This is a genomic window from Pseudomonas sp. LSJ-87 (assembly GCF_032971465.1).
GTDB classification, from domain to species: Bacteria; Pseudomonadota; Gammaproteobacteria; order Pseudomonadales; family Pseudomonadaceae; genus Aquipseudomonas; species Aquipseudomonas putida_Z.
Genome location: NZ_JAWJYQ010000015.1, coordinates 115,344 through 171,542 on the forward strand (window position 1 = coordinate 115,344; position 56,199 = coordinate 171,542).

Sequence of the window (56,199 nt, forward strand, 5' to 3'; positions counted from 1 at the left end):
CAGCGAGGCCTGCAGCAGGGCGAATTCACTGCCCTGGGCGTGCACGGCGCTGCTGAGGTAGGCGCTGGCCTGTTCGCCGAACTGGCGTTGGACCACATCGGTGTGCTGGGTGCTGGTCATGTCTCGATCCTTTTGGTTTCGGGTTGTCTCTACTGGCCCTATCGCCGGCAAGCCAGCTCCCACAGAGAACCCACAGTCTTCAGACCTGTGGAGTTCCTGTGGGAGCTGGCTTGCCGGCGATGAGGCCAGCAAACCCAACTAAATCATTCAGGCATCACGGAACAGCCAAGGCTGCCCGGCGCGGTGCTTGCCTTCGAAGGCCTTGATCGCATCGCTGTCCTGCAGGGTCAGGCCGATGTCGTCCAGGCCGTTGAGCAGGCAGTGCTTGCGGAACGCATCGATCTCGAAGTGCAGCACCTTGCCATCCGGACGGGTCACCGCCTGCGCCTGCAGGTCGATGGTCAGCTGATAGCCCGGAATGGCTTCGACCTGCTTGAACAGCTCGTCGACTTCCTCGTCGCTGAGGATGATCGGCAGCAAGCCGTTCTTGAAGCTGTTGTTGAAGAAGATGTCGGCAAAGCTCGGCGCGATCACGCTGCGGAAGCCGTACTCGTCCAGCGCCCATGGGGCGTGCTCACGGCTGGAGCCGCAACCGAAGTTCTCCCGCGCCAGCAACACGCTGGCACCCTGGTAGCGTTCGTGGTTGAGCACGAATTCCTTGTTCAGCGGGCGCTTGCTGTTGTCCTGGTAAGGCTGGCCCACATCCAGGTAACGCCACTCGTCGAACAGGTTGGGGCCGAAGCCGGTGCGCTTGATCGACTTCAAAAACTGCTTGGGGATGATCTGGTCGGTGTCGACGTTGGCACGGTCCAACGGCGCGACGAGGCCAGTGTGCTGGGTAAAGGCTTTCATGCTGCGCTCCCTTGGATCAACTCGCGGACATCGATGAAGTGGCCGGTCACCGCGGCGGCGGCGGCCATGGCCGGGCTGACCAGGTGGGTACGGCCACCGGCACCCTGACGGCCTTCGAAGTTGCGGTTGGAGGTGGACGCGCAGTGCTCGCCGCTCTCCAGGCGGTCCGGGTTCATCGCCAGGCACATCGAGCAGCCTGGTTCACGCCATTCGAAACCAGCTTCGAGGAAGATCTTGTCCAGGCCTTCACGCTCGGCCTGGGCCTTGACCAGGCCCGAGCCCGGCACCACCAGCGCCTGCTTGACGTTGGCAGCGACCTTGCGGCCCTTGGCGATTTCGGCAGCGGCGCGCAGGTCTTCGATGCGCGAGTTGGTGCACGAGCCGATGAATACGCGGTCGAGCTTGATATCTGTGATCGCCTGGTTGGCGGCGAGGCCCATGTACTTGAGGGCACGCTCGATCGAACCACGCTTGATCAGGTCAGGCTCGGCAGCCGGGTCCGGCACGCGCTGATCCACGGCGAGAACCATCTCCGGCGAGGTGCCCCAGCTGACCTGCGGCTTGATTTGCGCAGCGTCGAGCTCGACCACAGTGTCGAACACTGCGTCAGTGTCGGAAACCAGGCCTTTCCAGGCTTCGACCGCCTGCTTCCACTGCTCGCCCTTCGGCGCGTACGGGCGGCCTTCGACATAGGCAACGGTGGTGTCGTCCACCGCCACCAGGCCTACGCGGGCACCGGCTTCGATGGACATGTTGCAGATGGTCATGCGGCCTTCCATCGACAATTCGCGGATGGCGCTGCCAGCAAACTCCATGGCGTGGCCGTTACCACCAGCGGTACCGATCTTGCCGATCACGGCCAGGACGATGTCCTTGGCGGTAACGCCGGCAGGCAACTGGCCTTCCACGCGTACCAGCATGTTCTTCATCTTCTTGGCGACCAGGCACTGGGTAGCGAGCACGTGCTCTACCTCGGAGGTGCCGATGCCGTGGGCCAGGGCACCGAAGGCGCCGTGGGTGGAGGTGTGCGAGTCACCGCAGACCACGGTCATGCCAGGCAAGGTGGCACCCTGCTCTGGGCTGATGACGTGGACAATGCCTTGACGCTCGTCATTCATCTTGAATTCGACGATGCCGTATTCGTCACAGTTCTCGTCGAGGGTCTGCACCTGCAGGCGCGACACCTGGTCGACGATGGCCTCGATACCGCCCTTGCGCTCTGGCGTGGTCGGCACGTTGTGGTCCGGCGTGGCGATGTTGGTGTCGATGCGCCAGGGTTTGCGGTTGGCCAGGCGCAGGCCTTCGAAGGCCTGGGGCGACGTCACTTCGTGGATGATGTGACGGTCGATGTAGATCAAGGACGAGCCGTCATCACGGCGCTTGACCTCATGGGCTTCCCAGAGTTTGTCGTAGAGCGTTTTGCCAGCCATCAGACTGTTCCTCATCAGCGTCTTTCTATGCCAAAGACCCCTTGGCTTGTGCGGTCGATGCTAGGGGGTTAAATTGAATAACTCAAATTCATAATTTTTATGCTTTGGATAACCAACAGGAATACAACCCCATGGATCTGGCGAACCTTAGCGCCTTCATCGCGATTGCCGAAACCGGTAGCTTTTCCGGGGCAGCCGACCGCCTGTTCCTGACCCAACCGGCCGTCAGCAAGCGCATCGCCGGGCTGGAACAGCAACTGGATGTACGCCTGTTCGACCGGCTGGGCCGCGAGGTGACCCTGACCGAGGCCGGCCGCGCCTTGCTGCCCCGCGCCTACCAGATCCTCAACGTCCTCGATGATACCCGGCGCGCACTGACCAATTTGACCGGTGAAGTGAGTGGTCGCCTGACCCTGGCCACCAGCCACCATATCGGTTTGCACCGCCTTCCCCCGCTGTTGCGGGCTTTCACTCGGGAATACCCGGCAGTGGCGCTGGATATTCAGTTCATGGATTCGGAACAGGCCTACGACGAAATCCTCCATGGCCGCGCCGAGATTGCCGTTATCACCCTGGCGCCCGAGCCGCACCACCTGGTCAAGGCCGTGCCGGTGTGGGAGGACGCCCTGGACTTCGTCGCCGCCCCCGAGCACCCGCTGGCCAACAACCATACGGTCAGCCTGGCCGACGTCGCCCGCCACCCGGCCGTGTTCCCCGGCGGCAACACTTTTACCCACCACATTGTTCAGCGCCTGTTCGAAAGCCAGGGCCTGACGCCGAACATCGCCATGAGTACCAACTATCTGGAAACCATCAAGATGATGGTGTCGATCGGCCTGGCCTGGAGCGTGCTGCCGCGCACCATGCTCGACGAACAGGTTGCACCCATCGCCTTGCCGGGCATACAGCTGTCACGCCAGCTAGGCTACATTTTGCACACGGAGCGTACGCTATCGAACGCGGCCAGGGCATTCATGGCCCTGCTCGACAGCCACGCAGGGCCCGCCTGACCGGTCGTCAGCCCGGTATTGCCACCTCCAAGGACGCGTCACACGCCAAAGGTCTGGTACCGATGCCCAAATCAGCGAATCGCTTTTTGCGCCTGCCGCGCATACCTGCGGCCGACCCTCAGGAGTCCGAGCAGGCCTGGCAGAACGCCCCGCAACTGCTGGCCGCGCTGAACGGCGCGCGGCTGGGGGCCTGGCTATGGGATATCGAAAGCGGCCGGGTCAGCTGGTCACGGGGCACCCAGGCCCTGTTCGGCTTCGACCCGCAGCGCCCGCTCCCCGCCGATGTCGACTACCTCGACCTGCTGCCCGAGGAAGACCGCGCGCGTACACGCCAGGTGTTTCAGGCAGTGTTCAACGGCGAACCGGTAGAACAGGCCATGCGCCACCGTATCCGCTGGCCGGACGGCAGCCTGCACTGGCTGGAGATCAACGGCAGCCTGACCCACGACCCGAACGGCCGGCCGCAGATGATCGGGGTGATCCGTGAAATCACCCGCCAACGCGAGCGGGAAACGGCACTGATCAATTCGGAAAAACGCTTCGCCACCCTGTTCCACCTCAGCCCCAATGCCATTTTGCTCACCCGCCGCCACGACGGCATGATCTTCGAGGTCAACCAGCACTTCGAAGACATGTTCGGCTGGCCCGGCAGCCAGGTGATCGGCAAGACCAGCCTGGAACTGGGCCTGTGGGTCAACCCCGAACAGCGCCATCAGGTGCTGGAATCGACCCGGGCCAACAGCGGCCCGCTGATCCTCGAGGTGCAGTTCCGCGCCATCAGCGGCAAGGTGCATGATGGCATCCTCTGCACCCAGGGCATCGAACTGGAAGGCGTGACCTTCCTCATCAGCACCTTCGTCGACACCACCGAACGCAAGCGCGCCGAGCAGGCCCTGAAGGACAGCCAGGAGCGCCTGGACCTGGCCCTGGACTCGGCACAGCTGGGCACCTGGGACTGGCATATCCCCAGCGGCATGCTCTACGGCTCGGCCCGCGCCGCACAGCTCCACGGCCTGCCGCCCATTCCCTTTCACGAATCGTTCGACGCGTTTTTCGAAGGGGTACCGGAGCAGGAGCGCAACTCGATGCGCCAGGCCTACCGCAGCCTGCGCGAAGGGCCTGCCGGCAACTACCAGATCACCTACCGGGTACAACTGGAAAACGGCATCTCGCGCTACATCGAAAGCCGCGCCCGACTGTACCGCGACGAACAGGGCAACCCGCTGCGCATGGCCGGCACCTTGCTCGACATCACCGACCAGGTGGAACGCGAACAGCGCCTGAGCGCCTCGGAAGAGAAGTTCGCCAGCCTGTTCCAGGTCAGCCCCGACCCGATCTGCGTCACTCGCCAGGACACTGGCCAGTTCATCGAGATCAACCCGGCGTTCACCCAGACCTTCGGCTGGGGCACCGACCAGGTGATCGGCCGCACTGCCGAGGAAATCGGCCTGTGGGCGGAGTCAGTCGAGCGCGCGCAACGCATCGAGCGGGTAATCCGCGAGCAGGCCCTGAGCAACGTCGCCGTGGTGGTCAACCACCGCAATGGCGCACCGCTGACCTGCGTGATTTCCAGCCGCCTCATCACCGTCGATGACCAGCCTTGCAGTGTTACCACCCTGCGCGACATCACCCAGCAGCAGCGCGCCGAGGCGGCGCTGAAGTCCAGCGAGGAAAAGTTCGCCAAGGCCTTCCACTCCAGCCCTGACGCCATCACCATCACCGAACGCTACAGCGGTCGCTACCTGGAAATCAACGACGGTTTCTGCCGCCTGACCGGCTACAACGCCGCCGACGTGGTCGGCCGCACGGTGTACGAGATCGGCATCTGGGCCGACGACAAGCAGCGCAGCGCCCTGCTGGCCGAGTTGCGCGAGCGTGGCCGGGTGCATCATCGCGAGATGCTCGGGCGCAACAAGCGCGGCGACATCCTCACCGTGGAAGTGTCGGTGGAGCCGATCACCCTCAATGAGGTGGACTGCCTGCTGGTAACCGCCCGCGATGTCAGCCAGCTGAAAAACGCCCAGGCACAGATTCGCCACCTGGCCTACCACGACCCGCTGACCAACCTGCCCAACCGAGCCCTGCTGATGGACCGCCTGAGCCAGCAGATCGCCCTGCTCAGGCGCCACAACCTGCGCGGCGCCCTGCTGTTCCTTGACCTCGACCACTTCAAGCACATCAACGACTCGCTGGGCCACCCGGTGGGCGACACGGTGCTGAAGATCATCACCGCGCGGCTGGAAGCCAGCGTGCGCCTGGAAGACACCGTGGCGCGCCTGGGTGGCGACGAGTTCGTGGTATTGCTCAGCGGCCTGGAAGGCAGCCGCGAGCTGGTCGAAGAGAAAGTCCGCGGGCTGGCCGACACCCTGCGCGAACTGCTGGCCGAGCCGATGTCGCTGGACGGCCAGCGCCTGCAGGTGACACCCAGCATCGGCGTGGCGCTGATCCCTGACCACGGCGCCACCCCGGCCGACCTGCTCAAGCGTGCCGATATCGCCCTGTACCGGGCCAAGGACTCCGGGCGCAACACCACCCAGCTGTTCCATACCACCATGCAGAAGGCTGCCAGCGAGCGCCTGCGCATGGAAAACGACCTGCGCCTGGCCCTGGCCCGCGGCGAGCTGGCGCTGCACTTCCAGCCACAGGTGGATGCCCGCGACAACCGCATCGTCGGCGCCGAGGTGCTGCTGCGCTGGCATCACCCGCAACTGGGTCAGCAGCCACCCGCGCAATTCATTCAAGTGCTGGAAGAAAGCGGCCTGATCCTGGAAGTTGGCAGCTGGATCCTCGACGAAGCTTGCGATGCCTGCGCGCGCATGCTCGGCGACGGGCTGATCGACGCCGATGATTTCAGCCTGTGCGTGAACATCAGCCCACGGCAGTTCCGCCAGAACGACTTTGTCGGGCGGGTGCTGCGCAGCCTGGACGATTACCGCCTGCCACGGCAGATGCTGAAGCTGGAAATTACCGAAGGCATCGTCATCCAGAACCTGGAAGACACCATCAGCAAGATGCGCGAACTGAAGCGCTACGGGGTGAGCTTTGCCATGGATGACTTCGGCACCGGCTATTCCTCGCTGACCTACCTGAAGCGCCTGCCGGTGGATGCGCTGAAGATCGACCAGACTTTCGTGCGCGATGCACCGGTGGACCCCAACGACGCCGAAATCGTCCGCGCCATCGTCGCCATGGCCCGCAGCCTGGACCTGGCGGTGATTGCCGAAGGGGTGGAGCTGACCGAACAGCTGGAGTTCCTGGAACGGCTGGGGTGCCACCTGTACCAGGGGTACTTGCACAGCCGGCCGCTGCCGTTGCCGGAGTTCCGGCAGATGTTGCTGGAGGCGCCGGCGGATTACTGAAACCGATGCGGATGCGATTCCTGTGGGAGCGGCCTTGCGTCGCGAAAGGGTCGCGCAGCGGCCCCAGGATCTCAGCCATCCTGCAGCATTGCCGGGGCTGCTGCGCAGCCCTTTCGCGACGCAAGGCCGCTCCCACAAGTAAGCCGGCCTTCAGGCGATCACAATAAAAAGGGCACCCGAGGGTGCCCTTTTTCACATCTACACGATCAGTTCAGCGCTGGCTTGTCGCCGTTGATCGGAATGCGCTTGGCCTTGGCTTCTTCAGGCACGATGCGCAGCAGATCGATGCTGAGCAGACCATTGGCCAGGCCGGCGGCCTTGACTTCGATATGGTCGGCCAGGCGGAACGACAGCTTGAAGGCACGCTGCGCGATACCCTGATGCAGGTAAGTCACTTCAGCAGCGCCATTGTCGCGCTTGCCACCGGTCACGGTCAGGACACCCTTTTCAACCTGCAGGTCGAGGTCCTCTTCCTGGAAACCGGCTGCAGCAACCACGATGCGGTAGTGGTCATCGCCATGCTTTTCCACGTTGTAGGGCGGGTAGCTGCTACCGGCCTCGTTACGTGCCGCGGATTCGAACAGGTCGTTGAAACGGTCGAAACCAACGGAATGGCGGAACAGTGGAGCGAGAGAGAAAGCGGTGGTCATGGTCATGAACTCCTGAGATTCAGCAAGTAAGTCATTACGCGACCCGACTTCGGCATCGCGTACTCAAGAGATATGGCCGAGGGAAATGCTTTCAAGGGGGGAGCAGAAAAAATCTGGATTCCTACGTTGGGCTTGATGGCCTCTTCGCGGGTAAACCCGCTCCCACAGGAAGCTCACACATTCCAAAACCTGCGCCGAACCTGTGGGAGCGGGTTTACCCGCGAAAGGGCCGGATCAGGCAACACAAGCTTCGATGGAAACCGCCTCAACCCCCAGCAACCTGCTGATCCGCGCACAGTCATCTTCCCGCCGCAACTCGGCAAACAGCACAACCGCTTCGGGATAACTGCGGGTCAGCATCGCCAGCCACTGCTTCATCCGCCCCGGCGCATAGCGCGGCGACAACTTGGCCTGGGCCTGGCGCCAAAACTCGCGCAGCAACGGCAGCAGGTCGTCCCAGCTCATCGGCTGGTACTCCCGCCCATCACGCGCCGCGGCAATCTGCAGCCCCAGGTCGGGGCGCGAAACCAGCCCACGGCCCAGCATGATGTCTTCAGCGCCACTGACCTCACGACAGCGCCGCCAGTCGTCCACGGTCCAGATCTCGCCATTGGCGAACACCGGCACCTTGACCACATCCTGCACCCGCGCCACCCACTCCCAGTGGGCCGGCGGCTTGTAGCCCTCGACCTTGGTCCGCGCATGCACCACCAGGTGCGCCGAACCGCCTTCGGCCAGCGCCGTGGCACACTCCAGCGCACCATCGGGACTGTCGAAACCCAGGCGCATCTTCGAGGTGACCGGGATATGCGCCGGCACGGCACGGCGCACTTCACGCACAATCGCGTGCAGCAGTTCCGGCTCCTTGAGCAGCACCGCTCCACCACGCGACTTGTTCACGGTCTTGGCCGGGCAACCAAAGTTCAGGTCGATCACCGGCGCGCCCAACTCGCAGGCCAGCGCGGCGTTTTCCGCCAGGCACACAGGATCCGAGCCCAACAGCTGCACACGCATGGGCACCCCTGCGGCAGTCCGCGCACCATTGCGCAACTCGGGTGCCAGCTTGTCGAACGAGGAAGGCGGCAGCAGGCGGTCGCACACGCGAATGAACTCGGTGACGCACCAGTCGATACCGCCCACGCGGGTCAGCACGTCGCGCAGGATGTTGTCGACCAGCCCCTCCATGGGGGCCAGGGCAATTTGCATGTCGGGGTCTCGGCGGAAAAAGCCGGCAGTCTAACAAAAATTGCCGGTGTTTCAGGCGCCGATCAGCGCCGGGCCGTAACCGTCGAGGAACTCCACCGGCATGCGCCTGGGCTTGCCGCTGGAAAGCTCGATACAGGCAAAGGTGGTCTGGGCGCGCAGCAAGGTCACGCCGTCGCGCGGGCGCTTGAGCTGGAAGCGCCGGGTCATGCGCAGGCGCTGGTCCCAGTCGATGATCCAGGTGGCCAGTTGCAGTTCGTCGTCCTCGTAGGCAGCGGCCAGGTAGTCGATTTCGTGGCGCACCACGGCCATGGCCCGGTCCAGCCGGCGATATTCGGCCAGGTCCAGGCCCAGGCGCTGGGAGTGGCGCCAGGCGCAGCGCTCCAGCCAGGTGACGTAGACCGCGTTGTTGGCGTGGCCAAGGCCGTCGATATCCTCGCTGCCGACGCGCAGGTCGATGACGAAAGGTGTTGCCAGGTCCCAGCTCATGTTCGCTTCCTTGGAGCAAAAGTGGATTTAGCAGGGCCCTGCAGAAAAAAGTCCAGCCCTTGAGGAGGATTTACCGGCCTCATCGCCGGCAAGCCAGCTCCCACAGGGTCTGCGCTGGTTCAAAGGCTTGCGCTGTACCTGTGGGAGCTGGCTTGCCGGCGATGAGGCCAGTACAGGCAACATCATCAGGCACTTTGCCGCGCTGGTGCGCCAGCCCGGGCCAGCAGCTCCAGCACCGCTTCACTCAGGCGCGGGTCGGACAGCACCCGCTGGTGGCCACCCGCCTCCAGCAGCATCAGGCGGCTATCGAACCAGGCCTTGTGTATAACCTGGGCCTCATCGGCTGCCACCAACGCATCATCGGCGGCATGCACCACCAGCCCCGGCAACTCCAGCTGGTAACCCGTCACATCCAGCCGAGCAATCTGCATGCCCACATCCCGCTCCACCTGGCGGATGAATGCCGCCCGCGCCCGCGCCGGCAGCCCCAGGCGATAGGCAAAGCCACGCAGTACGCCCAACAGCCGCGCCGGAGCGGCAATGCTGACCGCTGCCTCTGTGCGCAGCCCCATCTGCAGGGCCAGCAATACACTGGCGCCGCCCATTGAATGGCCAATAACCGCGCGCAGCGGCGGCAGTTCGGCGGCAGCCTCCAGCAGCGCTCGGGCAAACAGCACCACATTTGCCTGCTCGCCGGGCGAACGCCCATGCCCCGGCCCCTCCAGCGACACCACGGTATGCCCGGCCTGGACCAAGGTTTCGATCAACGCGGCAAACTGGGTCGGGCGCCCTTCCCAGCCGTGCATCAGCAACACGGTCGGCCCCTTGCCCCAGCGCAAGGCCGACAAACCGAAGCGCAGGGTGATGCGCTCGGCGCTGGCCAGCACGGGCAACTCCCAATCCCGTGGCGGCAGGTTGCGCGGGGTCATGAAGACACGGCGCATCTTGCCCGCGACATGCTCGGGGGCCAGGTGGCCCAGGGTGCCATTGACACCACGAATCCAGCTCAGGGTAGTCATCGCCATGCTCCAGGGTTAAAGCACCGCCGATTTGGCGGCGCGCAGAATACGATCAGACAGCTCGCTGGTACCCAGGGCACGGGCCAGCGCCAGGCCGCCAACCATCAGGGCAAGGTCGGCCAAGGCCTTGTCGGCATCCTCGGGGCGGTCGACCATGGCGGCTGCCATCAACTCGATGTGCTCGGCCAGCACCTCGCGGAAGGCCTCCGGCAGGCGCTGCATCTCGCCCAGCGAGTTGGGCAGCGGGCAGGCATGCACTTCGGCATCACGGTGCTTGCGCGACAGGTAGAAGGCACTGGCCAGCGCCCGCCGCCCGGCGCCATCCAGGCTGGGGTCGATCTGCGCGAGCAAGGCGCGGCGCTCGCCCAGCAACTGGCGGAACGCTTCGAGCATCAACTCGTCCTTGCTGTCGAAATGGGCGTAGAAGCCACCGACGGTCAGGCCTGCCGCCCCCATGACCTGGCTGACGCTAGGCTCGGCCGGGCCGTGCTGGATCAGCGCACTTCGCGCCGCTTCGAGAATGCGCTCGCGGGTTCTGCTCTTCTTGTCGCTCATCAGGCCACTCGCCGATCAAAATATGATGATCGAAATATTATTCGCATAATATTTTTTAGCAAGCAGAATCTGCAGCCGCCTGTCGGTAGCGAAATTTTGAGTAGGGGAGAAAAACAAAAGGCCCATTCAATAATCGAATGAGCCTTAAAAGTCCCGCAAAACGCGGGTAAACGTGGCGTCCCCTAGGGGACTCGAACCCCTGTTACCGCCGTGAAAGGGCGGTGTCCTAGGCCACTAGACGAAGGGGACGTAACCTTCGTGCCGATCCGCTTACGCGAACCGTGGCAGAAATGGTGGAGCTAAGCGGGATCGAACCGCTGACCTCCTGCATGCCATGCAGGCGCTCTCCCAGCTGAGCTATAGCCCCGAAACAAAAGGCTCATCAGTAATCGACGAGCCTTTAAAGCCCTGCAAAACGCAGGAAAAGTGGCGTCCCCTAGGGGACTCGAACCCCTGTTACCGCCGTGAAAGGGCGGTGTCCTAGGCCACTAGACGAAGGGGACGTAACCTTCGTGCCGATCCGCTTACGCGAACCGTGGCAGAAATGGTGGAGCTAAGCGGGATCGAACCGCTGACCTCCTGCATGCCATGCAGGCGCTCTCCCAGCTGAGCTATAGCCCCGAAACAAAAGGCTCATCAGTAATCGACGAGCCTTTAAAGCCCTGCAAAACGCAGGAAAAGTGGCGTCCCCTAGGGGACTCGAACCCCTGTTACCGCCGTGAAAGGGCGGTGTCCTAGGCCACTAGACGAAGGGGACGTAACCTTCGTGCCGATCCGCTTACGCGAACCGTGGCAGAAATGGTGGAGCTAAGCGGGATCGAACCGCTGACCTCCTGCATGCCATGCAGGCGCTCTCCCAGCTGAGCTATAGCCCCGAAACAAAAGGCTCATCAGTAATCGACGAGCCTTTAAAGCCCTGCAAAACGCAGGAAAAGTGGCGTCCCCTAGGGGACTCGAACCCCTGTTACCGCCGTGAAAGGGCGGTGTCCTAGGCCACTAGACGAAGGGGACGTAACCTTCGTGCCGATCCGCTAACGCGAATCGCGGCAAAATTGGTGGAGCTAAGCGGGATCGAACCGCTGACCTCCTGCATGCCATGCAGGCGCTCTCCCAGCTGAGCTATAGCCCCGGATTTCTAGCCTCTCGGCCCAGCGACATCCTGAAACATCGCTTGTGCAAAACTGGCGTCCCCTAGGGGACTCGAACCCCTGTTACCGCCGTGAAAGGGCGGTGTCCTAGGCCACTAGACGAAGGGGACGAACCTTCTTACCTTCAAGACCCGGTTGCTGGACCCGGTCTTGCCCGACAGCCTTGGCTGCCAGGCGGAATTTGGTGGAGCTAAGCGGGATCGAACCGCTGACCTCCTGCATGCCATGCAGGCGCTCTCCCAGCTGAGCTATAGCCCCACAATGTCGCTTTGAACCGAAGCGCTGGCTGGGTGCCTGGCGTTTCGTTTTCGTTCATCGCTGTGGACGGGGCGCATATTAAGATCGGATTGCAGGGCTGTCAAACGAATTTTTCAAAATATTCAAAAAATTTTTCACAGATAACAATCACTTACCGCCCTGCCCTTGCCAAAACTGAACAGTGAGCCCTGTGGGAGCGGGTTTACCCGCGAATGCGACGGAAAACGCACCATCGTATTCGCGGGTAAACCCGCTCCCACAGGTTTGGCTTATAGCCTCGGGACCACTGTCAGGCGATGGAGGCCAGCAGCTTTTCCCACTCTTTGTTTTCTTTCTTCGACACACCACCCAGCAGGTCCAAGGCCTGGCGCAGACGGTAGCGGGTCAGGTCAGGGCCAAGGATTTCCATGGCGTCCAGTACCGAAACCGAGCTGGCCTGGCCGGTAATGGCGGCAAACATCAGCGGCATGGCGTCACGCAGCTTCAGCTCCAGCGCCTCTACCACCGCCTGGATGCAACCGGTGATGCGCTCCTTTTCCCACTGACGCAGGCTTTCGAGCTTCCACAGGATCAGCTGGATCACCTGGCGTACCTGGTCGGCCGACAGTTTCTTGCTTTCGAACAGCTTGGCGTCCAGCTTCAGCGCGCCTTCGAAGAAGAACCCGCCCAGCGGGGCTACCTGGCTGAAGGTTTCCACCCGGCCCTGCACGTGCGGGGCGATCTTCATCATGTAGTCGCTGTTGAACGCCCACTTCTGCAGGCGCGCGGCGAACTCCTCGACCGGCAGCTCGCGCAGCCACTGGCCGTTCAGCCAGGACAGCTTCTCGATGTCGAAGATCGGGCCACCCAGCGAGATACGCGACAGGTCGAAGTGCTCGACCATCTCGGCCAGCGAGAACTTCTCGCGCTCGTCCGGCATCGACCAGCCCATGCGGCCCAGGTAGTTGAGCATCGCCTCGGGCATGAAGCCCATGCGCTCGTAGAAAGTCACCGAGGTCGGGTTCTTGCGCTTGGACAGCTTGGACTTGTCCGGGTTACGCAGCAGCGGCATGTAGCACAGCTTGGGCTGTTCCCAGCCGAAGTATTCGTACAGCTTGATCAGCTTGGGTGCCGATGGCAGCCACTCTTCGCCGCGCAGCACGTGGGTGATGCCCATCAGATGGTCGTCGACCACGTTGGCCAGGAAGTACGTCGGCAAGCCGTCGTTCTTCATCAGCACCTGCATGTCCATGCGGTCCCACGGGATCTCGACATCGCCACGCAGCATGTCCGGTACCACGCACACGCCTTCGCTCGGCACTTTCATGCGGATCACGTGCGGCTCGCCAGCGTCCAGGCGGCGCTGCACTTCCTCGGCGCTCAGCAGCAGCGCGCGGCCGTCATAGCGCGGGGTTTCGCCACGGGCTTGCTGCTCGGCGCGCATCTGCTCCAGTTCTTCGGCGGTGCAGAAGCAGTAGAAGGCATGGCCGGCGTCAACCAGCTCCTTGGCGTACCTGGCGTAGATCTCGCCACGCTCGCTCTGCCGGTAAGGGCCGTGCGGGCCGCCGACGTCCGGGCCTTCGTTCCATTCGATGCCGAGCCAGCGCAGGGCATCGAAGATCTGCTGTTCCGACTCGCGCGTGGAGCGCAGCTGGTCGGTGTCTTCGATGCGCAGGATGAACTCACCGCCGTGCTGCTTGGCAAAGCAGTAGTTGAACAGGGCGATGTAGGCGGTGCCGACATGGGGGTCGCCGGTAGGCGATGGCGCGATACGCGTGCGTACGGTGGTCATGGAGAGTCTCGAACGAAAGATGAAACAAAGGCGGGATGTTAGCAGGAGGCAGGCACCGGGCTCCAGCAATGGCGCGAACGTCACTTGTCGACCGGCCATGTGCCGCTGTTAAATTTATTTACATTTCTGGAACGATAGTCCTCATGCCTGCCCAACTCAAACGCCGCCTGCTGGTCTTCTTCACCCTGGTGGCCGTCATCGCCCTCGCCTTCCTGGGCCACTGGTACTTCAAGGGCCGCTTCTACGAAAGCACCGACAACGCCTACGTACAGGGCGAGATCACGCGCATTTCCAGCCAGTTGGGCGCACGCATCGACGAGGTGCGGGTCGAGGACAACCAGCACGTCAGGAAAGGCGACCTGCTGGTGCGCCTGGAGGCCGCCGACTTCGAACTGGCCGTGCAACGCGCCCGCGCCGCCCTGGCCACCCGCGAAGCCGAGCAGGTGCAGGCGCAAAGCCGCCTGACCCAGCAAGCCAGCCTGATCGCCGCCGGCCAGGCCCAGGTGGCGGCCAACCAGGCCACCTTCGACCGCTCGCGCCTGGACCTGAGCCGTGCCGAGAAGCTGCGCAAGCCAGGTTTCGTATCGGAAGAGCGGGTCACCACCCTGTCCGCAGACAGCCATGTCGCCGGCTCGCAGGTCGACAAGGCCCGTGCCGACCTGCAAAGCCAGCGCCAGCAGGTCAATGCGCTGACCGCCGAGCTCAAGCGCCTCGACGCGCAGATCGCCAACGCCCGCGCCGACCTGGCCCAGGCCGAACTGAACCTGACCCGCTGCGAAATCCGCGCACCGATCAGCGGCAGCATCGGCCAGCGCAACGCGCGCAATGGCCAGGTGGTACAGGCCGGTGCCTACCTGCTGTCGATAGTGCCGGACGAAGACATCTGGGTGCAGGCCAACTTCAAGGAAACCCAGATCGGCCGCATGCAGCCCGGCCAGCGTGCCGAACTGCTGTTCGACAGCTACCCCGACACACCGATCGAAGGCCGGGTCGACAGCCTGTTCGCCGCCTCCGGCGCGCAGTTCAGCCTGCTGCCGCCCGACAACGCCACCGGCAACTTCACCAAGGTGGTGCAGCGCATCCCGGTCAAGCTGACCTTCCGCGCCGACAACCCACTGCACGGGCGCATCCGCCCTGGCATGTCGGTGACCGCCACCGTCGACCTGCGCAGCGAAGACGAAGGCCACAATGGCCGGTGACCAGCTGCTCAGGCCCACCGCGGAGCCGACCCGGAGGGACTGGATCGCGGTAATGAGCGTGATGCTTGGCGCCTTCATGGCGGTGCTGGATATCCAGATCACCAACTCGTCGCTCAAGGACATCCAGGGCGCGCTGTCGGCGACGCTGGAGGAAGGCTCGTGGATTTCCACCTCTTACCTGGTCGCGGAGATCATCATGATCCCGCTCACCGCCTGGCTGGTGCAGCTGCTGTCGGCGCGGCGCCTGGCGGTGTGGGTATCCGGCGGTTTCCTGTTGTCGTCGCTGTTATGCTCGATGGCCTGGAACCTCGAGAGCATGATCCTGTTCCGCGCCCTGCAGGGTTTTACCGGCGGTGCGCTGATCCCGCTGGCCTTCACCCTGACCCTGATCAAGCTGCCCGAACACCACCGCGCCAAGGGCATGGCCATGTTCGCCATGACCGCCACCTTCGCCCCCTCCATCGGCCCTACCCTGGGCGGCTGGCTGACCGAGAACTGGGGTTGGGAATACATTTTCTACATCAATATCCCGCCGGGCCTGGTGATGATCGCCGGCCTGCTGTACGGGCTGGAAAAGAAGGACGCGCACTGGGAACTGCTGAAAAGCACCGATTACGCCGGAATCGTCACCCTGGGCCTGGGGCTTGGCTGCCTGCAGGTGTTCCTGGAGGAAGGCCACCGCAAGGACTGGCTGGAGTCGCAGCTGATCGTCGGCCTGGGCAGCATCGCCCTGGTCAGCCTGATCACCTTCGTGATTCTGCAGTTTTCCAAGCCACACCCGCTGATAAACCTGCGCATCCTCGGCAACCGCAACTTTGGCCTGTCGAGCATCGCCAGCCTGGGCATGGGAGTGGGCTTGTACGGGTCGATCTACCTGCTGCCGCTGTACCTGGCACAGGTGCAGGGCTACAACGCCTTGCAGATCGGCGAGGTGATCATGTGGATGGGTATCCCGCAGCTGTTCCTGATCCCGCTGGTGCCGCAACTGATGAACGTGGTGTCGCCCAAGGTGTTATGCGCACTGGGGTTCTGCCTGTTCGGCGCCGCCAGTTTCGGCTCGGGGGTGCTCAACCCGGACTTTGCAGGGCCGCAGTTCAACCATATCCAGATCATCCGTGCCATCGGCCAGCCAATGATCATGGTGACCATTTCGCTGATCGCCACGGCGTATATACAGCCGCAGGATGCGGGTTCGGCATCGAGCCTGTTCAATATCCTGCGTAACCTGGGCGGTGCGATCGGCATTGCGCTGCTGGCCACGCTGCTGGATGCACGGACCAAGGTGTATTTCGATTACCTGAGGGAGGCGGTGGTGCCGAGCAACCCGCAGGTGGCGGAGCGGTTGGCGCAACTGGCGGAGCGGCTGGGCAATGACAATGCGGCGCTGGGCAAGTTGAGCGAGATCACTCATCAGCAGGCGTTGATCATGGCCTATAACGATGCGTTCCACTTTGTGGGGATCGGGTTGGCGGTGAGCATGCTGGCGGTGTTGTTGACGCGGAAGTTGCCAGAGGGGCTGAAGGCTGGGGAGACCCACTGAATGGGTTGTCGCCTGAGCCGGCCTCTTCGCGGGTAAACCCGCTCCCACAGGTACTGCGCAGAGCTCAAGGATTACAGCGATCCTGTGGGAGCGGGTTTACCCGCGAAGAGGCCAGTGCAGGCAGTAAAAAAAATCAGCTGGTAATCAACCGCTCGCGCAGCTGGGCAATCTCGTCGCGCAATTGCGCCGCGGCCTCGAACTCCAGGTCGCGGGCGAACTGCATCATCTTCTCTTCTAGCTGCTTGATGCGCTTGGTGATCTCGCCCGGCGTGCGCAGCTCGGCCTCGTAACGGGCGCTCTCCTCCGCTGCCTTGGCCATGCCCTTGCGCTTCTTGCTGCGCGCGCCGGGCACGGTGGCGCCTTCCATGATATCGGTGATGTCCTTGACCACACCTTTGGGCACGATGCCATTGGCCTGGTTGAAGGCGATCTGCTTCTCGCGACGACGCTCGGTCTCGTCGATGGCGCGCTGCATGGAACCGGTGATGTTGTCGGCATACAGGATGGCCCGGCCATTGAGGTTACGCGCAGCACGGCCGATGGTCTGGATCAGTGAGCGCTCGGAGCGCAGGAAACCTTCCTTGTCGGCATCGAGGATCGCCACCAGCGACACCTCGGGCATGTCCAGGCCCTCACGCAGCAGGTTGATGCCCACCAGCACGTCGAAGGTACCCAGGCGCAGGTCGCGGATGATCTCCACCCGCTCGACGGTGTCGATGTCCGAGTGCAGGTAACGCACCCGCACGTCGTGGTCGGCCAGGTAGTCGGTGAGGTCTTCGGCCATGCGCTTGGTCAGCGTGGTGGCGAGCACCCGCTCGCCCTGCGCCACGCGCTTGCGGATTTCCGACAGCAGGTCATCCACCTGGGTAAGCGCCGGGCGTACTTCCACCTGTGGGTCGACCAGGCCGGTGGGGCGCACCACCTGCTCTACCACGCGCCCGGCGTGCTCGGCCTCATAGGGACCCGGGGTGGCGGATACGAAGATGGTCTGCGGGCTGACGTCCTCCCACTCGTCGAAACGCATCGGCCGGTTGTCCAGCGCCGAAGGCAGGCGGAAGCCGTATTCGACCAGGGTTTCCTTGCGCGAGCGGTCGCCCTTGTACATGGCGCCGACCTGCGGAACGCTGACGTGGGATTCGTCGATCACCAGCAGCGCATCGGGCGGCAGGTAGTCGTACAGGGTGGGCGGCGGCGCCCCGGCCGGGCGCCCGGACAGGTAGCGCGAGTAGTTCTCGATGCCGTTGCAGTAGCCCAGCTCCAGGATCATCTCCAGATCGAAGCGGGTGCGTTGCTCCAGGCGCTGGGCCTCGACCAGCTTGTTGGCCTTCTGCAAGTACTCCAGGCGGTCCTTGAGCTCTTCCTTGATGCCTTCCACCGCCTCCAGCAGGGTTTCCCGCGGGGTGACGTAGTGGCTCTTGGGGTAGAAGGTGAAACGCGGCAGCTTGCGGAAGACCTCGCCAGTCAGCGGGTCGAAGGCGGCGATGTTCTCCACCTCGTCATCGAACAGTTCGATGCGGATGGCCTCGAGGTCCGATTCGGCCGGGAAGATGTCGATCACATCGCCGCGCACGCGGAAGGTGGCGCGGGCGAAGTCCATCTCGTTGCGGGTGTATTGCAGGTCGGCCAGGCGGCGCAGCAGCGCGCGCTGGTCGAGCTTGTCGCCGCGGTCCACGTGCAGGACCATTTTCAGGTAGGTCTCGGGGCTGCCCAGGCCGTAGATGCACGACACGGTGGTGACGATGATCGCGTCACGCCGCTCCAGCAGCGCCTTGGTCGCCGACAGGCGCATCTGCTCGATGTGGTCGTTGATCGAAGCGTCCTTCTCGATGAAGGTGTCGGACGACGGTACGTAGGCTTCAGGCTGGTAGTAGTCGTAGTAGGAAACGAAGTACTCCACCGCATTGTTGGGGAAAAACGCCTTGAATTCGCCATACAGCTGCGCGGCCAGGGTCTTGTTCGGCGCCAGCACCAGGGTCGGGCGCTGCACCTGCTGGATGACGTTGGCGATGCTGAAGGTCTTGCCCGAGCCGGTCACCCCGAGCAGCGTCTGGTGCGACAGCCCCGCCTCGATGCCTTCGACCATCTGGCGAATGGCCTCGGGCTGGTCGCCGGCCGGCTGGAAACGGGTGACGAGCTGGAACTCGGACATGACGGACCTCGCGGTGTTGCAGCAACTGTAAATTTAGCCAGTAGTCTATACCCAAATGCGCCCGCCGGGGGGCGCTTTCAAGGCACAGCTGTGAGCGCTTGTTACGGTGGACCCGGCAATTAGACCAATGGTCGAAAAATATTTGCGCAAATGACCGGAAAAGCGATGCCGGACTGTCGCGGTGACCGGTCGGTATCACTATACTGACTCCCCGTTTGTGCACCGCTTCAGTGCATTCGGGCTGGAGCGTGTACGTCCTATCACACTCCAATCAGAGCCAAGGTAACAATGAGCCTGTTTTCCGCTGTCGAGCTGGCACCCCGCGACCCTATTCTGGGCCTCAACGAAGCATTCAACGCCGACCCACGTACCGACAAGGTCAACCTGGGCGTGGGCGTGTACTGCAATGAGGAAGGCCGCATTCCGCTGCTGCGCGCCGTGATCGAAGCCGAGACCCAGCGTGCCGCCCAGCACGCCTCGCGCGGCTACCTGCCGATCGACGGCATCGCCACCTACGACCAGGCTGTACAAAAGCTGCTGTTCGGCGCCGAGTCGCCACTGCTGGCCGCCGGCCGCGTGGTTACCGTGCAGGCCGTCGGCGGTACCGGCGCGCTGAAGATTGGTGCCGACTTCCTCAAGCGTGTGTCGCCGAACGCCGTGGTTGCCATCAGCGACCCGAGCTGGGAAAACCACCGCGCGCTGTTCGAATCGGCCGGCTTCCCGGTGCAGAACTACCGCTACTACGACGCGCCGACCAACGACGTCAACCGCGCCGGCATGCTCGAAGACCTGAACAACCTGCCGTCCGGCTCGATCGTGGTGCTGCACGCCTGCTGCCACAACCCGACTGGCGTCGACCTGAGCCTGGACGACTGGAAAAACGTCCTGGAAGTGGTCAAGGCCAAGGGCCACGTGCCGTTCCTCGACATGGCCTACCAGGGCTTCGGTGACGGCATCGCCGAAGACGCCTTCGCCGTGCGCCTGTTCGCCGAGTCGGGCCTGGAGTTCTTCGTGTCCAGCTCGTTCTCCAAGTCGTTCTCGCTGTACGGCGAGCGCGTCGGTGCGCTGTCGATCGTCACCGCCTCCAAGGACGAGAGCACCCGCGTGCTGTCGCAGGTCAAGCGCGTGATCCGCACCACCTACTCCAACCCGCCGACCCACGGTGCAACCATCGTTGCCACCGTGCTGAACAGCGCCGAACTGCGCCAGATGTGGGAAACCGAGCTGGCCGAAATGCGCGAGCGCATCCACGGCATGCGCAAGCAGATGGTTTCGCTGCTGGCCGAATATGGCGCCAACCGCGACTTCAGCTTCGTTGGCCGCCAGGTTGGCATGTTCTCGTACTCGGGCCTGACCGTCGAACAGGTCGCCCGCCTGAAGAACGAGTTCGGCATCTATGCGCTGGATACCGGCCGCATCGCCGTGGCCGCGCTGAACCAGAGCAACATCCACGTGGTGACCAAAGCTATCGTGCAGGTGCTGTAACTCATTGTTTTGCCTAGGGGTGGCTTGACTTCCCCTAGGCAATCAGTAAGATACGCACAGATTCCGCGATAGCTCAGTCGGTAGAGCAAATGACTGTTAATCATTGGGTCCCTGGTTCGAGTCCAGGTCGCGGAGCCAAACATTGAAAACCTCCAGATGCGCAAGCACTGGAGGTTTTTTGTTGCACTTATCCCCTCATGCCAGCGTACGGCTGCTGTATCGTCCGAGATCCCTCGACGAGCACAGGCAAGCATGAAAGCCAACGATTTCACCCAGAACGCTCAGCAAGCGGTAGCAATCGCCGCCAACCAGGCCCTCCTGGCTAGCCGACAAGCAACGTTCGCCGTGGGTGGCTGCATCATCGAAAATGCCACTGGCAAGGTACTGGTCGCCCTGCACAACCGCGTACTGGAGCCCTCTGCCAGCCAGGCGCAACCCGCATTCAGGCTTCACGACCCAACGGGGCATGGTGAGCGCCGGCTGGTCGACTGGTATTTCGACAACCAGCAGCGCCTTGCCCTACCCCCCGCGCATGAACTGACCGTCATCACCACGCTCGACCCCTGCGCCATGTGCGCAGGCGCCTTGCTGACTGCCGGCTTCAATGTTGCCGTAAGTGCGCTCGACACCTTTGCCGGCATCAATCATGACGGCCGCTTCGAATTCCCCGGCCTGCCGGCCGCACTTCGTCTGCGCGCGCAAGCCACGTGGGGCTACTATGCTGTCGGCAGCCCTTTTGATCGCGACTATGTCGGGCCGACGCATGGGCCGATCTACGCTGGCGAACGCATCGATGCTGCAACGATGTGCCTTACCCGTTCGTTGTTCGAGGCCAGCGTGAACCATGTGCACGACGAAAGCAGCAACGCCGGCCTGCCGCCATCTGCCCTGAAAGACCCGATCGCCCTACCCAGCCGGAGCTTGGTACGCCAGGCCCTGGCGGGCTTGAGCCCATGGAGCCTGCGCATCAAAAGTGCAGACCCTCGCCTGCCCGGCATCGAACTGGCCGAGCCATTGGTCGACACAGCTCTCGCGGCAGATACGTGCAACGCCGTAGCCTTGCTGGACCCATTCGGCAATCTGCTGGCCTGCCTGGGCGGTGACGAAACGCGCTCCCCCATTCGCACTGCGTTCATGGAGACCACTCGCAGCTACGCCGCGTTACGCTGGAACCTGATGAACCATGACGACCCACAGGTCCGCGACGAAGCACACCAGCATCTCACCCACCCCCGTTACTGCACATTCGTCCTGCTCCGTTTTCCGGACCCGGCCGGCAGCGAGGCGGTCATGACCCTTGGCGCCTATGGCTCCACCCTGGAACGGCACACCGCGCCGTCCTTCCCCTCAAGCCTGCAATATGTATTGCTGCCAACTGGCTGCACTGCCAAGGATGTTGCTCGACTGGCGCAAAATCTGCCGCCGTTCTACACCAGCAACGCGCAGGTCGCGCCTTGCCAGGTACTGGACCCGAACCTGATGCAGGAAGTGACAACCCGGCTGGGGCAGGCTCAGCGCTCCGAGCCTGCTGCCGGATAGGGCAATGTGACCGCACTGCCTTCATCCACCAGGCTCCAGACCAGCAACTTGGCTGACTGCTTCTGACTGGCGTTGCGTGACACGCTGTGCACGGTACCCGGGGCTTCGTACCAGTATTCACCGGCCTCGTAGGTTTTCTCCGGCTCGTTATCGAGCTTCGATACCACAGCCCCTTCCAGCACGTAGGCCATCACTGCGCCCGGGTGCTGATGCGCGGGTGATGCCTGGCCGGGGGCGTAGCTGACGGTGAGCATCACGGCGCTCTTGCCGGGGGCGTTCGAGGGCTGTTGCTGCTGCAGGACCTTGACCTGGTCGGCAGCGTCGCCGTGCGCCCAGGCAGGGGTTTGAGCGGCGAACAGGCCGAAAAGGATGATACTGAAGGGTTTCATGGGGGCTTCTCCTGGATGGCAATTGCCTGCAGGTTAGGCCTGTGGGGCAGAGAGACAAATGACCAATTCGGGGAAAAACCAAGAGGCCGATTATTGCCTGTGCCGGCCTCTTCGCGGGCTTGCCCGCTCCCACACCCTTGAAGCCTGTAGAAAACCCTGTGGGAGCGGGCGAGCCCGCGAAAAGGCCGGTGCAGGCAACAGAGATCTCAGCTGCTACGCCCGATCGGATAAAATTCACCGTGGCTCCAGACCCCAAGCCACTCTTCCCCGTCGATCTCACGCGGCACCGCCAGCTCTACCAACTGGTAGAACACATTGCGATGAATCAGCGCCTCGAGGTTGCTGCGCATCAGCACATACGGCGATGGCTCCTGCGTGACCGGGTCGATCACCACGCGCAGCGGGTTGGCCGGCCCGGCTTCGATCTGGTCCTCGACATTGCTGGTGAAGCGCAGCACCTGCTGCTCACCCTCACCTTCCACGTCCAGCGCCACGGCCACGAACGGCGCATCGTCGACGCGGATGCCCACCTTCTCTACCGGGGTAATCAGGAAGTAGTCATCGCCATCGCGGCGGATGATGGTGGAAAACAGCCGCACCATCGGCTTGCGACCGATCGGCGTACCCAGGTAGTACCAGGTGCCATCACGGGCGATGCGCATGTCGATGTCACCGCAGAAATCCGGGTTCCACAGATGCACCGGCGGCAGGCCCTTGGCCTTGGGAATCTGCGCCAGAAGATCATTGGCCTTGCCGGAATCGCTCATCACGCCTGCCTCATTCACTCATACCCAGAAGGCTACGAGCGTACTCGCGCATCGGCGCGCCAAGCAAATCCTCCGGGGTTTTATCGTGGAACGTCAACAAACCGCCACGGCTCTTGATACGCGCAGTGTCGATCAGGTAGCGGGTGCTGGTTTCGATGAGCATCATCTGCACCACGCCGGTGTCCCAGCCCAGGCGGTCGACCGCTTGTTCGTCATACCACTCGTCGCCATTGCCGATACGGTCGTCGGTGCGCGCGAAGCGGGTGTACAGCACGTAGTCGGCACCCACCGAACGCGCCTGGGCGATGGCCTCTTCAAGGCCCAGTGGCCCTTGGGCGCGGCGCACCAGCGGGAAATACTCGACGAAGCTCTTGTAGGCCTGCTCGGCCACCGCGTTCTGCCGCGGCACCGGCCCCTTGCCCGGGGGCACGAACGCGCCCTGGCCGATGAAGATGAACGAATCGGGCTGCAGGCGGATCGACAGAGTGCGCCGGGTATCGCTATGGTCCAGCAGACCGGCATCGCTCATGTGGTAACGGACGCCCTCGCCCATATCGCTGACATTCATGCAACCGCCCAGCGCCATCAGCGCCAGCAGCAAAACCAGGCTACGCATCTTTCCTCCAGTGGCCGGCGACGAAAAACCGGCGAATAGCCGGCGGATGCAGCTTTTGCGCCAGCTTCAGCCACCGATCACCTTCATCACCATCACATCGCCGGAAAACGCCAGGTCCTGCTTGTCTGCCAGGGCCTTGACCAGCAAGCGCTGCAGGGCTGGCAGCGCCTGATGCCGCGGTTTTTCCAGCAGATCGCCGACGAAATGGCGATTGCCCGACGACAGGCAGCCGTGCAGCCAGCCCGTGGAGGACAGGCGCAGCCGCGAACAGGTGCGGCAGAACGGTACGCTTTCGTTGGCGATCACGCCAAAGTGGCCTTTGCCGGGTACCTGATAACGCAAGGCGGTGGCATCCAGCGGCGCGTCGACCTGAACGTAGGCATGCTTGCCAGCGATCAGTGCGAGCAGTTGGTCGAGGCCGACGAACTGCTGCAGGAAGGCGTTGTGATCACGGGCCAGGTGGCCCATGCGCATGAGTTCGATGAAGCGCAGTTCGAAGCCACGCTCAAGGCAGTAATCCAGCAGCGGCAGCACCTGATCGAGGTTGTGCCCGCGCATCGGCACCATGTTCACCTTGATCTGCATGCCCATGGCGCTGGCCTGCTGCATACCCGCCAGCACGCTGGCCAGGTCGCCGCCCCGGGCGATACGGCGGAAGGCATGTGGGTCGAGGGTGTCGAGGGAAACGTTCAATCGGCGGATACCTGCCGCCTGCAACTGGGGCAACTTGCGCGTCAGCAGCTGGCCATTGGTAGTCAGCGAGATATCGTCAAGGTCGAGCTTGGCCACGGCGGCCAGAAAGGTATCCAGACGCGGACTGACCAATGGCTCACCGCCGGTGATGCGCAAGCGTTCGATGCCGGCGGCTTCGATCAGGTAGGCCACGCCAAGGGCCAGGGCATCCGCCGGCAGTTCGTCCTGTGCTGCGACCAGGCGCTTGCCGTCTGGCACGCAGTAGGTGCAGGCATAATTACAGGCAGCCGTCAGGCTGACGCGCAGGTTGCGAAAACGCCTGCCTTGACGATCGACGATCATGAATGACTCCGGCATGGATGATGGGGGCTGGCAAAACCTGACTCATAAATCAGGTTTTTGCAAGCCCTATCCTTTTTGCCGCTGTCGGTGTCGACGTGCTGTTGTGGAAGCAGGCATGTCAGTCATGGGGCTGCTGCGCAGCCCATCGCAGGCAAGCCAGCTCCCACAGGATCGCGCAACACTCGAGATCTGCGCTGTACATGTGGGAGCTGGCTTGCCTGCGATGGCCGCAAAGCGGCCCCAATAACGCTGACTGGCAGGCTTCAGGGAAAGCCTGCACTATCTCAGTTGGAAGGTTCGGGATCGCGCTTGCGCTTGTTGCCCATGCGCACGCCAATGTCCATCAGGAACTGGAAGAAGCCTTCCTGGTCCTCCAGCACATTGCTCCAGAACGGCGAGTGGTACAGCGCCACCGCGCCGTGCACCAGCGCCCAGGCGGCGCAATAATGGAAATACGGCGGCACGTCTTCAAGCTTGCCTTCGCTGATACGGCCCTTGATCAGCTGGGTCAGGCGGTCGAAGTTGGAGGCACGGATGCTGTGCAGCTGTTCGACCATTTCCGGTACCTGGTTGCCCTTGACCACCTTTTCTTCCAGGCGGTCGAACAGCCGGTAACGCTGCGGATCGCGCATGCGGAACTCGAAGTAGGCTCGCGACAGTGCTTCCTTGTCGCGATCGACGTCGGCCGAATGCAACAGCGCGTTCAGGTCGCGCTCGTAGTCGAGCATCAGGCGCAGGTAGATCTCCGCCTTGGACTTGAAGTGCTTGTAGATCGTGCCTTTGCCGATGCCCACGGCGTCAGCGATCATCTCGACGGTGACGCTGTCTTCACCCTGTTCGAGAAACAGTTTGAGCGCGGTGTCGAGGATTTCCTGTTCGCGACGGCGAAACTCACGGACCTTACGAGGTTCTTTCTGCATAGGAAGGACTGGATGACAATCGAAGCGGTTTATTATGCCTAACTTGCGGGAAATTGCACGGATCATCCAAGCATGTCTGTGTTTCACGATGCTTGCGGCCATGCGCTGCAGGAGGAATGAAACGTTGTCGTATTCCAAATCTGTTTAAAAAACGATCAATATGCACTGGCACTGCGCCAAAGCTGACCAATACTTGAAGTGTTGGCGCGGCGCATCCCCCCCAAGTGGCGCGCCGATAAAGGTGCTCAGGGACCGCGTACCTTTGTTTTACTCCTAATGGTCTTAACCCGGATTCCCCCCCCAGAACCCGGGTTTTTTTTGGGTGTTTCGAGGGGCATTTTTGGGATTACGTGTGGGCTGCTAGGTGCACGCCAAAGATGTTGTGGCGAGCACCTGGTAGCCCTCACCCGCAACCCTTCGAGTCAGGCCACCCGCGCCAACGGGAACAAGCGCTTGAAGTTGGCAGTGGTCTGTTCTGCCAACTGCTCATAACTGGCCCCGCGCAACGAAGCCACGTACTCCGCCACCTCACGCACGTACTGCGGCAAATTCGGCTTGCCCCGATGCGGGATCGGCGCCAGGTACGGCGAATCCGTTTCCACCAGCAAACGATCGACCGGCACCTGCCGCGCCACTTCACGCAGGGCATCGGCATTGCGGAAGGTAACGATGCCAGACAACGAAATGTAATACCCCAGATCCAGCGCCGCCTTGGCCATGTCCCAGTCTTCGGTGAAGCAGTGCAGCACGCCGGCCTGCGGCAGGTTGGCCTCGCGCAGCAGCGCCAGGGTATCGGCACGCGCCGCACGGGTATGCACGATCACCGGCTTGCCGGTCTGCCGCGAGGCCTCCAGGTGCAGGCGGAACGAGGCTTGCTGCAACTCGGCTGCTTCCGGCTCGTAGTGGTAATCCAGCCCGGTTTCACCAATCGCCACCACATGTGGGTGAGCCAGTTCGCGCAGCAGCCATTCCAGCGCCGGCGTTTCGCCCGGCGCCAGGTCCAGCGGGTGCACGCCCACCGAGCAATCGACATCGGCGTAGCGCTCGCTCAGCGCCTTCACCGCACCAGCATTCTCGGCACTGACGCCAATACACAGGAAATGCCCGACCCCGCGCTCACGCGCCGCCTGCAAGGCAGCATCGAGGGAGCCCTGGTGGGCGCTCAGGTCAAGACGGTCGAGGTGGCAATGGGAATCTACGAGCATGGGATAACGGCACACATGAAAAAATGAAAATCAGCGGGCGCCCGGCAACTGCAGCCAGTGGGCCAGCAGCGATTCAAGCAGCAGGGCGCGGTTGAGGTTGGCCTTGCCCAGCACCTTCTGGCGCTGTTCCAGGATCCATGCCTGCACCTCCAGCACCTTGGCCTGGCGGCTCTTCTGCGCCAGGTACTGCACCACCTTGCGCATATCGGCCAAGCCTAGCCCCTCCTCGTCCTGGGTCAATTGGTAGCGCAGGATCAGGTGCGCCCAATCGCAGAACCAGTCGAACAGCAGCAACAGCGGTACACCGTTCCAGGCATCGGCCAGCTGGCTGGGCGATTGCTGCTGCTTGAGCAGCTTCTTCACCCCGTCGGTGACCAGCGCGCGCTGCTCGCGCACGCCTTGCGCCTGCAAGCTGACCGCCATCAGCGGCGAACCGGCAGCCAGGGTCAGCAACTCCTCGCGCTCGGCCTCGTCACTGTCAGGCAGCGCGCCGGCCAGCCAGGCCTGGCTCTGAGCCAGGCTGGGCTGCGGGCAGGCGACCTGCTGGCACCGGCTCTTGATGGTCGGCAACAGGCGGCTGGGCTGGTGGGTGACCAGCAGCAACACGGTATCGCCGGAGGGTTCTTCGAGGCTCTTGAGCAGGGCGTTGGAGGCGTTGACGTTCATCGCTTCCACCGGCTCGATCAGTACCACCTTGCGCCCACCCAACTGCGCGGTCTGCACCACGAAGGCCACCAACTCGCGCACCTGGTCGACCTTGATCGGCTTGTCGGCTTCTTCGGGCTCGAGGACGAAGTTGTCCGGGTGACTACCGGCCTTGAGCAGCAGGCAGGACTTGCACGCGCCACAGGCCTCCAGGCCCTGGGGCTGCTGGCACAGCAGGCGGGCCATCAGGCGCTCGGCCAGGGCCCGCTTGCCGATGCCCTGCGGCCCATGCAGCAGGTAGGCGTGAGCGTGCTGGCTGCGGCCAGCCAATTGTTGCCAGAGCGCCTGCTGCCAGGGATAGGCCTCAGCCACGGCAACGCTCCACGATGCCTGGTAGCAACGCATCGATGGAGCGCTGCACGGCCTCCAGAGGCTGGGCGGCATCAAGCAGTGTATAGCGCTGTGGTTCGCGGCCGGCGCGCTGCAGGTAGGCCTGGCGCACCGCCTCGAAGAACGCCTGGCCTTCCTGCTCGAAACGGTCCAGGCGGCCGCGGGCGGCGGCGCGGGCCAGGCCCACTTCGACCGGCAGGTCGAAGACCAGGGTCAGGTCCGGGCGCAAGTCGCCCTGAACGAACTGCTCCAGGGTGGCGATCCGCTCGACCGACAAACCGCGCCCGCCGCCCTGGTAGGCGTAAGTGGCATCGGTAAACCTGTCACACAAGACAACCGCCCCGCGGGCCAGCGCCGGCCGGATCACCTGCGCCAGGTGCTGGGCACGCGCAGCGAACACCAGCAACAGTTCGGTGTCGGCCGCCATGCTTTCATCGCTGGGCGCCAGCAGCAGCTCGCGCACCTTTTCGGCCAGCGGCGTGCCGCCGGGTTCACGGGTCAGCACCACGTCCAGGCCCTGCTCGCGCAGGCGCGCAGCCAGGTAGTCGCGGTTGGTGCTCTTGCCCGCGCCTTCGGGGCCTTCCAAAGTAATAAACAAGCCGCTCACAGGCAGTCCTTAATGTTGTTCGTCAGGCATCGGCCGTTCGGCCGCTTGCGCGCCGCCGGCAGGGGCGTCCTGCACAGGCGGCTGGTCGGGCGCTGGCTGCGCGGTAGACTCGTCGGCAGGCGCCTGGGGCTGCTCGGCCTCGTCGGTACTTGGTTGTGGTTGTGGTTGTGGTTGTGGTTGTGGCTGCGGCTGTGGCTCTGGCTGCGATTGCGGCGCGGGGCTGGAGCGGTAGTCCGCACGGCGCTTGAGCTGGAACTCGCGCACTGCAGAGTTGTGGTCGTCGAGGTCGTCGGAAAACACGTGGCTGCCATCGCCACGGGCGACGAAGTACAGGCTGGTGCCATCGGAAGGGTTGAGCGCGGCGTGAATCGCTTCGCGACCGACCATGGCGATCGGGGTCGGCGGCAGGCCGGTGATGGTGTAGGTGTTGTAGGGCGTCGGCTCGCGCAGGTCGGCGCGGGTGATCTTGCCGTTGTAGCGCTCACCCATGCCGTAGATCACGGTAGGGTCGGTCTGCAGCATCATGCCCAGGCGCAGGCGCCGCACGAAAACGCCAGCGATCTGCCCGCGCTCCTGGGGAATGCCGGTCTCCTTCTCTACCAGCGAGGCCATGATCAGCGCCTGGTACGGGTCACGGTATGGCAGGTCGGTGGTGCGCTCGGCCCACTCCTTGGCCAGCACTTCGTCCAGGCGCATGTAGGCCTGCTGCAGCAACTCGACGTCGCTCATGCCACGCACGAAGCGGTAGGTGTCCGGGAAGAAGCGCCCCTCGGGGAACACACCGGTATGGCCGAGCTTGTCCATCACTTCCGAATCGGACAGCCCATCCAGCGTATGCTTGATCTTTTCATGCTTGGCCACGGCCGAACGCACCTGGCGGAAGGTCCAGCCTTCGACCAGGGTCAGGTTGTACTGCACCACGTCGGCCCGACGCCAGGCATCGAACAGCTGCTCCACGGTCATGCCGGGGGTCAGGCGGTACTCGCCAGTGTGCAGCGGGGTGCCGGCCATGTTGAAGCGCCAGTACAGACGCAACCAGACGGCGTCGTCGAGCAACCCTTCGTTCTGCATGCGATAGAACATGCGATTGGGGGTGGTGCCATTGGGCACGTCGAGCAGGCGCTCCTGCGTCACGTGCAGGGGCTGCTCCAGGACCGAGTTGACCTTCCAGGCCGACCAGCCCACGGCAAGGCCGGCGAGGATCAAGCCCATTTCCAGCAGCAGCAGGAATTTACGTCTCACGAATTCAGGTTTCCAGTAACGTACGGGCAACGGCCTGCAGTTTACGGGTGAGCGGGCCCGGCGACCAGTTTAGCGCGGCAACGCCACGCACGGGCCAGACACCGTAGACACTGTTGCAGACAAATACTTCATCTGCCTGCTCCAGCGCGTCGAACGGCAGGTCGCAGACCTGCACCGGGATGCCCAGCAGCGCTGCTTGTTCCAGCAACGCGGCCCGCATCACGCCAGCGACGCCACAGCGGCTGAGGTCGGCCGTGAACAGCACGCCATCGCGCACCAGGAACAGATTGCTGTACACCCCTTCGATCACCCTGCCCTGCCCATCACGCATCAGGCCTTCGGCATGTTCGCTGTCCTGCCATTCGGCACGGGCCAGCACCTGCTCCAGGCGGTTGAGGTGTTTGAGGCCGGCCAGCAGTGGTTGTTCCCCAAGCCGGGTCTGGCACGGGAACAGGCGCACGCCGTGCTCGGCATGTTCGACAGGATAGCTGGGCAACGGGCTGCCCTGCAGAATACGGCGCGGCGCGGCACCGACAACCGGTGCGTAACCGCGCTGGCTGTCACCACGAGTAAGGATGAGTTTGGCTACGCCATCACCGAGCTGGCTGGCATAGCGCAGGAGTTCGTCGCGCACCAGCGCAAGGTCGGCACTGATTGCCAGGCGCTGGCAGCCCAGCGCCAGGCGTGCGAGGTGGCCGTCCAGCAGGCTGGGCCGGCCGCCGCGCACGGCGATGGTTTCGAACAGCCCATCGCCGTAGGCCAGGCCGCGGTTCTGCAGGTTGACTGCAGCCGCCGGCTGGCCATCGATCCAGCTGTGCATCAACCGGCGAACCGGCGGAATACCAGCGAACCGTTGGTGCCGCCAAAGCCGAACGAGTTGGACAGCACCACATCGATCGGCATGCTGCGCGCCTGGTGCGGTACGAAGTCGAGGTCACAGCCTTCGTCCGGCTCGTCCAGGTTGATGGTGGGCGGAGCCATCTGGCTGTTGATCGCCAGCACGCTGAAGATCGCTTCCACGGCACCGGCGGCGCCCAGCAGGTGGCCGGTCATCGACTTGGTCGAGCTGACCGCCAGCTTGTAGGCATGCTCACCGAACACGCGCTTGATCGCCGCCACTTCGGCCACGTCGCCAGCAGGGGTCGAGGTGCCATGGGCGTTGATGTAGCTGACCTCTTCCGGCTGGATGCCGGCATCACGCAGGGCGTTGGCCATGCAACGGGCAGCGCCTTCGCCGGTGTCGGGTGGCGAAGTCATGTGGTAGGCGTCACCGCTCATGCCGAAGCCGACCAGCTCGGCATAGATGGTCGCGCCGCGGGCCTTGGCGTGCTCCAGTTCTTCGAGCACCAGGGCACCGGCACCGTCGGACAGCACGAAGCCGTCACGGCCCTTGTCCCACGGGCGGCTGGCCCGGGTCGGCTCGTCGTTGCGAGTGGACAGTGCACGGGAGGCACCGAAGCCGCCCATGCCCAGGCCGCAGGCGGCCATTTCGGCGCCGCCGGCGATCATCACGTCGGCTTCACCGTAGGCGATGTTGCGCGCGGCCATGCCGATGCAGTGGGTACCAGTGGTGCACGCGGTGGCGATGGCGTAGTTCGGCCCTTGCAGCCCCAGGTGGATCGACAGGAAGCCGGAGATCATGTTGATGATCGAGCCAGGCACGAAGAACGGCGAAATGCGACGCGGCCCCGAATCGTGCAGGGTGCGGCTGGTTTCTTCGATGTTGGTCAGGCCGCCGATACCCGAGCCCATGGCCACGCCAATACGCTGGCGGTTGGCGTCGGTGACTTCCAGGCCGGCATTACGCACTGCCTGGAACCCGGCCGCCAGGCCGTACTGGATGAACAGGTCGAGCTTGCGGGCCTCTTTGGCCGACAGGTATTGCTCGACCTCGAAGCCTTTCACCGAGCCGCCAAAACGGGTGGAGTAGGCAGACAGGTCCGTGTGTTCGATCGGACCGATGCCACTGCGGCCAGCCAGAATGCCCTGCCAGGTGCTCGGTACATCAGTACCCAGTGGCGACAGCATACCCATACCGGTGACCACGACGCGTCTACGCGACACAGTACTCTCCTTTTCTAATGACAGAGTTTCTTGCCATTGCATTCAAGCAATGGAATGAAATGGCAACAAGCTCTTGGTACCCGGTGAACGAGCCCGATCTGCAAAACGCAGGGTGCTCGCAAAGAAAAAACCGCACGCCGGCAAAGGCAGTGCGGTTTTTCCCGACAAGAAGCGTCGACTACAGCGTCTTAGGCCTGGTGGGCTTTGACGTAGTCTACAGCAGCTTGAACGGTAGTGATCTTCTCGGCTTCTTCGTCAGGGATTTCGGTCTCGAATTCCTCTTCCAGAGCCATCACCAGCTCAACGGTGTCAAGCGAATCGGCACCCAGGTCATCGACGAAGGACTTCTCGAGAGTCACTTCCTCTTCCTTGACGCCCAGTTGCTCGGCGACGATTTTCTTGACGCGTTCTTCGATGTTGCTCATACCTAGGTTTACTCCTAATGGATATATGTCAGGCAGCTGGCCGGTGGCTAATTTTATAGAAAGACGTTCGCTTTTCAAGCTAAACGCACCTTCACACCAGTCACCACACCCGCTGCCTGGAATCTGGTTGCAGCTTTATAACGGATTTTAGGCTCGCAGTATGACTCTTTTTTTACGAAATCCGTCACATTGAGTTGCAGTGTTACATGTACATCCCGCCGTTGACCGGCACGGTGGCGCCGGTTACGTAGGCTGCGCCGTCGGATGCCAGGAACGAAACCACCTTGGCGATTTCGTCTGCCTGGCCCAGGCGGCCCAGCGGAATCTGGGTCTGCAGGGCTTCGCGCTGCGCTTCTGGCAGCTCGCGGGTCATGTCGGTGTCGATGAAGCCCGGAGTCACCGAGTTGACGGTGATGCCACGCGAGCCCACTTCACGCGCCAGGGCGCGGCTGAAGCCCTCCAGGCCGGCCTTGGCGGCCGCGTAGTTGGCCTGGCCGGCGTTGCCCATGGCACCGACGACCGAGCCGATGCTGATGATACGGCCCCAACGTGCCTTGGTCATGCCACGCAGCACGCCCTTGGACAGACGGTAGAGGCTGTTCAGGTTGGTATCGATCACGTCGAACCACTCGTCGTCCTTCATGCGCAGCATGAGGTTGTCTCGGGTGATACCGGCGTTGTTGACCAGGATGGCCGGTGCGCCGAACTGCTCGCCGATGGCGGCCAGCACAGCTTCAACCGATTCGGCGCTGGTCACGTTCAGTTCCATGCCGGTACCGGTGATGCCGTGTTCTTTCAGGGTGGCAGCAATGCGCTCGGCGCCGGAGGCCGAAGTGGCGGTGCCGATCACGGTCGCGCCCTGGCGGCCCAGCTCGAGGGCGATGGCCTGGCCAATGCCACGGCTGGCGCCGGTGACCAGTGCAACTTTACCTTGCAGGCTCATGCAAGCTTCTCCAAATCAGGCCAGTGCCGCGCGGGTGGCGGCGACGGCGTCAGGGGTATTGAGGTTGTAGGTGGTCACGCCATCGGCGCAACGCTTGTTCAGGCCGGCCAGGACCTTGCCCGGGCCGCACTCGACCAGGTTGACCGCACCGTTGGCGGCCAGGGTCTGCACGCATTCGACCCAGCGCACTGGCTGGTACAGCTGCGCCAGCAGGTCGTGCTTGAGGGCATCGAGGTCAGCGGCAACGGCAGCGGTGACGTTCTGCACCACGGGGATTTGCGGGGCATGCCACTCGATGGCGTTGACCGACTCGGCAAAGCGCTCGGCAGCCGGCTTCATCAGCGCGCAGTGCGACGGCACGCTGACCGCCAGCGGCAGGGCGCGCTTGGCACCCTTGGCCTTGCACAGCTCGATGGCGCGATCGACGGCGGCCTTGTTGCCGGCGATGACCACCTGGCCTGGCGAGTTGAAGTTGACCGCGCTGACCACCTGGTCTTCGGCCGCTTCGGCGCAGATTTCCACGACCACGGCGTCATCCAGGCCGAGAATGGCGGCCATGGCGCCATGACCGGCCGGCACGGCCTCCTGCATCAGCTGGCCACGGCGCTCGACCAGGCGCACGGCATCTTTCAGGCTCAGGCTGCCGGCGGCAACCAGGGCACTGTATTCACCCAGGCTGTGACCGGAGACGAAGGCCGGCCTGGCACCGCCCTCTTCCAGCCACAGGCGCCACAGCGCGATGGACGCGGTGAGGATGGCCGGCTGGGTCTTGTCGGTCTGGTTGAGTTGCTCTTCCGGGCCTTCCTGGACCAGCTTCCACAGGTCGTAACCGAGTGCCTCGGACGCTTCCTTGAAGGTTTCGATGATCACTGGCTTCTCGGCGCCGAGCTCGGCGAGCATGCCCAGCGACTGGGAACCTTGACCGGGAAAGACGAATGCGAGAGATGCAGACATTGAACAAGCCCTTATGATCTTGTCGTCGGATAGGGTGCGCCGGGCTTTGGGCCAGGCGCGGAATCTGAAAGCTTGGATGGATACGCAGACCAAGCGGTCACATTTAAGCACTTCAGCGGCGATATGCCTAAGGTCTTTGTTTACCTGTACCGGCCCTTTCGCGGGCTTGCCCGCTCCCACAGATACCCCACAATCTTCAGCCCTGTGGCAATCCTGTGGGAGCGGGCAAGCCCGCGAAGGGGCCGGCACAGGCTACAACAGCAAATCTTCCAGCCGCCCGTGCAAGCGCTGCGGCAGGTTTTCCTGGATCTCGATCAACGCCCGCTGGATGGCACTCTGGAAACCCTGCACCCCCGCCGAGCCATGGCTCTTGATGACGATGCCCTGCAACCCCAGGAAACTCGCGCCATTGTGCCGCGCCGGTGCCAGGTCGGCCTGCAGGCGCTTGAGCAGCGGCATGGCCACGGCCCCGGCTGCCCGCGACAATACGCCACCTTTGAACAACTGCTCGATGCGCGCGCCGATCATCGTCGCCAGCCCCTCGCTCGACTTGAGCAGGATGTTGCCGACGAACCCGTCGCACACCACCACATCGGCTTCGCCGCGATACAACCCGTCACCTTCGACGAAGCCTATGTAGTTGAGCCCGCGGGCGTTCTGCAACAGGCTGGCCGCCAGCTTGACCTGCTGGTTGCCCTTGATGTCCTCGGTACCGATGTTCAGCAGTGCCACGCGCGGCCGCTGCACACCCAGGGCCTGGGCGGCCACCGAGCCCATCACGGCGAACTGGTAGAGGTTCTCGGCGCTGCAGTCGACGTTGGCGCCAAGGTCGAGCAACTGGCAGTAACCGGTCTGGGTCGGGATCGCCGCCACCATGGCCGGCCGGTCGATACCCGGCAGTGTCTTGAGCACGAAACGCGAGAGCGCCATCAGCGCCCCGGTATTGCCGGCGCTGACGCAGGCCTGAGCCTTGCCGTCGCGCACCAGTTCGAGGGCGATGCGCATCGACGAATCCGGCTTGCCGCGCAGCGCCTGGGATGGCCGCTCGTCCATGCCGACCACCTCGCTGGCGGCCACGATTTGCAGGCGCGCGCGATCCGCAGCCGCAAGGCCGCTGACAAGATCTTCAAGGAGGGAGGGTTGACCGACGAGGGTCAGGTGCAGCGAGGGGGTAGCCGAAAGGCAGGCAATGCTAGCCTGGACAATGCTGCGGGGACCGAAGTCCCCGCCCATTGCGTCGATCGCGATGATCTGAGCGGACAAGGATTACTCGTCAGCGCCCTTGTCGACCACTTTGCGACCACGGTATACGCCTTCTGGCGAAACGTGGTGACGCAGGTGTACTTCACCAGTGGTTTTCTCTACCGACAGCGCGTTTTCCGACAGGGCGTCGTGCGAACGGCGCATGTCACGGGCAGAGCGGGATTTTTTGTTCTGCTGAACAGCCATAATTGATTAACTCCTAAACGTTTGGGTCACGCTTTAACTGCGCCAAAACACTGAACGGGTTGGACCGCGATACCTCGTCCTTGCTCGATTCGGGCTCGTCTGCGCCCGCCGGCTGCTGGCATTCTTCCGGATGATGAGCAGGCACGATTGGCAAGGCGAGCAGAAGCTCCTCCTCGATCAATGCCTGCAGATCCAAAGGATCTTCGCCCAGTTCCAGCACGTCATAGCCTTTCGGCAACGACTGGGTATTCGCACCCTCCTTCACCACGGCGTATGTACATTCGCTGTGGATCGGCAGGGTGACCAGCTCAAGACAACGCTGGCAAACCATCTTGACCTCGACGTCCAGCTCGCTGTGGATAACCACCACGTGCTGTTCATCTCGTTCAAAATCGAACTTCGCCTGCACCGTACCGACATTGTCGGAAAGCGGGTCGCAGAGTCTTTCCAAATCAGCGAGTTGCAGCGAACCGTTAAGGGTTACGCCACGATCGGCTAATTTGCGCGGGTCAACGTGAGGTGGAATCGGGTCATTCAACATAGGCGCAGCATTCTAGGGATGCCCCCCGCCCCTGTCAAAGGAAATTCGGCGGCATCGTGCGTGATAGAATTTGTTCAACTGATTCAGGAGTCTACCATGCTTCCTCTGTTACTGGCTTCCAGCTCTGCCTACCGCCGCGAACTGCTTGCGCGCCTGCGCCTGCCCTTCACCTGGGCAAGCCCCGATATAGACGAGCGGCGCCTGGATGACGAACCGGCGGTGGAGCTGGTGCGCCGGCTGGCCAGGCAAAAAGCCGAGGCCCTGGCGGGCAGCCACCCCGGGCACCTGATCATCGGTTCGGACCAGGTTGCGGTGCTGGGCGAGCAGGTACTGGGCAAGCCGCACACCTTCGAGCGGGCCTGCGAGCAGCTGCTGGAGTGCAGCGGGCAGCAGGTGAGCTTCCTGACCGGGCTGGCATTGCTGAACAGCGCCACCGGGCACTGCCAGGTGGACTGCGTGCCGTTTACCGTGACCCTGCGCGAACTGGACCGAGAGCGAGTGGAACGCTATGTGACGGCGGAACAGCCGCTGGACTGCGCCGGCAGCTTCAAGGCCGAGGGGTTGGGGGTGAGTTTGTTTCAGAGCACACACGGGTGCGATGCGACCAGCCTGATCGGGCTGCCACTGATTAGATTGGTGGATATGTTGACCAGGGAAGGGGTGGTGATTCCCTGAGATTCTGGGGACGCGCTGCGGCCCTTCGCGGGCACGCCCGCTCCCACAGGCGTGTCGCAGCCTGCGGGTTTTGCGCGATCCCCGTGGGAGCGGGCATGCCCGCGAAGGGGCGCAAAGCGCCCCGGCAACCCGGATCAGCGCAATTGCGGCCCCTGGAAGCCCATCCACATCGCCAGGCGCTCAGCCACACTGGCCCCCACACGCTTGGAGAAGCGATCGAGCGCCGACTCCTGCACGGTGAAGTCCACCAGTTCCTTCTCGCCCACGATCTCGCGCGCCACATAGCTGGCACTGCCCAGCCCGTCCACCAGGCCCAACTCCTTGGCCTGCTCGCCCGACCAGACCAGGCCACTGAACAGCTCCGGATGTTCCTTGTCCTTCAGGCGTTCGCCCCGCCCCTGCTTGACCATGGCAATGAACTGCTGGTGCGTGGTATTCAGCACGCCCTGCCAGAACTCGGTCTCTTCCGGCTTCTGCGGCGAGAACGGATCGAGGAAGGCCTTGTGCTCGCCTGCAGTGTAGGTACGCCGCTCCACACCCAGCTTCTCCATGGTGCCGACAAAGCCATAACCGGCCGCTGTCACACCAATCGAGCCCACCAGGCTGGCCTTGTCGGCATAGATCTCGTCCGCCGCACTGGCGATGTAGTAGGCACCGGAAGCGCCAAGGTCGGCGATGACCGCATACAGCTTGATGGCCGGGTATTCGGCCCGCAGACGGCGGATTTCGTCATACACGTAACCCGACTGCACCGGGCTGCCTCCCGGGCTGTTGATGCGCATCACCACAGCCTTGGTCTTGCTGTCCTTGAACGCCTCGCGCAGGCTCTTGACGATATTGTCGGCGCTGGCCGGCTCCTGGTCGGCAATTACCCCGCGCACCTCGACCAGCGCGGTATGGCTGGCACTGCGCGACGCGGCCTTGTCCATGTCCATCAACGGTGTGAACAGGATCAGGATGCCGAACAGGTAGACGAAGGTCAGCAACTTGAAGAAGATCCCCCAGCGTCGCGCCCGGCGCTGCTCCTGAACACCTGCCAGCAGGGTCTTTTCCAGCAGTTTCCAGCTCTTGCGCTCTTCGCGCTCCTCGGGTTCGGCCTCGGGGGCTTTCCATTCGTCTGCCATGCTTACCTACCTTGGAAATGGAATTGCGGAACCACCCAGCCACTCACGCAACTGGGAAAAATGATCGATGCACACCTGCGGACCAAACTCGGCCAACGCCCGCAGGGACATGGCACCGTAGCCCACGGCCACCGAGTGCATGCCGGCATTGCTGGCCATCTGCAGGTCGAATGCCGAATCGCCAACCATCAGCGCACGCCCCGGTTCGACACCGCAATGGCCGAGAATTTCCTCGAGCATCAGCGGGTGCGGCTTGCCGCGGGTCTCGTCGGCGGCGCGAGTGATGTCGAAGAACTGCTCCCAGCCATTGGCCTTGAGCACCCGGTCCAGCCCGCGACGCGCCTTGCCGGTGGCCACCGCCAGGCGGTACCCCTCGGCACGGAAGGCATCCAGCGACTCGACCACACCCTCGAACAGCGGCGAGGGCTGCTGGTCCAGGGCCATGTAGATATCGGCATAGTGCTGACGGAAGCTTTCGACCTGAGCAGGCGCCAGGTGCGGATACAGGGTGTGGATCGCCTCGCCCAGCGCCAGGCCGATGATGCCCTTGACCGCGTCCTCGCTGCTTTGCGCCTCACCGGCACGCTCGGCGGCGGCGTTCATGGCCTCGACGATACGCCCGATCGAGTCGGCCAGGGTGCCGTCCCAGTCGAAGATCAGTAGCTCATAGCCTTTTTTCATAGGTCAGGACGCACTCAGACGTTCAACGGTTTTCGCCCAGACTTCATCCACTGGCGCCTCGAGCTTCAGCTCGCCACCGTCCGGCAGCGGCACGGTCAGCGCATACGCATGCAGGAACAGGCGCTTGCCGCCCAAGTCACGAATTTCACGACTGAAATCTTCGTCGCCGTACTTGCTGTCGCCAGCGATCATATGCCCGGCATGCAGGGTGTGCACGCGGATCTGGTGGGTACGACCGGTGATCGGGCGCGCCTCGACAATGGTGGCGAACTCGCCGAAGCGGCGCAGCACGCGGAACAGGGTCAGCGCCTCCTTGCCCTCGTCGTTCACCTCGACCATGCGCTCGCCGGAGCGCAGGTTGCTCTTGAGCAACGGCGCGTTGACCTGCTTCTTCGAGGTCGGCCAGTGGCCGCGCACCAGCGCCATGTAGCGCTTGTCGACACCGTCGCCGCGCAGCGCGGCGTGCAGGTGGCGCAGCATGCTGCGCTTCTTGGCGATCATCAGCAGGCCGGAGGTATCGCGGTCCAGGCGGTGCACCAGCTCCAGTTCCTTGGCGTCCGGGCGCAGCTGGCGCAGCGCCTCGATCACGCCGAAGCTCAGGCCGCTGCCGCCATGCACGGCGATGCCGGCCGGCTTGTTCATCACGATCAGCGCCTTGTCTTCGTAGACGATGGCCGCTTCCAGGCGCTGCAACAGGCCCTGGGCTACCGGCGCCGGCTCGTCACGTTCCGGCAGGCGGACGGGCGGCACCCGCACGATGTCGCCAGCCTGGATCTTGTACTCCGGCTTGACGCGCCCCTTGTTGACCCGTACTTCGCCCTTGCGCAGGATGCGGTACACCAGGGTCTTGGGCACGCCCTTGAGGGCCGTGATGAGGAAATTGTCGATGCGTTGGCCGGCAAGCTCCGGCGCGACTTCGATCAGCTGAACGCCGGAAGTCGGAGGGGTATTGGTCGTCATGGCGGGATCATAACAATTTTTTATGGAATTGAAGCACTTAATCATTGCTGCTATAGTCGCGAACGCCGCCAAAAGCGGCAGGCCAGCGGCACCAGGCTCCTAGCCGGTCCCTGACCAACGCAATTCTCCAGGACGCGAGGCCGTCCTACGGGGTTTTCGCCAGTTTACCGAATTGCCTGGAATCGCCACCAGCGCTGTGTAGAGAAGACCGAAAAAAAACGACAAGTGCGGTGTTTCACCTGCTTACCCGATTCTTTTCGCTGCACCTCTGCCCGCCCCGTCGCTTCCACGCAACGCCCGGCGAATGCTTCGGAAATACCTGCCTTGGACATGAATGGCGCCAGCGCAGAACCTGCGCTGGCGAAAAATGCAACCCGTTGCGGATTCAGCGCGCGGCAGCACCCGAATTATCAGGGATACGTGCAGGGTGGAGATGCACAGCCCTCGGACCGTGTAGCACCGCGTCCGGCCCACCAGCCCACTGAACGGCTGGCGAGCGGATAAGGTCCTGAACAGATGCCTCCGGGCGTCCACGGCTGACGGTTGATTCCTCCTCCTGACTGAGTGCACAAGGCCCGCTTGGTTGATTCGGATTCCAATTCGAAGCCACCGGGGCCTTGTTGGCACCGCAGCAAACAGGACGCGTCGTCGCGACAACGGCAGGCTGGGCAACCGGCTGGTGCCGAACGTCGCTCGACACGGGGGTGGCCCGGCCACCCTTTGCGCACCTTGGCACCGACCATGAGACGTCGTGTGTGCCGAACGCCGTTTCCGGCAGCCCGGAAACCGACGGTACAACATGAAAAGAATGCTGATTAACGCGACTCAACCCGAAGAGTTGCGTGTAGCCCTGGTGGACGGCCAACGTCTCTACGACCTGGACATCGAGTCCGGCGCGCGCGAGCAGAAAAAGGCCAACATCTACAAAGGCAAGATCACCCGCATCGAACCCAGCCTCGAAGCCGCCTTCGTCGACTTCGGTTCCGAACGTCACGGCTTCCTGCCGCTGAAAGAAATCTCCCGCGAATACTTCAAGAAAGCCCCCGAAGGGCGGGTCAACATCAAGGAAGTACTGAGCGAAGGCCAGGAAGTCATCGTCCAGGTCGAGAAGGAAGAGCGCGGCAACAAAGGCGCCGCCCTCACCACCTTCATCAGCCTGGCCGGCCGCTACCTGGTGCTGATGCCGAACAACCCGCGCGCCGGTGGCATCTCCCGCCGTATCGAAGGCGAAGAGCGCAACGAACTGCGTGAAGCCCTGAACGGCCTGACCGTGCCAGGCGACATGGGCCTGATCGTGCGCACTGCCGGCCTTGGCCGCAGCAGCGAAGAAATGCAGTGGGACCTCGACTACCTGCTGCAACTGTGGACCGCCATCAAGGAAGCGTCCCAGGACCGCGCCGCGCCATTCCTGATCTACCAGGAAAGCAACGTCATCATCCGCGCCATCCGCGACTACCTGCGCCAGGACATCGGCGAAGTGCTGATCGACAGCATCGATGCCCAGGAAGAAGCCCTGACCTTCATCCGCCAGGTGATGCCGCAGTACGCCAGCAAGGTGAAGCTGTACGAAGACAGCGTGCCGCTGTTCAACCGCTTCCAGATCGAAAGCCAGATCGAGACCGCCTTCCAGCGCGTGGTCGACCTGCCGTCCGGCGGTTCGATCGTGATCGACCCGACCGAAGCCCTGGTGTCCATCGACATCAACTCGGCGCGCGCCACCAAAGGCAGCGACATCGAAGAAACCGCCCTGCAGACCAACCTGGAAGCGGCCGAGGAAATCGCCCGCCAGCTGCGCCTGCGTGACATCGGCGGCCTGATCGTCATCGACTTCATCGACATGACCCCGGCGAAAAACCAGCGCGCCGTCGAAGAACGTGTTCGCGAGTGCCTGGAAGCCGACCGCGCCCGCGTCCAGGTCGGCCGCATCTCGCGCTTCGGCCTTCTGGAAATGTCCCGTCAGCGCCTGCGCCCTTCGCTGGGCGAAAGCAGCGGCATCGTCTGCCCACGCTGCTCCGGCACCGGCATCATCCGTGACGTCGAATCGCTGTCGCTGGCCATCCTGCGCCTGATCGAAGAAGAAGCCCTGAAGGACCGCACCGCCGAAGTTCGTGCCCAGGTGCCGATCCCCGTGGCTGCCTTCCTGCTCAACGAGAAGCGCAACTCGATCACCAAGATCGAACTGCGCACCCGTGCGCGCATCATCATCCTGCCGAACGATCACCTGGAAACCCCGCACTTCGAAGTCCAGCGCCTGCGCGACGACAACCCGGAAGTGCTGAGCAACCAGTCCAGCTACGAGATCGCCGCAGCCGAAGCCGAAGAAGCGCCGCAGCCGACCGCCACTCGCACCCTGGTTCGCCAGGAAGCCGCGGTCAAGACCGCCCCGGCCCGCGCCAACGCGCCGGTACCGGCCACTGTCGAAGAGCCGCAGCCTGCCGCACCGGTCGCCCCTGCCCCGGTCGCCCCGGAGCCAAGCCTGTTCAAGGGCCTGGTGAAGTCGCTGGTAAGCCTGTTCGCCGGCAAGGAAGAGCCTGCCGCCGCGCCGGTTGTCACTGCTGCCGAGAAGCCGGCCGCCGAGCGCAGCCCACGCAACGAAGAACGCCGCAACGGCCGCCAGCAAAGCCGCAATCGCAACGGCCGCCGCGACGAAGAGCGCAAGCCGCGTGAAGAGCGTGCCGAGCGCGCACCTCGTGAAGAACGTGCTCCTCGTGAAGAACGTGCCCCGCGCGAAGAGCGTGCACCACGTGAAGAACGCGCCCCACGCGAAGAGCGTGCACCGCGTGAAGAACGTGCACCACGCCAGCCACGCGAAGACCGCCGCGGCAACCGTGGCGAAGAGCGCGTGCGCGAACTGCGTGAGCCACTGGACGTTACCCCTGCCGAGCGTGAGGAACGTCAGCCGCGCGAGGAGCGTGTAGCCCGTGAAGAACGTGCCCCGCGTGAAGAGCGTGCACCTCGCGAGGAACGCGCCCCACGTGAGGAGCGTGCTCCACGTGAAGAACGCGCCCCGCGTGAGGAGCGTGCTCCACGTGAAGAACGCGCACCGCGTGAAGAGCGTGCCCCGCGTGAAGAACGCGCACCTCGTGAAGAGCGTGCCCCGCGTGAAGAACGCGCACCTCGTGAAGAACGTGCTCCACGCGAAGAACGAGCCCCTCGCCCACCACGCGAAGAGCGTCAGCCACGGGTAACTGAAGAAGCCGCCGAGCAGGCTGCCGAGCTGGCCGAAGAGCAACTGCCGAACGAAGAGCTGCTGCAGGACGAACAGGAAGGCACCGATGGCGAGCGCCCGCGCCGCCGTTCCCGTGGTCAGCGTCGCCGCAGCAACCGTCGTGAGCGTCAGCGCAACGCCAACGGCGAGCTGATCGATGGCAGCGAGGAAGAAGGCAGCGAAGAGCAGCCACAATCGCATCAGGCCACCGAGCTGGGTGCCGAACTGGCTGCCGGCCTGGCCGTGACTGCCGCCGTCGCCAGCAGCAACATCAGTGCCGACGCCGAAGCCCAGGCCAACCAGCAGGCCGAGCTTGCCACCGCCGAAGTCGCCGCCGTAGCGGAAACCGACAACAGCGAAGTCGCCCAGCCGGTCGAGCAGGCCGAGAAGGTCGAACAGGTCGAAGCTGCTGCCGAGGCTGAAGAAGTGGCTGTGGCCCCGGTGGTCGAGCAGCCGGTCAGCGAGCCTGTGGCCGTGGTCGAAGCAACTGCCGAGCCAGTGGTCGAAGTCGCTCCGCAGCCAGTGGTAGACGAAGCACCTGCTGCCGAACCGGTAGTGGTTGCCGAAGCACCGGTAGAAGCGCCTGCCGTCGAGGCCGGTGAAATCGAGCAGGCCCCGGTCGTGGTCGAAGCCGCTCCGGTTGCCGAGCAACCTGCCCCGGTTGTCGAGGCCCAGCCAGAAGTGGTGGCCGAGCCTGCCCCAGTGGCCGTCGAGCCTGCACCGGTCGAAGCCCCTGCGCCGGTGGAACCTGCCACTGTCATGCTGGCCAACGGCCGTGCGCCGAACGACCCGCGTGAAGTGCGTCGCCGCAAGCGTGAGGCCGAGGCTGCCGCCAAGGCCGCACAGGAAGCTGCTGCAGCCACCGAGGAGCCAGCCCTGGAAGCCAGCGATGAGCAAAAGCCTCATCACGGTTGATAGCCAAGGCTGAATGAAAAAGCCCCGCCAGTGCGAACTGGCGGGGCTTTTTCTTGGCTGGACGTTTTTCCTGTACCGGCCTCTTCGCGGGTAAACCCGCTCCCACAGGGGCCCCACTACCCTCAGGCCCTGTGAGGTCCCTGTGGGAGCGGCTTTAGCCGCGAAAGGGCCAGCCCAGGCACTGAATCAGTAGAGGTTAGGCTCCATCTCCAGCTCGACTCCGAACCGCTCGAGGATATCGGCCTGGATCCGCCGCGCCAGCGCATGCATCTGCACCCCGCTCGCCTGGCCGTAGTTGACCAGCACCAGCGACTGCAAACGATGCACCCCGGCATCCCCCTCGCGGTGGCCCTTCCAGCCTGCCTGTTCGATCAGCCAGCCTGCCGCCAGCTTCACCTGGCCATCGGCCTGGGGATAAGCCACCACCCCCGGGTACTGCGCACGGATACGCTCGACCAGTTCCGCCGAGACCACCGGGTTCTTGAAGAAGCTCCCGGCATTACCCAGCTCTGCCGGGTCTGGCAGCTTCTCGCGGCGAATGCTGCAGATCGCCTCGCTGATCGCCTGCGCGGTCGGCTCGGTCACGCCCTGCTCTGCCAACCGCTGGCGCACCGGGCCGTAATCCAGGTGAGCCTGCAGTGTACGGCTCAAGGCAAAGCGCACACGCAGGATCAACCAACGCCCGGGGTTGCGCTTGAACAGGCTGTCGCGATACCCGAAGGCACATTCAGCCAGGCCGAACTCACGCAACTCGCCGGTCTCGCGGTCCAGGGCGGTCAGGCCTACGAATACGTCCTTGATCTCCACGCCATAGGCGCCCACGTTCTGCATCGGTGCGGCGCCCACGGTGCCAGGGATCAGGCTGAGGTTCTCCAGCCCGCAATAGCCCTGCGCCAATGTCCATTGCACGAACGGGTGCCACAGCTCACCGGCCTCGGCCTCGACCACGATACGTTCGCCATCGTCGCTGAGCACGCGCCGGCCACGGCTGGCCATATGCAGCACCAGCGCATCGATATCGCGGGTCAGCAGCAGGTTGCTGCCGCCGCCAATCACCAGCACCGGCACGCCGCCTTGCTGCGCCTGGGCCAGCGCCTGGCGCACCTCCTGGTCATCATGTGCCTGGGTGAAATACCGCGCCTTCACGTCGATGCCAAAGGTGTTGTAAGGCTTGAGCGATACCTGCTCCTGCCACTGCACTGTCATAGCCGCCCCTTGATTTCCAGGACCAGCGCCTGGCACGCCGCTTCGACCAGGTCGAGCACCTGCTCGAAGCCATCGGCGCCGCCGTAGTACGGGTCTGGCACTTCATCCAGTGCTGCGCCATAGCGGCGCAGGAACAGGTCGAGCTCCCCCACTGCGGTGTGCGGGCGCATCGCACGCAAGTGGCCGAGGTTGCTCTCGTCCATGGCCAGGATGAGGTCATATTCGGCAAAGTGCGCCGCCTTGACCTGCTGGGCGCGTTGCTGCGAAAGGTCATAGCCACGCGCCAGCGCTGCCTTGCAGGTGCGGCTGTCAGGCGCCTTGCCGACGTGCCAGTCGCCGGTGCCGGCCGAGGCCACATGCACCCGGTCGGCAAGCCCGGCAGCCTGCAATTGATGGCGCAGCACGCCTTCGGCGGTGGGCGAGCGACAGATATTGCCGAGGCAGACGAACAGGACGCGCATCAGGCCTCCAGCAAGCGCCGTACGCGCTCCAGGTCTTCAGGGGTATCCACGCCCACGGCAGGCGCCTCGATGGCGTCTTCGACGTGGATGCGTACGCCATGCCACAGGGCACGCAGCTGCTCCAGCGCTTCGGTCTGCTCGAGCCAGCACGGGCCCCAGCTGACGAAGTCCTGCAGGAAGCCGACGCGGTAGGCGTACATGCCGATGTGGCGGCGATACGGCACGCCTTCTGGCAACAGGTTGCGGTCCTTGGCAAACGCATCGCGGGCCCAGGGCAGCGGTGCACGGCTGAAGGTCAGGGCCAGGCCGTTCTTGTCGCTGATTACCTTGACCGCGTTGGGGTTGAACACGGTTTCCGGCTCATGGATCGGTTCGGCCAGGGTGGCGATACCGGCTTCCGGATGCGCTGCCAGGTTGGCTGCCACCTGGTCGATGATCACCGGCGGGATCAGCGGCTCGTCGCCCTGCACGTTGACCACGATGGCATCGGCAGACAGGCCCAGGTGTATGGCCACTTCGGCCAGGCGGTCGGTGCCGGACTCATGGTCGGCACGAGTCATCAGCACTTCGGCGCCGAAGGCCTGGCAGGCCTCCAGAATGCTCGCGTCGTCGGTGGCGATAACCACGCGGCTGGCGCCGCTCTTGCGGGCCTGTTCCCACACATGCTGCACCATCGGCTTGCCGGCGATCGGCAGCAATGGCTTGCCCGGCAGGCGCGTGGAGCGCAGCCGGGCGGGGATCACCACGGTGAAATCCAGGCTCATTTGTCCAGACGCTCTTCATCAGTCAGGGTGCGCGCCTCGCTTTCCAGCATGACCGGGATGCCGTCGCGGATCGGGTAGGCCAGGCCAGCGCCCTTACTGATCAGCTCGGTCTTGTCGGCACTGAGCTTCAGCGGGCCCTTGGTGATCGGGCAGGCCAGGATATCGAGCAGTTTGGTGTCCATTTGAGGCTTCCTTTAGGCCAGGTGGCCGGGAATTGAAAAAGGGCTCAGGGCTTGCGCAGCAAGCGTTGCAACTGGTTGTCGAACCAGGCGCTGAAAGCTGGCGTGGGCTGCGCCTCGACGGCCAGGTACCACCAGTCGTCAGCGGCGAAGGCCCGGCATTTCACCGCATCCTTCTCGGTCATGACCAGCGGCAGCGGCGGGTTGAAGGCCAGGCTCTGGGCGCTGAACTGCGCATGGTCGGCAAAGGGATGCGGCACCGGCTGCCAGTTTAGCCCCAGCAGGGTATTGAAGAAACGTTGCGGGTTGCCGATACCGGCCACCGCGTGCAGGCGTTGGCCTGCAGGGAAATGGTCAAGCGCGCGGCGCTCGCCGCTGCGCAGGTTGACCAGGGCGGACGGCTGCAGGCAGAAGCCGAAGCCATCGGCGCGGTCTGCGCTGGCGCCGTTGAACAGCACCGCGTCAGCCTCGTGCAGGCGTTCGGCCGGCTCACGCAACGGCCCCGCCGGCAGGCAGCGGGCATTGCCCAGGCCGCGAGCGGCATCGATCAGCACCAACTCCAGGTCGCGGGCCAGGCGGTAGTGTTGCATGCCGTCGTCACACAGGATCAGGTCGAGAGGTTCGCTGGCCAGCAGGGCCTGCACGGCGCGGGAGCGGTCGGGGTCGATCATCAGCGGCACGCCGGTGCGCTGCACGATCAGCAGCGGTTCATCGCCGGCCTGCTCGGCAGCCTGGTCGGCCTGCACGCGCCAGGGTAGCTGCGGCGGTTTGGCGCCATAGCCACGGCTGACCACGCCCACCTTCAACCCCTGCTGGCGGCAGTGCTCGATCAGCCAGAGGATCATCGGCGTCTTGCCGGTACCGCCCACGGTGATGTTACCCACCACGATGACCGGCACCGGGGCCCGGTAGCTGGCACTTTCGCCACTGAGAAAACGCGCCCGCTTGCGCGTGACCACGCGGCGATACAGCGCCTCCAGCGGGCGCAGCAGCGCCAGGGCCGGGTGCCCGGCGTACCAGGCGGCGAGCAGACGGTCGGCGAAGGCCATCAAGGCGTGCCCTGGGCCGCCTCGACGGTGGTCATGCGCAACTGGCTGAAACCGAGCTTGCCGGCGGCATCCATCGCGGTGACCACAGCCTGGTGCGGGGTCTTGCCGTCGGCGCTGATGGCCAGCGGCAGCTTGTTGTCGCCGCCCGACTCACGCTCGATCGCTTCGCTCAGGGTGGCCAGGTCGCTTTTAGGCAGCAGGTGGTTGTTCACCGAGTACACGCCTTCGGCGCTGATGGTGATTTCCACCAGCTTGCCCTGGTCGGGCGGCGCCTGCTCGGCGCTGGCGGCTTCGGGCAGCTCGACGCGCAGCTGGGTCTCGCGGGTGAAGGTGGTGGTGACCACGAAGAACAGCAGCAGGACGAACACCACGTCGATCAGCGACGCCAGGTTGATGTCGACGCTCTCCCGCTGGCGATTGCGCCGGAACTTCACGCCTTGCCTCCGGCCACTTCCACTTCACGGTCGCCCTGGATCACTTCCACCAGCTTGATCGCTTCCTGTTCCATGCCGACTACCAGCTCGTCGATGCGGCGCAGCAGGAAGCGGTGGAAGAATACCGCCGGGATACCGACCATCAGGCCGGCCGCGGTGGTGACCAGGGCCTTGGAGATACCACCGGCCAGCACTGCGGCGTTGGCGGTCATCTGCGAGCCCATGAAGGCGCTGAAGATGTCGATCATGCCCAGCACGGTGCCCAGCAGGCCCAGCAGCGGAGCCATGGCGGCGATGGTGCCGAGGGTGCTGATGTAGCGTTCCAGTTCGTGGATGACGCGCGAGGCGGCCTCCTCGATGCATTCCTTCATGATTTCGCGGCCATGGCGCGAGTTGGCCAGGCCGGCGGCAAGGATTTCGCCCAGTGGCGAATCGGCGCGCAGGGCCTTGAGCTTGTCACTGGTCAGTTGCTTGTCCTTGATCCACATCCACACCTGGCCCAGCAGGTGCGGCGGGGTGACGCGGCTGGCGCGCAGGGTCCACAGGCGCTCGACGACGATAGCCATGGCTGCGATGGAGCTCAGAATGATCGGCAGCATCATCCAACCACCGGACTTGACCAATTCCCACACAGTAAACGCCCCTTCGGAAAAAGGCCGCCACTCTACCATAGGCGCGCCGAGGGCTCATCTGCCGGAGGTCAGGGAATTGCCCTACCCGGTTTCTACCTTGAGCTGTCGGGTGGCTGAACTGGCCCTTTCGCGGGTGAACCCGCTCCCACAGGTTTTTTACCATCCTCAGGTTGAGTGCAGTACCTGTGGGAGCGGGTTTACCCGCGAAAGGGCCAGCTCAGCCACCGCCCGCATCCCTCCAGAAACGCCTCTGTCGGCGCACACTCTCGACCTCCCCCTGCCTCCCCAACACCAACCGCAACGCCCCCTGCTCCGCTGTGTCATGCATCACCACCCCATGCCGCCGATAACGTTCGACCACCTGCGCGTGCGGGTGCCCGAAGCTGTTGTTGCGCCCGCGCGAAATCAGTACCCCGCGCGGCGCCGTGGCGCGGATGAAGGCCTCGCTGGACGAACTGCGGCTGCCATGGTGCGGCGACTGCAGCCAGTCGATCCGCGGCGCTTCTGTGGCCGCCAGCCAGGCCCGTTCGGCACCGGCTTCCATATCTCCCGCCAGCAACAACCGCTCACCCTGCGCCTCGACCAGCAACACACAGGAACGGTCATTGCTGCTCTGCCCATCAGCCCAGCGCCACAGCGAAAAGCGCACGCCATCCCACGTCCACTGGTCGCCACTGACACAAGGCTGCAGTTGCATGTCATCCACCACTTCGCCGCCGATCACCCGTTCGACCGGCAGACCACGCATGATTGCGCCAGCACCACCGGCGTGGTCGGCATGGGCGTGGCTGACCAGCATCAGGTCCAGGCTGCCCACCCCTAGCTTGCGCAAGGTCGGCAACACCACCCGCTCGCCCAGGTCGCTCTCCCCCCTGGCAGGCCCGGCGTCGTACAGCAGGTCGTGATGCCGAGTGCGCAACAGCACCGCCAGCCCCTGGCCGACGTCCAGCTGCCAGACCTCGACCTGGCCGAACGGCACCGTCTCCCGGGGTACCCACAGCGCCAGCAGCATCACGCCACCCAACCCGCGCAGTGGAACGCCACGGGGCATCAAAACCAGCAGCGTACCCAGGCACACCAGCAGCCAGGCCCACAATGGCAGAACTGCTGGCAGCCACGCCGACTGCTGTTGCGCCACCAACTCCAGCAGCCGGAAAAGCACATCGAGCAGACCACCCGCCAGCCACAACAGCACCTCTCCTACCCCGCCCAACGGCAGCAGCAAAGTCCCCAGCAACGCCAACGGCAGTACCGCCAGGCTGACCCAAGGCACCGAAAAAAGGTTGGCCAGCGGCGCACTCAGGCTCACGGGCAAGCCCGTAGCCAGCAGCACCGGTAGCAAACCGATGGCAATTACCCATTGCGCCCGCGTCCAGGCCTGCCAGGGCCGCCAGCCGCCCAGGCGGGCACTGAAGCAATAGCCAAGCGTGGCCACGGCTGCGAACGACAGCCAGAACCCGGGCAGCAGCGCGGCCAACGGCTCCACCAGCAGCACGGCAACCAGCGCCAGCAGCAGCGGCAAGGTCGCACCGAGGTGGCGAAAGCGCAGGCGCCAGAGCAACACCACGGCCAGCATCAGGCAGGCACGCTGCACCGGTACACCGCCACCAGCCAACCAACCGTAGGCCAGTGCCGCGGCCATGGCCAAGCCACACGCCCAGGGCAGCCAGGGCAGACGAGCGGGCCACAGCCCCCAACGCGCCAGCCCGGCAACCAGGCCATACAGCAAGCCGGCAACCAGGCCGATGTGTTGGCCAGAGATCACCAGCAGGTGCACCGTGCCGGTGGCCTGCAACGTTTGCCAGTCCTCCCGGGCCAGGCCCGCCCCGTCGCCAAGCACCAGCGCCACCAACGCTGCCTGCCGGCCATTGGCCTCGACTGCCAGCAGGCGCTGGCGCAGCGTGTCGCGCCAGCCGCCTGCAACCGGCGCCAGCAACTGCCCGGACTTGACCGTACCGGTCGCGCCGACCCGCCGCGCCAGCAATTGCGCCTCACGGTCCGACCCATGCGGGTTGAGCAGCCCGGCCGGGCGCTGCAAGGTCACCGCCAGCCGCCACTGCTCGCCCGCGCGCAGCGGCGGGCCGTCGAACCAGCTCAGTTGCAGGCGCTGCGGCAGCTCTGCCCGCCGCGAGCGGGCCGCGTCCAGCTCGAAACGCACACCCTGCGCAGTCCGGGTCGGCAGGCCGACCACCTGGCCCTCAAGCCACAAGGTGCGGCCATCCAGCCCGGTGGCCAGGCGGTCATCCAGCGCCTGCTGCGCAGACCAGCAGGCCCAACACAGGCCCAACAGAAAACAGCCCAGCGGCCACAGCCGGGTGAACAGGCCGAGGCCACCGGCTACAGCCAGCAGCACCAGCCATCCGACCGATGGCAATGCGGGGAGAAAGCCCAGGCACAACAGCCCGAGCGCGAGCGCAAACATCCCTGTGCGCATGAAGTAGAGCTCCAGAAGCGAAATCACCTTCTGAGGCATAGCCCAATTGCCGGCAGCGCTTGCTCAACAATTGTCACAAACTCTAAACGAGGCTGAGCGGGAATCAGGGCATACTGCCCGGATCAACGCTCCGGGAGCCTACATGCCGCGCCGACTTTTCAAACGCTACATGCCGGACCCGACCAGTATTCGGGAACACAAGTCCTTACGCTTTTTCGGCAAGTTGCTGCATGACCCGAACCTCTGGCACCTGAACCGCCATTCGGTGGCGAGGGCCATGGGCGTTGGCCTGTTCGCGGCGTTGATCCCGATGCCGGCGCAGATGCTGCTGGCCGCCGCGCTGGCCATTCCGCTGCGCGGCAACCTGCCGATCGCGGTCAGCCTGGTATGGCTGACCAACCCGCTGACCATGCCACCGGTGTTCTTCGTCACCTACATGACCGGCGCCTGGCTGATGCAGGTACCGCCGCGCACCCTGCCCGACGAGCTGACTTTCCAGTGGATCACCGACCAGCTGTCGACGCTGTGGCAACCCTTCCTGCTCGGCTCGGTGGTGTGCGGTGTGGTGCTGGGCATCCTTGGCTACTTCACCACCATGCTCTACTGGCGCTGGTGGGTGGGCCGGCAGTGGCGTCTGCGCCAATGCCGGTGCAAGGCTTCAGGCACGCATGCCGCGGCCGCTGACCAGCAGGCGAACACACACCAGGTAGAGCACCGCGGTGGCGACCAGCATGAAGGTAATCGCCGTGCCAATGCTGATATCCGACACCCCTAGGATGCCGTAGCGGAACGAGTTGACCATGTGCAGCACCGGGTTGGCCAGCGACACGGTCTGCCAGAACGGCGGCAGCAGGTTGATCGAATAGAACACCCCGCCCAGGTAGGTCAGCGGTGTCAGCACGAAGGTCGGGATGATCGAGATGTCGTCGAAGTTGCGCGCGAACACCGCGTTGACGAAGCCCAGCAGCGAGAAGATGGTGGCGGTCAGCAGCACCACGACCACGGTCACGCCCAGGTGGTGCACCTGCAGGTGGGTGAAGAACAGCGACAGGAAAGTCACGATCACACCCACCGCCAGGCCACGCAGCACGCCACCCAGCACATAACCGACGAGGATGGTGTGTGGCGATACCGGCGACACCATCAGCTCTTCGATGGAGCGCTGGAACTTGCTGCCGAAGAAGCTCGACACCACGTTGCCGTAGGAGTTGGTGATCACCGACATCATGATCAGCCCCGGCACGATGTACTCCATGTAGGTGAAGCCACCCATGTCGCCGATCTGCCGGCCGATCAGGTTACCGAAGATGACGAAGTACAGAACCATTGTGATCGCTGGCGGCAGCAGGGTCTGCGGCCAGATACGCAGGAAGCGCCGCACTTCGCGGTAGACGATGGTGTTCAGGGCAACCCAGTTGGTGCGCAGTTCCACACTCATACGGCCACCTTCGACAGGTTTTTTTCCACCAGGGACACGAACAGCTCCTCGAGTCGGTTGGTCTTGTTGCGCAGGCTCTGCACCTCGATGTTCTGCAGCGCCAGCTGGCCGAACAGCGCGGTGATGCCAATGTCCTTGTCCACCTGCACTTCCAGGGTATGCGGGGTCAGCAGCCGGCACGGGTAGCCCTGCAGCACCGGTGCAGTGGCCAGGTCCTGCTTGATGTCGAGGACGAAGGTTTCGACATGCAGCTTGCCCAGCAGCTGGCGCATGCTGGTGTTCTCGACGATGGTGCCGTGGTCGATGATGCCGATGTTACGGCACAGCTGCTCGGCCTCTTCCAGGTAGTGGGTGGTGAGGATGATGGTGATGCCCTTCTGGTTCAGCTCGGTGAGGAAGCTCCACATCGAACGGCGCAGTTCGATGTCCACACCGGCGGTGGGCTCGTCGAGAATCAGCAGGCGCGGCTCGTGGATCAGTGCACGGGCAATCATCAGGCGGCGCTTCATGCCCCCCGACAGCGAACGCGATTGCACGTCACGCTTGTCCCACAGGCCGAGCTGGGTCAGGTATTGCTCGGCACGCTCCTTGGCCACCTTGGGCGGGATGCCGTAGTAACCGGCCTGGGTCACGACGATGTCGAAGGTTTTCTCGAACTGGTTGAAGTTGAACTCCTGCGGCACCACGCCCAGGCAGCGCTTGAGCGCCGACGGCTCGCGGTCCAGGTCATGGCCGAACACGTTGACCGTGCCGCTGGTCTTGTTCACCAGGGTGGAGAGGATGCCGATGGTGGTGGACTTGCCCGCGCCGTTGGGGCCGAGCAAGGCGAAGAAGTCGCCTTCGGCAACATCCAGATCGATGCCCTTGAGGGCCTGGAAGCCGTTGCCGTAGGTCTTGGTCAGCTGTCGGATGGACAGGGCGGAACTCATAGCGGGTCACTTACCGAGAAAAAGGTGCAGGACACGCCAGGTAAAGGCACTGGCGCAGTGAGTGCGGCCAATGGTGCTTGGCCTGGCCGCACAAGTACAGTCATGTGTATTGATAATGACTATCGAAGCAGCCGTGGTGTTCGATCAGGTCAGCGCAGTCATTACCGCTGCCTGGTACGCAGGGCGGGCCTTGAGGCGCTCGTACCAGGCCTCCAGGTGATGCATGGCCGGGCGCTCGATGGGCATTTCGAACCAGGCATAGATGAAGCTACCCAGTGGGATGTCGCCCATGCCGATCTGGTCACCGGAAAGGTACGGTTGTTTGGCCAGGGCTTCGTCGGCAATGGCCAGCAGCTGGGCGCATTGCTTGTGCGCAGCGTTGATCGCCACCCAGTCGCGCTGGTCTTCCGGGGTGCGCAACAGGCCCCAGAATAGTGGGCGGAACGGCGTGGCGAAGGACGAGGTGGTCCAGTCCATCCATTTGTCTGCCAGGGCGCGCTGACGCGGGTCGTCCAGGTACCAGCCCTGCTCCGCACCGTATTCGGCGCACAGGTAGCGGACGATGGTGTTGGACTCCCACAGGGTCAGGTCGCCGTCTTCCAGCATCGGCACCAGGCCGTTGGGGTTGCGCGCGCGGTAGTGCGGCTCGTTGACCACGCCGAAGGCGCCGCCGGCGTCGATCGACTCGAAATCCAGGCCCAGTTCATGGGCGATCCATAGCGCCTTGCGCACATTGCTCGAATTCTTGCGGCCCCAGATCTTCAGCATGGCAACGTCCTTATAGATACGAAGATGAACAGTCTAATGCAAAACCTTATGCGCCGATAATGGGATTCTCAGCGTTCAATAAACGCGTGACGCCATATGGCCGCCGCAACAAAAACTATCATTTTTGCTAGTTTTTTCGGGAAACGCCAACCACTACCTTGACTTCAGGCCCACACAGAGGTACTGAAAGATGAAAGACAACAAAAGTGAGATCCCAACAGCTTTAGCGTTTTCCGGATATTGTCATTTAGACACCGTTCATCGCCAATCGGATGTTTATTACAGTAACCAGGGACTCAGCACCAATAACAATGAGCTCATCATCACAAAACGAGACCTGATTACAGGTAAAAGCTGGGAAAGAGCCGCACTCCATCTGGGCCCTACCAAGCATTTCTATGATACTTACTTCAGAACAGCCGAAATTAGTCGACGCGTGACCGCAGACAGCCGAATAATCACCAAAAAAGATCTAGGCATGCGAGGAAGCATCATCACTGAAATAAAAGACTACGGCCCAGGCGATGAAAGAACCCTATCATTTAAAATCGACCTGGACGAAAGCTACCTGACACTCAATACCCAGACATCTGACGAACTGAGATGGCACTGGAACACCTCCCCCAAACTGACATGGAGTGGCAAGCCTGAGGACATATCCATCTTCGAGAATCATTACTTCAAACAAAAAAACCTTTTACTTGACCGGGTAGCTCTAGAGCAACGGAATTTCAATCTCTGGATTTATCTGGACTTCAGCATCGAACACGACATCCTTTGGCAAGCCTACTCCGAGCCGCAAAAAAAATTCAACAACGCGTTCACCCCCGAGCCTCTGCCTCCTTTTATAAACGAGCATGAAGACGATCTCGTTATTTCACTTTACGCCAACCACTTCCCCATCATAAGTAACGGCACCCCACCCGACGACATAGGACTTTTCCCTGGCATACTTTCCTCTCCCTCAGGCTGGCCGTACATCATGGGTAGTCCAATCGGCAAGGACTCTTTTCTTTGCCTCTTCCGCAACGCCAATTCTTCCAATACAGGCAACAACAAAGCTGCAGGACTCTCGACCGCTATTCACCCGCTACCCTTGGCCACGACCATCTCATCGACCGCAGGGCCACAGAAGCTGATCGCCAACCCACAATCCGCCAAGCCTACCTGGAGCGTGGAGAAACCGAGCGCAGGATCCATCAAGACCATTGATGGCGCTCAGCACTATCAGCCCCCCGGAGCCCTCAGCCCCAACGCGATTGCCAACCCCGATTGCAAGACCCTCATCCCCGCCATGCTCAAGAGCAGTACGCGGCAAATACTCCTGCCGGCAGTGGCCGATATCCTCAAGGCCACCACCAGTACCAGTGCAGCCTACGCCACCTGGGTATCGGAATACTTCGCTCAAACGCACTATTTCAAGGCCGCGAAACAATCGGGGAAACTGCAGCTGTCGATGTACTACACCGCGATGACAGGCAAAGAAGTGGCCGTGCCATTAAAAAACATCGCCTGGCATGTTCTGTCAGGCAACGGCAAGGTCGACAGCCAAGGGGTATTCACGCCTGACAGCAAGGCGCCGTCACTCTACACGGTGATATTGGCCGTGGATGTTGACGAGACCGAGGCGGATCAAAGCTGGTACTGGGCCATGACCATCATTCCACACCCGTTCATCGAGGTAGACGCCATGCTCGAGCTTTTCACCGACTAGCAACTGCATCGCCCAAGCATCACGGCGTGCGAACTCCGCCAGCCGTGCTCTGTCACTGTTCTGAGCAGGCCTTTGCAGCAAGGCTGTCTACGCTTGTTGCATCGGCTTGAAGCCCACGGTCACGGAGAAAAGACTATGTTGCTGTTGTGGTTGGCGGTCATGGTACTAGGCGCAGCCTATCTCACCCACCGGCGCTTGCCGCCCTTGCAGATACTCGGCGCGGTGGCAGCCTATGTGCTGCTGATGGGCCTGTTCGGCAATGCACCCGGCTGGCTGTTGACGGTGTTGTGGCTGGCCCTGGCACTCAAAGCCGCTTTGCTCATGCTGCCGCAGTGGCGCCGCCAGGTGCTCACACGCCCCGTTTTCAACTGGTTCCGGCGCACGCTACCGCCCATGTCGCAGACCGAACGCGAGGCCATCGACGCCGGAACCGTGTGGTGGGATGGTGAACTGTTCAGTGGCCGCCCCAACTGGCAAACCTTGCTCGACTACCCGTCACCCACGCTGACAGAAGAGGAGCAGGCGTTCATCGACGGCCCCACCGAGCAGCTCTGCGCCATGGTCAGCGACTGGCAGATCGGCCAGGATCTGGACTTGCCGCCCGAGGCTTGGGCCCATATCAAGTCACAAGGCTTCTTCGCCCTGATCATTCCCAAGGAATATGGCGGCAAAGGCTTCTCGGCCTATGCCCATTCCCAGGTCGCGATGAAGCTCGCCACC

General features: G+C 63.4%; 51 protein-coding genes, 11 tRNA genes and 1 pseudogene (2 of these 63 running past the window's edge). 12 read left to right on the plus strand and 51 right to left on the minus strand.

What is annotated here, in order from left to right:
- From RYH74_RS10600 to leuC, 3 genes are all read right to left on the minus strand, one after another.
- Positions 1 to 120: the 5' portion of a class I SAM-dependent methyltransferase gene (locus RYH74_RS10600; protein ID WP_317409368.1), read on the minus strand. 645 nt of this gene lie to the left of the window's left edge; the window shows 120 of its 765 coding nt (coding positions 1-120); the start codon lies at positions 118 to 120; the stop codon falls past the left edge of the window.
- 147 nt (positions 121 to 267) lie between these two features.
- Entirely contained in the window at positions 268 to 912 is a 645-nt protein-coding gene (leuD, locus tag RYH74_RS10605) for a 3-isopropylmalate dehydratase small subunit (protein WP_015269431.1), read from the minus strand.
- Positions 909 to 2,342 (minus strand): 3-isopropylmalate dehydratase large subunit, encoded by a 1,434-nt coding sequence (leuC, locus tag RYH74_RS10610; RefSeq protein WP_317409369.1) that lies wholly within the window; start codon positions 2,340 to 2,342, stop codon positions 909 to 911. The genes leuD and leuC overlap by 4 nt, the downstream gene beginning before the upstream one ends.
- 131 nt (positions 2,343 to 2,473) lie before the next feature.
- Between leuC and RYH74_RS10615 the strand changes: the two genes are divergently transcribed.
- Positions 2,474 to 3,352: a LysR family transcriptional regulator gene (locus RYH74_RS10615; RefSeq protein ID WP_286101268.1), complete on the plus strand. Its 879-nt coding sequence runs from the start codon at positions 2,474 to 2,476 to the stop codon at positions 3,350 to 3,352.
- Between the two features lie 62 nt (positions 3,353 to 3,414).
- Positions 3,415 to 6,711, plus strand: a complete 3,297-nt coding sequence (locus RYH74_RS10620) for a PAS domain S-box protein (RefSeq protein ID WP_075044152.1) — start codon at positions 3,415 to 3,417, stop codon at positions 6,709 to 6,711.
- Between the two features lie 206 nt (positions 6,712 to 6,917).
- On the opposite strand, the gene RYH74_RS10625 is transcribed toward RYH74_RS10620, so the two are convergent.
- The 16 genes from RYH74_RS10625 to gltX form a co-directional block, all read right to left on the minus strand.
- Positions 6,918 to 7,361, minus strand: coding sequence for an Hsp20 family protein (locus RYH74_RS10625; RefSeq protein ID WP_084785084.1), 444 nt, complete (start codon positions 7,359 to 7,361; stop codon positions 6,918 to 6,920).
- Positions 7,362 to 7,595: 234 nt separating this feature from the next.
- The gene (locus tag RYH74_RS10630) at positions 7,596 to 8,567 is read right to left on the minus strand and encodes a tRNA dihydrouridine synthase (RefSeq protein WP_286101267.1); all 972 of its coding nucleotides are present in this window, start codon (positions 8,565 to 8,567) and stop codon (positions 7,596 to 7,598) included.
- Positions 8,568 to 8,618: 51 nt separating this feature from the next.
- The gene (locus tag RYH74_RS10635) at positions 8,619 to 9,053 is read right to left on the minus strand and encodes an acyl-CoA thioesterase (protein ID WP_025338232.1); all 435 of its coding nucleotides are present in this window, start codon (positions 9,051 to 9,053) and stop codon (positions 8,619 to 8,621) included.
- A gap of 185 nt (positions 9,054 to 9,238) precedes the next feature.
- Positions 9,239 to 10,072, minus strand: coding sequence for an alpha/beta fold hydrolase (locus tag RYH74_RS10640; RefSeq protein WP_317409370.1), 834 nt, complete (start codon positions 10,070 to 10,072; stop codon positions 9,239 to 9,241).
- Between the two features lie 15 nt (positions 10,073 to 10,087).
- Positions 10,088 to 10,627: a TetR/AcrR family transcriptional regulator gene (locus tag RYH74_RS10645; RefSeq protein ID WP_013971594.1), complete on the minus strand. Its 540-nt coding sequence runs from the start codon at positions 10,625 to 10,627 to the stop codon at positions 10,088 to 10,090.
- A 173-nt stretch (positions 10,628 to 10,800) separates the two neighbouring features.
- A tRNA-Glu gene (locus tag RYH74_RS10650) sits at positions 10,801 to 10,876 on the minus strand.
- A gap of 42 nt (positions 10,877 to 10,918) precedes the next feature.
- Positions 10,919 to 10,994, minus strand: a tRNA-Ala gene (locus tag RYH74_RS10655).
- A gap of 60 nt (positions 10,995 to 11,054) precedes the next feature.
- Positions 11,055 to 11,130: transfer RNA gene (locus tag RYH74_RS10660), tRNA-Glu, on the minus strand.
- 42 nt (positions 11,131 to 11,172) lie between these two features.
- Positions 11,173 to 11,248 (minus strand) — tRNA-Ala (locus tag RYH74_RS10665).
- A 60-nt stretch (positions 11,249 to 11,308) separates the two neighbouring features.
- A tRNA-Glu gene (locus tag RYH74_RS10670) sits at positions 11,309 to 11,384 on the minus strand.
- Positions 11,385 to 11,426: 42 nt separating this feature from the next.
- Positions 11,427 to 11,502: transfer RNA gene (locus tag RYH74_RS10675), tRNA-Ala, on the minus strand.
- Positions 11,503 to 11,562: 60 nt separating this feature from the next.
- Positions 11,563 to 11,638, minus strand: a tRNA-Glu gene (locus RYH74_RS10680).
- Positions 11,639 to 11,680: 42 nt separating this feature from the next.
- Positions 11,681 to 11,756: transfer RNA gene (locus RYH74_RS10685), tRNA-Ala, on the minus strand.
- Positions 11,757 to 11,809: 53 nt separating this feature from the next.
- A tRNA-Glu gene (locus tag RYH74_RS10690) sits at positions 11,810 to 11,885 on the minus strand.
- A 72-nt stretch (positions 11,886 to 11,957) separates the two neighbouring features.
- Positions 11,958 to 12,033, minus strand: a tRNA-Ala gene (locus RYH74_RS10695).
- Between the two features lie 289 nt (positions 12,034 to 12,322).
- Entirely contained in the window at positions 12,323 to 13,804 is a 1,482-nt protein-coding gene (gltX, locus tag RYH74_RS10700) for a glutamate--tRNA ligase (RefSeq protein WP_025338230.1), read from the minus strand.
- 143 nt (positions 13,805 to 13,947) lie between these two features.
- On the opposite strand from gltX, the gene RYH74_RS10705 reads away from it, so the two are divergent.
- Positions 13,948 to 15,003 (plus strand): HlyD family secretion protein, encoded by a 1,056-nt coding sequence (locus RYH74_RS10705; protein WP_039615460.1) that lies wholly within the window; start codon positions 13,948 to 13,950, stop codon positions 15,001 to 15,003.
- Positions 14,993 to 16,543: an MDR family MFS transporter gene (locus RYH74_RS10710; protein WP_317409371.1), complete on the plus strand. Its 1,551-nt coding sequence runs from the start codon at positions 14,993 to 14,995 to the stop codon at positions 16,541 to 16,543. The genes RYH74_RS10705 and RYH74_RS10710 overlap by 11 nt, the downstream gene beginning before the upstream one ends.
- Before the next feature lie 133 nt (positions 16,544 to 16,676).
- Here the strand turns inward: RYH74_RS10710 and uvrB are convergent, their stop codons facing one another.
- Positions 16,677 to 18,692, minus strand: coding sequence for an excinuclease ABC subunit UvrB (gene uvrB, locus RYH74_RS10715; protein ID WP_015269422.1), 2,016 nt, complete (start codon positions 18,690 to 18,692; stop codon positions 16,677 to 16,679).
- A gap of 288 nt (positions 18,693 to 18,980) precedes the next feature.
- On the opposite strand from uvrB, the gene RYH74_RS10720 reads away from it, so the two are divergent.
- From RYH74_RS10720 to RYH74_RS10730, 3 genes are all read left to right on the plus strand, one after another.
- Positions 18,981 to 20,177, plus strand: a complete 1,197-nt coding sequence (locus tag RYH74_RS10720) for an amino acid aminotransferase (protein WP_075044142.1) — start codon at positions 18,981 to 18,983, stop codon at positions 20,175 to 20,177.
- Between the two features lie 62 nt (positions 20,178 to 20,239).
- Positions 20,240 to 20,315: transfer RNA gene (locus RYH74_RS10725), tRNA-Asn, on the plus strand.
- A gap of 114 nt (positions 20,316 to 20,429) precedes the next feature.
- Positions 20,430 to 21,716 (plus strand): nucleoside deaminase, encoded by a 1,287-nt coding sequence (locus RYH74_RS10730; RefSeq protein ID WP_317409373.1) that lies wholly within the window; start codon positions 20,430 to 20,432, stop codon positions 21,714 to 21,716.
- Here the strand turns inward: RYH74_RS10730 and RYH74_RS10735 are convergent.
- From RYH74_RS10735 to RYH74_RS10815, 17 genes are all read right to left on the minus strand, one after another.
- Complete coding sequence (locus RYH74_RS10735) at positions 21,689 to 22,105, minus strand: cupin domain-containing protein (protein ID WP_317409374.1); 417 nt, start codon at positions 22,103 to 22,105, stop codon at positions 21,689 to 21,691. The two genes, RYH74_RS10730 and RYH74_RS10735, sit on opposite strands and share 28 nt — an antisense overlap.
- A 206-nt stretch (positions 22,106 to 22,311) precedes the next feature.
- Positions 22,312 to 22,872, minus strand: a complete 561-nt coding sequence (locus RYH74_RS10740; protein ID WP_317409375.1) for a DUF1285 domain-containing protein — start codon at positions 22,870 to 22,872, stop codon at positions 22,312 to 22,314.
- Between the two features lie 10 nt (positions 22,873 to 22,882).
- Complete coding sequence (locus RYH74_RS10745) at positions 22,883 to 23,488, minus strand: DUF4823 domain-containing protein (RefSeq protein ID WP_317409376.1); 606 nt, start codon at positions 23,486 to 23,488, stop codon at positions 22,883 to 22,885.
- 66 nt (positions 23,489 to 23,554) lie between these two features.
- The gene (locus tag RYH74_RS10750; RefSeq protein ID WP_317409377.1) at positions 23,555 to 24,523 is read right to left on the minus strand and encodes a GTP 3',8-cyclase MoaA; all 969 of its coding nucleotides are present in this window, start codon (positions 24,521 to 24,523) and stop codon (positions 23,555 to 23,557) included.
- 284 nt (positions 24,524 to 24,807) lie between these two features.
- Positions 24,808 to 25,443 (minus strand): TetR/AcrR family transcriptional regulator, encoded by a 636-nt coding sequence (locus tag RYH74_RS10755; RefSeq protein ID WP_003260720.1) that lies wholly within the window; start codon positions 25,441 to 25,443, stop codon positions 24,808 to 24,810.
- A 422-nt stretch (positions 25,444 to 25,865) separates the two neighbouring features.
- Complete coding sequence (locus tag RYH74_RS10760; RefSeq protein ID WP_046616993.1) at positions 25,866 to 26,648, minus strand: TatD family hydrolase; 783 nt, start codon at positions 26,646 to 26,648, stop codon at positions 25,866 to 25,868.
- Positions 26,649 to 26,678: 30 nt separating this feature from the next.
- Positions 26,679 to 27,665: a DNA polymerase III subunit delta' gene (locus RYH74_RS10765; RefSeq protein ID WP_075044137.1), complete on the minus strand. Its 987-nt coding sequence runs from the start codon at positions 27,663 to 27,665 to the stop codon at positions 26,679 to 26,681.
- Positions 27,658 to 28,290 carry a dTMP kinase gene (gene tmk / locus RYH74_RS10770; RefSeq protein ID WP_075044136.1) on the minus strand — a complete coding sequence of 211 codons (633 nt, stop codon included), beginning with the start codon at positions 28,288 to 28,290 and terminating at the stop codon, positions 27,658 to 27,660. The genes RYH74_RS10765 and tmk overlap by 8 nt, the downstream gene beginning before the upstream one ends.
- 9 nt (positions 28,291 to 28,299) lie before the next feature.
- Complete coding sequence (mltG, locus tag RYH74_RS10775) at positions 28,300 to 29,532, minus strand: endolytic transglycosylase MltG (RefSeq protein WP_084785081.1); 1,233 nt, start codon at positions 29,530 to 29,532, stop codon at positions 28,300 to 28,302.
- A gap of 4 nt (positions 29,533 to 29,536) precedes the next feature.
- Positions 29,537 to 30,352 carry an aminodeoxychorismate lyase gene (gene pabC / locus RYH74_RS10780; protein WP_317409378.1) on the minus strand — a complete coding sequence of 272 codons (816 nt, stop codon included), beginning with the start codon at positions 30,350 to 30,352 and terminating at the stop codon, positions 29,537 to 29,539.
- Positions 30,352 to 31,596 carry a beta-ketoacyl-ACP synthase II gene (gene fabF / locus RYH74_RS10785; protein ID WP_015269411.1) on the minus strand — a complete coding sequence of 415 codons (1,245 nt, stop codon included), beginning with the start codon at positions 31,594 to 31,596 and terminating at the stop codon, positions 30,352 to 30,354. Before fabF ends, pabC begins: the two co-directional genes overlap by 1 nt.
- A 188-nt stretch (positions 31,597 to 31,784) precedes the next feature.
- Complete coding sequence (gene acpP, locus RYH74_RS10790) at positions 31,785 to 32,021, minus strand: acyl carrier protein (RefSeq protein ID WP_016715141.1); 237 nt, start codon at positions 32,019 to 32,021, stop codon at positions 31,785 to 31,787.
- A 202-nt stretch (positions 32,022 to 32,223) separates the two neighbouring features.
- Positions 32,224 to 32,964, minus strand: coding sequence for a 3-oxoacyl-ACP reductase FabG (gene fabG, locus RYH74_RS10795; protein WP_003247160.1), 741 nt, complete (start codon positions 32,962 to 32,964; stop codon positions 32,224 to 32,226).
- A gap of 15 nt (positions 32,965 to 32,979) precedes the next feature.
- On the minus strand, positions 32,980 to 33,918 hold the full coding sequence (gene fabD, locus RYH74_RS10800; RefSeq protein WP_023661404.1) for an ACP S-malonyltransferase: 939 nt from the start codon (positions 33,916 to 33,918) through the stop codon (positions 32,980 to 32,982).
- A 252-nt stretch (positions 33,919 to 34,170) separates the two neighbouring features.
- A complete protein-coding gene (gene plsX / locus RYH74_RS10805) occupies positions 34,171 to 35,181 on the minus strand; it encodes a phosphate acyltransferase PlsX (RefSeq protein ID WP_075044133.1) in 1,011 nt (336 codons plus the stop codon).
- A gap of 3 nt (positions 35,182 to 35,184) precedes the next feature.
- Entirely contained in the window at positions 35,185 to 35,367 is a 183-nt protein-coding gene (rpmF, locus tag RYH74_RS10810; protein ID WP_003247154.1) for a 50S ribosomal protein L32, read from the minus strand.
- Positions 35,368 to 35,380: 13 nt separating this feature from the next.
- The gene (locus RYH74_RS10815) at positions 35,381 to 35,908 is read right to left on the minus strand and encodes a YceD family protein (protein ID WP_012313431.1); all 528 of its coding nucleotides are present in this window, start codon (positions 35,906 to 35,908) and stop codon (positions 35,381 to 35,383) included.
- A 96-nt stretch (positions 35,909 to 36,004) separates the two neighbouring features.
- Between RYH74_RS10815 and RYH74_RS10820 the strand changes: the two genes are divergently transcribed.
- On the plus strand, positions 36,005 to 36,583 hold the full coding sequence (locus RYH74_RS10820; RefSeq protein ID WP_085601465.1) for a Maf family protein: 579 nt from the start codon (positions 36,005 to 36,007) through the stop codon (positions 36,581 to 36,583).
- A 134-nt stretch (positions 36,584 to 36,717) separates the two neighbouring features.
- On the opposite strand, the gene sppA is transcribed toward RYH74_RS10820, so the two are convergent.
- The 3 genes from sppA to rluC are packed head-to-tail and all read right to left on the minus strand — an operon-like array spanning position 36,718 to position 39,348.
- Positions 36,718 to 37,707: a signal peptide peptidase SppA gene (gene sppA, locus RYH74_RS10825; RefSeq protein ID WP_013971572.1), complete on the minus strand. Its 990-nt coding sequence runs from the start codon at positions 37,705 to 37,707 to the stop codon at positions 36,718 to 36,720.
- Between the two features lie 6 nt (positions 37,708 to 37,713).
- The gene (locus tag RYH74_RS10830; protein WP_075044131.1) at positions 37,714 to 38,388 is read right to left on the minus strand and encodes an HAD family hydrolase; all 675 of its coding nucleotides are present in this window, start codon (positions 38,386 to 38,388) and stop codon (positions 37,714 to 37,716) included.
- 3 nt (positions 38,389 to 38,391) lie between these two features.
- Positions 38,392 to 39,348, minus strand: coding sequence for a 23S rRNA pseudouridine(955/2504/2580) synthase RluC (gene rluC, locus RYH74_RS10835; RefSeq protein WP_025338212.1), 957 nt, complete (start codon positions 39,346 to 39,348; stop codon positions 38,392 to 38,394).
- 799 nt (positions 39,349 to 40,147) lie between these two features.
- Between rluC and rne the strand changes: the two genes are divergently transcribed.
- Complete coding sequence (gene rne / locus RYH74_RS10840; protein WP_317409379.1) at positions 40,148 to 43,471, plus strand: ribonuclease E; 3,324 nt, start codon at positions 40,148 to 40,150, stop codon at positions 43,469 to 43,471.
- A gap of 186 nt (positions 43,472 to 43,657) precedes the next feature.
- Here rne and murB read toward each other — a convergent pair whose 3' ends face one another.
- The 8 genes from murB to RYH74_RS10880 all read right to left on the minus strand — a co-directional run bounded on the left by murB (position 43,658) and on the right by RYH74_RS10880 (position 50,630).
- The gene (murB, locus tag RYH74_RS10845) at positions 43,658 to 44,677 is read right to left on the minus strand and encodes a UDP-N-acetylmuramate dehydrogenase (protein WP_317409380.1); all 1,020 of its coding nucleotides are present in this window, start codon (positions 44,675 to 44,677) and stop codon (positions 43,658 to 43,660) included.
- Positions 44,674 to 45,138 (minus strand): low molecular weight protein-tyrosine-phosphatase, encoded by a 465-nt coding sequence (locus tag RYH74_RS10850; protein WP_003259973.1) that lies wholly within the window; start codon positions 45,136 to 45,138, stop codon positions 44,674 to 44,676. Before RYH74_RS10850 ends, murB begins: the two co-directional genes overlap by 4 nt.
- A complete protein-coding gene (gene kdsB, locus RYH74_RS10855) occupies positions 45,138 to 45,902 on the minus strand; it encodes a 3-deoxy-manno-octulosonate cytidylyltransferase (protein WP_286101257.1) in 765 nt (254 codons plus the stop codon). The genes RYH74_RS10850 and kdsB overlap by 1 nt, the downstream gene beginning before the upstream one ends.
- Positions 45,899 to 46,084: a Trm112 family protein gene (locus RYH74_RS10860; RefSeq protein ID WP_011532874.1), complete on the minus strand. Its 186-nt coding sequence runs from the start codon at positions 46,082 to 46,084 to the stop codon at positions 45,899 to 45,901. The genes kdsB and RYH74_RS10860 overlap by 4 nt, the downstream gene beginning before the upstream one ends.
- 44 nt (positions 46,085 to 46,128) lie before the next feature.
- On the minus strand, positions 46,129 to 47,130 hold the full coding sequence (gene lpxK, locus RYH74_RS10865; protein ID WP_084785079.1) for a tetraacyldisaccharide 4'-kinase: 1,002 nt from the start codon (positions 47,128 to 47,130) through the stop codon (positions 46,129 to 46,131).
- A complete protein-coding gene (locus RYH74_RS10870) occupies positions 47,130 to 47,564 on the minus strand; it encodes an ExbD/TolR family protein (RefSeq protein WP_025338207.1) in 435 nt (144 codons plus the stop codon). Before RYH74_RS10870 ends, lpxK begins: the two co-directional genes overlap by 1 nt.
- Positions 47,561 to 48,196, minus strand: coding sequence for a MotA/TolQ/ExbB proton channel family protein (locus RYH74_RS10875; protein ID WP_016391244.1), 636 nt, complete (start codon positions 48,194 to 48,196; stop codon positions 47,561 to 47,563). Before RYH74_RS10875 ends, RYH74_RS10870 begins: the two co-directional genes overlap by 4 nt.
- 217 nt (positions 48,197 to 48,413) lie before the next feature.
- The gene (locus tag RYH74_RS10880; protein ID WP_317409386.1) at positions 48,414 to 50,630 is read right to left on the minus strand and encodes a DNA internalization-related competence protein ComEC/Rec2; all 2,217 of its coding nucleotides are present in this window, start codon (positions 50,628 to 50,630) and stop codon (positions 48,414 to 48,416) included.
- 142 nt (positions 50,631 to 50,772) lie between these two features.
- On the opposite strand from RYH74_RS10880, the pseudogene RYH74_RS10885 reads away from it, so the two are divergent.
- Positions 50,773 to 51,279, plus strand: a pseudogene (locus RYH74_RS10885) (DUF2062 domain-containing protein); the annotation flags it as partial.
- A 9-nt stretch (positions 51,280 to 51,288) separates the two neighbouring features.
- Here the strand turns inward: RYH74_RS10885 and RYH74_RS10890 are convergent.
- The 3 genes from RYH74_RS10890 to RYH74_RS10900 form a co-directional block, all read right to left on the minus strand.
- Positions 51,289 to 52,068: an ABC transporter permease gene (locus RYH74_RS10890; RefSeq protein WP_003260104.1), complete on the minus strand. Its 780-nt coding sequence runs from the start codon at positions 52,066 to 52,068 to the stop codon at positions 51,289 to 51,291.
- The gene (locus tag RYH74_RS10895) at positions 52,065 to 52,997 is read right to left on the minus strand and encodes an ABC transporter ATP-binding protein (RefSeq protein ID WP_046617069.1); all 933 of its coding nucleotides are present in this window, start codon (positions 52,995 to 52,997) and stop codon (positions 52,065 to 52,067) included. The genes RYH74_RS10890 and RYH74_RS10895 overlap by 4 nt, the downstream gene beginning before the upstream one ends.
- Before the next feature lie 144 nt (positions 52,998 to 53,141).
- The gene (locus RYH74_RS10900) at positions 53,142 to 53,765 is read right to left on the minus strand and encodes a glutathione S-transferase (RefSeq protein WP_013971559.1); all 624 of its coding nucleotides are present in this window, start codon (positions 53,763 to 53,765) and stop codon (positions 53,142 to 53,144) included.
- A gap of 190 nt (positions 53,766 to 53,955) precedes the next feature.
- Between RYH74_RS10900 and RYH74_RS10905 the strand changes: the two genes are divergently transcribed.
- Positions 53,956 to 55,479 carry a hypothetical protein gene (locus RYH74_RS10905; RefSeq protein WP_317409390.1) on the plus strand — a complete coding sequence of 508 codons (1,524 nt, stop codon included), beginning with the start codon at positions 53,956 to 53,958 and terminating at the stop codon, positions 55,477 to 55,479.
- A 135-nt stretch (positions 55,480 to 55,614) separates the two neighbouring features.
- Positions 55,615 to 56,199, plus strand: partial view of an acyl-CoA dehydrogenase gene (locus RYH74_RS10910; protein ID WP_317409392.1) — the 5' end (the start) only. 1,863 nt of this gene lie beyond the right edge of the window; 585 of the gene's 2,448 nt are visible here — the first part of the coding sequence; the start codon lies at positions 55,615 to 55,617; the stop codon falls past the right edge of the window.

Bases quoted from the DNA above. Each gene is read 5' to 3' on its own strand.
- RYH74_RS10645 (WP_013971594.1), bottom strand. From the start codon at position 10,627: ATGAGCGACAAGAAGAGCAGAACCCGCGAGCGCATTCTCGAAGCGGCG.
- RYH74_RS10735 (WP_317409374.1), bottom strand. From the start codon at position 22,105: ATGAAACCCTTCAGTATCATCCTTTTCGGCCTGTTCGCCGCTCAAACC.
- pabC (WP_317409378.1), bottom strand. From the start codon at position 30,352: ATGCACAGCTGGATCGATGGCCAGCCGGCGGCTGCAGTCAACCTGCAG.
- RYH74_RS10730 (WP_317409373.1), top strand. From the start codon at position 20,430: ATGAAAGCCAACGATTTCACCCAGAACGCTCAGCAAGCGGTAGCAATC.
- gltX (WP_025338230.1), bottom strand. From the start codon at position 13,804: ATGACCACCGTACGCACGCGTATCGCGCCATCGCCTACCGGCGACCCC.
- RYH74_RS10890 (WP_003260104.1), bottom strand. From the start codon at position 52,068: ATGAGTGTGGAACTGCGCACCAACTGGGTTGCCCTGAACACCATCGTC.
- RYH74_RS10625 (WP_084785084.1), bottom strand. From the start codon at position 7,361: ATGACCACCGCTTTCTCTCTCGCTCCACTGTTCCGCCATTCCGTTGGT.
- RYH74_RS10830 (WP_075044131.1), bottom strand. From the start codon at position 38,388: ATGAAAAAAGGCTATGAGCTACTGATCTTCGACTGGGACGGCACCCTG.
- kdsB (WP_286101257.1), bottom strand. From the start codon at position 45,902: ATGAGCCTGGATTTCACCGTGGTGATCCCCGCCCGGCTGCGCTCCACG.
- RYH74_RS10740 (WP_317409375.1), bottom strand. From the start codon at position 22,872: ATGAGCGATTCCGGCAAGGCCAATGATCTTCTGGCGCAGATTCCCAAG.
- RYH74_RS10640 (WP_317409370.1), bottom strand. From the start codon at position 10,072: ATGACTACCCTGAGCTGGATTCGTGGTGTCAATGGCACCCTGGGCCAC.
- RYH74_RS10635 (WP_025338232.1), bottom strand. From the start codon at position 9,053: ATGAGCTGGGACCTGGCAACACCTTTCGTCATCGACCTGCGCGTCGGC.
- RYH74_RS10760 (WP_046616993.1), bottom strand. From the start codon at position 26,648: ATGCTCGTAGATTCCCATTGCCACCTCGACCGTCTTGACCTGAGCGCC.
- RYH74_RS10755 (WP_003260720.1), bottom strand. From the start codon at position 25,443: ATGCAGAAAGAACCTCGTAAGGTCCGTGAGTTTCGCCGTCGCGAACAG.
- RYH74_RS10900 (WP_013971559.1), bottom strand. From the start codon at position 53,765: ATGCTGAAGATCTGGGGCCGCAAGAATTCGAGCAATGTGCGCAAGGCG.
- fabG (WP_003247160.1), bottom strand. From the start codon at position 32,964: ATGAGCCTGCAAGGTAAAGTTGCACTGGTCACCGGCGCCAGCCGTGGC.
- sppA (WP_013971572.1), bottom strand. From the start codon at position 37,707: ATGGCAGACGAATGGAAAGCCCCCGAGGCCGAACCCGAGGAGCGCGAA.
- RYH74_RS10905 (WP_317409390.1), top strand. From the start codon at position 53,956: ATGAAAGACAACAAAAGTGAGATCCCAACAGCTTTAGCGTTTTCCGGA.
- RYH74_RS10880 (WP_317409386.1), bottom strand. From the start codon at position 50,630: ATGCGCACAGGGATGTTTGCGCTCGCGCTCGGGCTGTTGTGCCTGGGC.
- RYH74_RS10815 (WP_012313431.1), bottom strand. From the start codon at position 35,908: ATGTTGAATGACCCGATTCCACCTCACGTTGACCCGCGCAAATTAGCC.
- RYH74_RS10820 (WP_085601465.1), top strand. From the start codon at position 36,005: ATGCTTCCTCTGTTACTGGCTTCCAGCTCTGCCTACCGCCGCGAACTG.
- RYH74_RS10620 (WP_075044152.1), top strand. From the start codon at position 3,415: ATGCCCAAATCAGCGAATCGCTTTTTGCGCCTGCCGCGCATACCTGCG.
- RYH74_RS10750 (WP_317409377.1), bottom strand. From the start codon at position 24,523: ATGATCGTCGATCGTCAAGGCAGGCGTTTTCGCAACCTGCGCGTCAGC.
- fabD (WP_023661404.1), bottom strand. From the start codon at position 33,918: ATGTCTGCATCTCTCGCATTCGTCTTTCCCGGTCAAGGTTCCCAGTCG.
- rne (WP_317409379.1), top strand. From the start codon at position 40,148: ATGAAAAGAATGCTGATTAACGCGACTCAACCCGAAGAGTTGCGTGTA.
- leuC (WP_317409369.1), bottom strand. From the start codon at position 2,342: ATGGCTGGCAAAACGCTCTACGACAAACTCTGGGAAGCCCATGAGGTC.
- RYH74_RS10745 (WP_317409376.1), bottom strand. From the start codon at position 23,488: ATGCGTAGCCTGGTTTTGCTGCTGGCGCTGATGGCGCTGGGCGGTTGC.
- leuD (WP_015269431.1), bottom strand. From the start codon at position 912: ATGAAAGCCTTTACCCAGCACACTGGCCTCGTCGCGCCGTTGGACCGT.
- RYH74_RS10705 (WP_039615460.1), top strand. From the start codon at position 13,948: ATGCCTGCCCAACTCAAACGCCGCCTGCTGGTCTTCTTCACCCTGGTG.
- RYH74_RS10850 (WP_003259973.1), bottom strand. From the start codon at position 45,138: ATGCGCGTCCTGTTCGTCTGCCTCGGCAATATCTGTCGCTCGCCCACC.
- RYH74_RS10860 (WP_011532874.1), bottom strand. From the start codon at position 46,084: ATGGACACCAAACTGCTCGATATCCTGGCCTGCCCGATCACCAAGGGC.
- RYH74_RS10615 (WP_286101268.1), top strand. From the start codon at position 2,474: ATGGATCTGGCGAACCTTAGCGCCTTCATCGCGATTGCCGAAACCGGT.
- RYH74_RS10630 (WP_286101267.1), bottom strand. From the start codon at position 8,567: ATGCAAATTGCCCTGGCCCCCATGGAGGGGCTGGTCGACAACATCCTG.
- uvrB (WP_015269422.1), bottom strand. From the start codon at position 18,692: ATGTCCGAGTTCCAGCTCGTCACCCGTTTCCAGCCGGCCGGCGACCAG.
- rluC (WP_025338212.1), bottom strand. From the start codon at position 39,348: ATGACGACCAATACCCCTCCGACTTCCGGCGTTCAGCTGATCGAAGTC.
- murB (WP_317409380.1), bottom strand. From the start codon at position 44,677: ATGACAGTGCAGTGGCAGGAGCAGGTATCGCTCAAGCCTTACAACACC.
- RYH74_RS10720 (WP_075044142.1), top strand. From the start codon at position 18,981: ATGAGCCTGTTTTCCGCTGTCGAGCTGGCACCCCGCGACCCTATTCTG.
- RYH74_RS10895 (WP_046617069.1), bottom strand. From the start codon at position 52,997: ATGAGTTCCGCCCTGTCCATCCGACAGCTGACCAAGACCTACGGCAAC.
- acpP (WP_016715141.1), bottom strand. From the start codon at position 32,021: ATGAGCAACATCGAAGAACGCGTCAAGAAAATCGTCGCCGAGCAACTG.
- rpmF (WP_003247154.1), bottom strand. From the start codon at position 35,367: ATGGCTGTTCAGCAGAACAAAAAATCCCGCTCTGCCCGTGACATGCGC.
- RYH74_RS10710 (WP_317409371.1), top strand. From the start codon at position 14,993: ATGGCCGGTGACCAGCTGCTCAGGCCCACCGCGGAGCCGACCCGGAGG.
- lpxK (WP_084785079.1), bottom strand. From the start codon at position 47,130: ATGGCCTTCGCCGACCGTCTGCTCGCCGCCTGGTACGCCGGGCACCCG.